Source organism: Paenirhodobacter sp. CAU 1674 (assembly GCF_029222945.1).
GTDB lineage: Bacteria > Pseudomonadota > Alphaproteobacteria > Rhodobacterales > Rhodobacteraceae > Rhodobacter.
In genome coordinates this window covers 112,773-169,934 of the sequence record NZ_JARHUH010000009.1, presented here as the reverse complement: position 1 = coordinate 169,934, position 57,162 = coordinate 112,773, and the positions used below count along the sequence as shown (strand labels likewise).

Here is a 57,162-nt window from a genome sequence, read left to right as displayed (position 1 = left end):
GCATCGCAAATCCGGCAGCCTCTCGCCGTTCAAGCGCTTCGCCTTCGAGCTGCGCGAGATCATCCGCCGTCAGCCGTTGCCGGGTTATTGGCTGAGCCTTGAACGCGCACCACAGGGGCGCGTGTTGCTTGCCTTCGCCCCCTGTGGACATGCTGTGAATGGGATCGTGCCATCGGGAACCCGCACTCTCGTGCCATCGGGAACCGTCCCCTCGTGCTATCGGGAACCCGGGCTGGGGGTAACCTCCGATGCCGCCGATAAAAATCGCTCTCCTAACTTAGATTCTAACACAGAATCTAACCTTTGTAGGGCGCAGTCGACTGGGGATAACGCCGGAAACCCTGCCGAAACTCTCCGGAAATCGAGCCGGCGTGGGGCACAAACCGATACGGGGTCAGTCGATGAAACGCTGCCGCAACTGCCGCTCGACTTCGGGCCGGAGGGCAGGGCATGAGCACCGGGTTTTCCGCCTACATGGCGGGGCGTCCGCTGCCGGTCGATGCGCCGCAGGATGGCGCTTTGGTCGCGCTGACCTGGCAGGAAGGGCGCATCGAACATTGGATCCGCTTCGGTCATCCGCAGTACGAGCATTTTCTCGACAAGCACAGCCGCTTGGTGGGTTTCGCGCCCGGCGCGATCTTCGGCTTCGTTCGCTGGGCTTCGAATGACTATGGCACCGTGTCGTCGCGCATCGACATCCTGCAGGCCGTCGATCGGTTCGCGCCCTATCAGACGCTGCCTTTCGTGCGCCCGGGCGGGGAGTTGCTTCTCTCCGTCCATGGCTGGCCGAAGGTCGAGCGCGTGCTGCAGCGCATCGACGCGATCGAGGCGCTTTCGATCGATCCGGCTGCGGTCGCGCCGGATTATTGGCGACATCTGCACAACCGGCTGAGCGTCGGGCAGGAAGCCCATCCCTACACGCGGCTTCAGCACCGGGCCTGGCTCAAGCGCCGGAGTATCCTGCGATGAAACGGCATCGCCTGACGTTGCTCGTGGCCGCAGCCGCGGTGGCGCTTTTGGCCGCTCCGGCAGTTTTCCCATGGTCGCCGCATCTGGTCTGGAACGCCTCTGCCAGTGCGCCGATTGGCCTTTACCTCGCGCGCTCCCCGGGGCGCATCGAACGCGACCAATGGGTCGCGGTGCGAGCGCCTGAGGGCCTCGCGGCCTTTCTATCCGAACGAGGATATCTGCCCCGCGGCGTGCCGCTCATCAAGCGCGTTTTGGCGCTGCCAGGCACGGAGGTCTGCCGTACGGGGGATGCCATCACCGTGGGTGGAGCGTTCCAAGGGCGGGCACAGGCCCGCGACCGGCGAGGCCGTGCTCTGCCGGTCTGGCAGGGCTGCCAGGTGATCCCGGATGGCAGGATCTTCCTGATGAACCCGGCGGCGCCCGACAGTCTCGATGGGCGATATTTCGGGCCTCTTCCCGCTAGCGCCGTGACCGCCCGTCTGACCCCGCTCTGGACGGATGCGGGGCATGGCGCGGGTTTTACATGGCGCGCCGATGGGCCGCCGATCTCGATTTCCCCTCAGTTTCACCCCAGCAAAAAGGACCAATCGCATGCCACAGATCGGTGAGTTCACCCGCAGCGCGGAAGGCTTCTTCGGGCGCATCCAGACGCTCACGCTCGACCTCGACGTCAGTATCACGCGCGCCGAGACGACGGAGGCCGAGAACGCCCCGGATTACCGCCTGCATCAGGGTGCGGAGGACGACGCCCGCGAGATCGGTGCCGCCTGGAGCCGCACGGGCGAGAAGGCCGGCGATTACCTCTCGGTGCTGATCGACGACCCGATGCTCGCCCGTCCGATCCGTGCGCATCTCTTCCAGAACGGCAGCGACGCCAGCTCGTGGTCACTGCACTGGAACCGCCCGCCGAAGCGCGACGAGAGGGGCTGAGCCATGCCGTGTTCGCACATGCGCCATGGCTCTCCACCTGCGGTGATGGGGCGCGTCAGCCCCCGCCGCATCCTCCTTTGTCTTCTTTCCGGCCTGTATCTCGGCGTCATTCCGGGCGCGCCGCTGCTGGCCCAGAGCATGCCGGGGAGCCAGAGCACTGCGCAGGATCCCTATGCCGCGCTGATTGCCGACGCGGCGCAGCGCTTTGCCCTGCCTGAGCGCTGGATCCGAGCGATCATGCAAGTGGAAAGTGCGGGCGATCGGCGCGCCGTCTCGGCGGCTGGTGCGATGGGGCTGATGCAGATCATGCCCGCGACCTGGGCGGAGCTGCGCCTGCGCCACCGTCTCGGCACGGACCCGTTTGCACCGCGCGACAACATCCTTGCGGGCGCCGCCTATCTGCGTGAGATGCTCGATCGTTATGGCTCGGTCGGGGCGATGCTGGCGGCCTACAACGCGGGGCCTGCGCGCTATGAGGACTATCTCGCCACCGGGCGTGCCTTGCCACCTGAAACCCGCGCCTATGTCGCCACGCTGGTGCCGATGCTCAACAGTAGCGCACCGCTTCCGGCCATTCCCCGTGCGCCGGATTGGCGTGCTGCGACGCTCTTCGTCGGCGTCTCCGATGCAGCCCCAGTGCAATTTGGCGACAGGCTGGCGGCCCCCTTGGAACCGCTTCACGATCTCGCGCCGGGCGCTGAAACCGGGCTGTTCGTCGCCCGATCTGACGAGCAGGGCGCTCCATGAGCTTGATCGGGCCGCGGAGTGGACTGGCGAGCGCACGGGCAAGATCGGCGGAAGGGCGGGCAGGACAGGAAGGCGGGAAGGCAGGAGGGCAAGATAAAAGCGCCTGCCACGAACGCCGTAAGCCGCTGATGCGGCACGGCTTTTCCTGTGTATGCGAATCGGTCGCGGGCAGGGTGCCCGACTTTCTCCAAGGAATTCAACGCTTGGGCATGCACAGCGCTGTTGCGAGCCGCTTTGGTGCCCGCCCATGAGCGATCGTGAGCGGGAATTCCGCATCCGCCCTGGCAAGCCGCGTGCTGTCCCTACACCACGCACCAAGAGCTTCGTCAGCCAGGTGCTGCGGGCGGCTCAGAAATCGGGGCACGGTACGCCGTCGCGTTCATCATCGGCCCATAGCGCCTCGACCTTCGGGCGCGGACATGGCCGCTTTGGTCGGGCGCGGCTTTTTGCGCCAGCCCGCCGCGTTGTGGTGGCCGCACGCATCGCCCGCCACAGGGGGCGGGCCTATCGGTCCGCGCCGCTCGCGAAACACCTCTCCTATCTGAAGCGCGAAGGCGTCAGCCGGGACGGGGAGGCTGGCGTGCCCTTCGATGCGGAGAGCGACAAGGCGGATGATCTGGGCTTCGCGCGGCGCTGTGAAGAGGATCGCCATCATTTCCGTTTCATCGTCTCCCCGGAGGATGCTGCCGAGCTAGAGGATTTCAAGAGCTTCACCCGCGATCTGGTCCGGCAGATGGAGGCCGATCTGGGCACAAGGCTCGATTGGGTCGCGGTCGATCATTGGAACACCGACAATCCCCATGTCCATCTGCTCCTGCGCGGGGTCGATGAGGCGGGAGCCGACCTGGTGATCTCGCGCGACTATATCAGCGCCGGTTTGCGCTCGCGGGCCGAGGATCTGGTTGCGCTGGAACTGGGGCCGAAACCTGAGCACGAGATCCGCAACGCGCTCGAACGCGAGGTCACGGCAGAGCGCTGGACCCGGATCGATCGAGAAATCCGGTTCCGTGCCGATGATCTGGGACAGATCGACCTGAGGCCAGCCACGAAGGGCCCTGACGATCCGGAGTTGCGCCGGTTGATGGTCGGCCGACTGCAACACCTTCGCAAGATGGGGCTCGCAGTCGAAGCCGCGCCCGGTGAGTGGAGCCTCGGTCTGGAAGCCGAGCGCACCTTGCGGGACCTCGGCACGCGCGGCGACATCATAAAGACAATGCACCGGGCCTTCGCATCTCGCGGGCAGGATCGCGGGTTCGACGCCTTCGTGGTGGAGCCGGGCGGGGCAGGGGCGCCGGTTATCGGACGGCTGGTCGAGAAAGGGCTGCACAACGAACTGACCGGCGAGACCTATGCGGTAATCGACGCGACGGACGGGCGGGCCCATCATGTGCGTCTCCGCGGCGTCGAGGCCTTCGATCATGCGCCGCCCGAGGGCGGTATCGTCGAACTGCGCCGGTTTGGAAGTTCGGACGATCCGCGCCCGACACTGGTGCTTGCCAACCGATCCGATCTCGACCTGCAAAGCCAGATCACCGCGCCCGGGGCAACCTGGCTTGATCACCGGCTGGTCGAGCCGCAACGGATCCCGCTCGCCCTGGACGGCTTCGGGGGAGAGGTGCGCGACGCGCTGGAGGCCAGGGTCGATCATCTGGCGGCGGAGGGCCTCGCGCAGCGCCAGGGGCAACGGGTCGTCCTGCAGCGCGATTTGCTCGCCACGCTCCGGCGCCGCGAGTTGGACGCCGTGAGCGAAAGGCTCAGCACCGAAACCGGTCTTCCCCGGCACGCGGCGAAGGCGGGGGAACATGTTGCCGGAACCTATCGACGCCAGCTCACGCTCTCCTCGGGGCGCTACGCGATGATCGAGGGCATCGGCCCCGACGGCGGGCGGGGTTTCCAGCTCGTGCCCTGGTCGCGTGAGATCGAACAGAAACTTGGCCAGCACATCTCGGGCGTTGCACGGTCCGGGGGCGGCGTGGACTGGAACCTGGGGCGTAAGCGCGGGCTGGGGATATAAGGCCGTCAGGTCACCGTCTCGGAAACTTGCTTCGAGGTCGGCAAGACGACATCAAGGACAGGGACGGTGAGGCAAGGGGCGAGACATCGACATGGCTAAGGACTACGCGCTTCAGTTTCGGGTTTGGCTATGGGGGATAGAGCCCCAGATTTGGCGCCGGCTGTTGCTCTCGCCGGAGTTGAACTTCGCCGAGCTCCATGAGGTGATCCAGGCCGCCTTCGGCTGGGAAGACAGCCATATGCACCAGTTCACCATCGGAGGGCTCACCGTCGGGGCACCTGAGATCAATGATGACGACATCGCCGGTCGCCGGACACTCGAGGCGGCCGAGGTGAAGCTTCGGGACCTCGATTTTCGTCGGATCGCGTCACCGTACCTGCTTTATGAGTATGATTTCGGGGATGCCTGGGTTCATCAACTCGATCTGGAAACGCGTGTTCAGTTTGATCGGCCAGAGATGAAGGCGGCCGTGTTGGGTGGCGAACGCGCGGGGCCGCCCGAGGATTGTGGCGGGCGCCATTCCTACGGCGATTTCGTGCTGTCCCTGAAAGACCCGCATCATTCGGAGCATCGACAAAATCGAGCCTGGGTCGGAAAGGCCTTTGACCCGGAAAAGTTCGATCTGGGCAAAACGCAGAAAGCGGTGGACCGAGCACTTGCCAAATGCCGTGGCGATTACCTTTTCCGGCAACGGTCCTGACACTGGAAGCATCGAGCCTCCTTTACGCACGCCATGCTAGCCGGGTCTGCCGGGGATGTTTGCTGCTTCTTGATCCGACCTTTCAGGGGCCGAACATGTCGCGGCATGACAGCCACGAAAATCCTCTGGGGCCAGATCCTCGCCGTCTTCCTGATCGTGCTCACCACCACCTGGGGCGGAACGCAGTGGGTTGCCTGGCGTCTGGGGTTTCAGGCACAGCTTGGGCCGCCATGGTTCGAGCTCCTCGGCTTGCCGGTCTATCCCCCGCCGGCCCTCTTCTGGTGGTGGTATTTCTATGATGCCTATGCCCGCGCAATCTTCTGGGAGGGCGGGGCCATCGCGGCCTCGGGCGGTTTCATCTCCATCGCCGTGGCGATCGCGCTCTCGGTGATCCGGGCGCGTGAGGCGGCGGATGTCGACACCTACGGCTCGGCCCGTTGGGCCGAACGCAAGGAGGTCGAGATGCTGGGGTTACTCGGGCCCGATGGCGTGGTTCTCGGTAAGCTCGATCAGGATTACCTGCGCCATGACGGGCCGGAGCATGTGCTGTGCTTCGCGCCGACACGCTCCGGCAAGGGCGTTGGTCTGGTCGTCCCTTCGCTGCTGACATGGCCGGGATCGGCGATCGTGCACGACATCAAGGGCGAAAACTGGGAGCTGACCGCCGGATTTCGCGCCAAGCATGGCCGCGTCCTGCGGTTCGATCCCACAAGCATGGCCTCCGCCGCCTACAACCCGCTGCTCGAGGTGCGGCGTGGCGAGTGGGAAGTACGCGATGTTCAGAACGTGGCGGATGTTCTGGTCGATCCGGAAGGCTCGCTCGAAAAGCGCAATCACTGGGAAAAGACCTCGCATTCGCTGCTCGTGGGCGCGATCCTGCATGTGCTCTATGCCGAGGCAGACAAGACCTTGGCCGGTGTCGCGGCCTTTCTCTCCGACCCGCGCCGGCCGATCGAAGCCACCCTGCAGGCGATGATGAGCACCCGCCATCTGGGAGAGGCGGGCCCGCACCCGGTCATCGCCTCGACTGCCCGGGAATTGCTCAACAAGTCCGACAACGAACGTTCCGGCGTGCTTTCGACGGCCATGTCCTTTCTCGGCCTCTATCGTGATCCGGTCGTCGCCCATGTCACGCGGCGCTGCGACTGGCGCATCTCCGAGCTGATCACCGATACGCGGCCCGCCACGCTCTATCTCGTGGTGCCGCCCTCCGACATCTCGCGCACGAAGCCGCTGATCCGGCTGGTGCTGAACCAGATCGGCCGCCGTCTGACGGAGGATCTGCACGCCAAGGACCGCAAGCACCGGGTGCTGATGCTGCTCGACGAATTCCCGGCACTCGGGCGGCTCGATTTTTTTGAGAGCGCCTTGGCCTTCATGGCGGGCTACGGGATCAAGAGCTTCCTGATCGCCCAGTCGCTCAACCAGATCGAAAAGGCCTATGGCCCGAACAACGCGATCCTCGACAATTGCCACGTTCGGGTGAGCTTCGCCACCAATGACGAACGCACGGCCAAGCGGGTCTCGGACGCGCTCGGTACGGCGACCGAGATGAAGGCGATGCGCAACTATGCCGGCCACCGGCTTGCGCCGTGGCTTGGTCATCTGATGGTCTCGCGATCCGAAACCGCGCGCCAGCTTCTGACGCCAGGTGAGATCATGCAGCTGCCTGCGGATGACGAGATCGTCATGGTAGCAGGATCCTCACCGATCCGGGCAAAGAAGGCGCGGTACTATCTCGACCAGCGCTTCCTCGAACGCGTCTTGCCGCCGCCCGAAGCGCCCTTGGTTTCGGTGATGACAAAGTCTGATGGCTGGTCCGATCTGCCCTTGCCTGTGACCGAGACCAAGCCTCAGGCGCAAGCGGGGGCGAGCGATGATGACGAGGCCAATGCCGGGCTGCGGCGCGAACCGGGTCTGCCCGAACATGTCGAGATCGTTCACCAGAGTGATCCGGCCCCCGCGAAGGAGTTCGAGATGATGCTGGACGACGAGCCGGAAGACGCCGCCCGGCAGCGCCAGGTGCTGCGGCGTCAGATGGGGCAGGTGGCGCGCCAGGCGACGCTCGATCATGACGATGGCATCGCGCTGTGAGGGCCGGGGATGCGTAGTCGCCTGAATGTTTCGCTGCCCGTCGAGATAATCGGGCGCATCAACGATCTGGCGGATCGCAAGCGGATCACGCGCTCCGCCGTCGTGGAGGCTGCGGTCGAAAGCTTCCTGTCGCCCGATCACGCCGATCTTCAGGAGGCGGCGATGACCCGTCGGCTCGACCGGTTGTCCCGCCAACTCGCGCGGCTGGAGCGCGATCAGCATATCACGTCAGAAACCCTAGCACTTTTCGTGCGCTTCTGGCTCACCGTCACACCGCCGATCCCGTCAGAAGATCAGGCCATCGCGCAGGCCAAGGGGCGTGAGCGCTTCGAGGGCTTCGTCGAGACGCTTGGGCGGCGTGTGCAGAAGGGGAAGAGTTTTCTGAGTGAGCTGCCCGATGACGTGTGCGGCGGGGACGGTGCGCGTCCAGGCATGGACGGCGACTGACCGCCCTTGGTATCAAACGTGAAAAGGAACAAGGCCGCAGGAACAACGCGGATTGTTTGCACGCATTGATTGCCGAATCTCAAAAGCTTCCCTACACCTGACATCAGCACAAAAAATGGACGCGCATATTTTTCGTGCGGACATGGATGGGGGCGCGTAGTGGCAAACGGCAAATCGGAGCTTCGTTGGGGAGTCGCGCAGCGCCTCGAATTCATCGAGTTTCGCCTGTTTTGGGAGGGGCATGTGAATCGGAGCGATCTGATGCAGCAGTTCGGACTGTCAGTGAACCAGGCGTCCGCTGACCTGAACCGCTATATCGCCTTTGCGCCCGAAAATATGGTCTATGACAAAAGTGCCCGGAGCTATATCCGCGGTTCCGAGTTCACGCCGCAGTTTCTCGAACCTGATGCGAGCCGTTATCTTGTCCAGTTGCGATCGCTCTCAGACGGTATTCTCGATCTCGAGGATACCTGGATCGCTGAACTTCCACCCTTCGCATCGGCACCGACACCTGTCCGGGGTGTTAATCCTCTAACGCTCAGAGCAATTGTCGGCGCCATTCGCCGTAGTGAGGCAGTCGAAGTGAAATATCAGTCGCTTTCGAACCCGGAACCCCGTTGGCGCTGGCTTGCTCCACATGCAATCGCCTTCGATGGCTTCCGCTGGCACGCGCGCGCATTCTGCTCGACGGATAATCATTTCAAGGACTTCCTCCTTTCACGCATTCTCGAGGTTCGCGGGGCGCGCCATAGCGGCATTACCGGCGCCGAAGACAAGGACTGGCACTCTGAGGTCATCCTCGAAGTTGCCCCTCATCCAGCGCTGTCCAAGACACAGGCCGACGTCATCGCGCTGGACTATGGTATGCACGAAGGAAAGACAGCGATCAAAGTTCGGCGCGCATTGCTCTATTACGCGCTCAGGCGGCTCGGGCTCGACACCGATCCGGAGGCTAGGTCCCCACAAGAACAGCAGATCGTTCTCGTCAATCGCGGCGCGGTATATCGCGATTTTCGCGGCGCTGCCGGGGAAGAAAAGGATGGAACGCAATGATCAAACTGGAAGACATCAAGAACGGAGCTTCCATTTCAGGCGTCGTTCCAAACCAAAGTGTTGAAGTGGTTTCGGTCGAGAGTATCGGTGATCAGGCGGTCAACGTCGTTTTCCGAATAGCCGGCGGAAATGTGTCGGAGACCACATTGTATCGCGACGATGAGCATCGCTTGTCGATCGAGCAGCGTGGTCGTGCTTGGTCTTTCGACGCGGATGGCAACCTCCTCCGGTTGGTTACCGAGGCAAATCGGATCAAACTTGCGCATTATTTCGACCCGTATCTTGCGATCCACACAAGTCTTGTCGATCCTCTCCCTCACCAGATCACTGCCGTTTATGGGGAAATGCTGCCGCGGCAGCCTCTTCGTTTCTTGCTGGCCGATGACCCCGGAGCGGGAAAAACCATCATGGCGGGCCTTCTGATCAAAGAACTGATAGCCCGAAGCGACCTCGAGCGTTGCTTGGTTGTGGCGCCTGGCAGCTTGGTCGAACAGTGGCAAGACGAACTCGGGGAGAAATTCTCTCTCGAGTTTGACATTTTGTCCCGCGATATGATCGAGACTTCGCGATCTGGCAATGTATTCAATGATCGAAACCGCTTAATCGCGCGACTCGATGTTCTTTCGCGGAGCGAGGACCTTCAGGAGAAGTTGGCCTCTTCAACTGAATGGGACCTGATCATTTGTGACGAAGCCCACCGTATGTCCGCCAGCTACTTCGGCGGGGAGGTCAAGTACACGAAGCGATACCAGTTAGGGCAACTGCTTGGGCAGGTTTGTCGCCACTTACTACTGATGTCTGCGACGCCTCATAACGGCAAGGAAGAAGACTTTCAGCTTTTCATGGCGCTATTGGACGGCGATCGCTTTGAAGGCCGGTTCCGTGACGGTGTGCATTATGCCGACAGCGCCGACATGATGCGTCGCTTGACCAAGGAAGAACTCCTGAAATTCGACGGTCGACCGTTGTTTCCAGAACGACGCGCTTACACAGTGAAATATGACCTCTCGCCAGAAGAGGCCGCACTCTACAGTGCTGTCACCGAGTATGTTCGAACCGAGATGAATCGCGTTCAACGGTTTGCTGAGCATGACGGAAAGAAGCGCAACAATGTCGGATTTGCGCTGCAAATTCTGCAGCGGCGTCTCGCATCGTCTCCCGCTGCGATTTATCAGTCTTTGAAACGTAGGAGAGAGCGTCTCGAGGCGGAGTTGGCGGAAGCCAAACTCGCACGAAAGGGGGGGCGGGCAGATTTCAGTGAGGCGAATGTTTCTGATGAAGTTCTGAGGAACATTGACGAATATGGCCAAGAAGAAGTCGACGAACTCGAAGATATCATTTCGATGGGGGCGACGACTGCCGAAACGATCGAACAACTCGAAATCGAGGTCCAGACTCTGAAGGGGCTAGAAGTTATGGCTCTAGAGGTGCTTCGTTCCGGAAAGGATACGAAATGGACGCAACTCGACCGGATCCTCGATGACGAGCTGATGATTGATGGCGAAGGCAATCGCCGCAAGCTGATTATCTTCACCGAACCCAAAGACACATTGCATTATCTGCAGGAAAAAGTGCGCGCGCGCCTTGGAAAACCCGAGGCTGTCGAGGTCATCCACGGGGGCGTTACGCGCGAGGAGCGGCGTAAAGTCGTAGAACGCTTTATGCAGGATAAGGACATGTTGGTGCTTATCGCCAACGATGCAGCCGGTGAGGGCGTTAACCTCCAGCGCGGGCATCTCATGGTCAATTACGATCTTCCTTGGAACCCGAACAAGATCGAGCAGCGGTTTGGTCGGATCCACAGGATTGGTCAGACGGAGGTCTGTCATCTCTGGAATCTGGTAGCCGCGGATACCCGTGAAGGCGAAGTATATGCCCGCCTGCTCGAGAAACTCGAAGCTGCAAGAGAAGCACTTGGTGGGCGTGTCTACGATGTGCTGGGGCAGCTGTTTGAGGGGACGGCACTACGCGATCTTCTGGTTGAAGCCATCCAGTATGGCGAGCAAGATGACGTGAAGGCCAGGCTGTTCCAAGTTGTCGATGGCGCGGTGGATCAGGAGCATCTTCTTCAGCTCCTGGAGGCCAGAGCCCTCACCAATGACACCATGCCGGCAGCCCGTGTCCACGAGCTACGCCTGGAGATGGAACGCGCCGAGGCCCAGCGCCTTCAACCGCATCATATTCAGAGCTTCTTCGTGGAGGCGTTCAAGCACCTTGGGGGGCAAATCAAGCGCCGTGAAGAGGGGCGGTGGGAAATCACACACGTTCCTCTCAGTATCCGCGAACGCGATCGACAGACCGGAACGGGCGCACCGATTCAGAAGAAATACGAACGGATCTGCTTCGAGAAGTCCAAGATCAACCAGCAGCCTGTCGCCGCTTTCGTTTGCCCTGGGCATCCTTTGCTCGAAGCCGTCATCAGCCTCGTGCGTGAGCGCTACGATCATCTCATGAAGCGTGGGGCTATCCTGATTGACGACACGGATACCGGTGAAGAGATCGAAGCCTTGTTCCTGCTGGAACATGGTGTTCAGGATGGACGCCCAACAGCATCCGGGAAACCCCACATCGTTTCCGAACGCCTTCAGTTCGCGGCAATCGATCACAACGGCGCTGCCACCAATGCGGGGATCGCGCCCCACCTCAACCTCCGGCCGGCGAGTTCGGAGGAAATTTCCTGGGTTCAGGACCTTCTGGACGCCGACTGGTTGCGAACCGATCTCGAAAAAACCGCCGTGCGTTTTGCCACGATCGAGCTCGCGCAAAAGCACCTGGCAGAGGTCAAGGCCCGCCGGCTCCCCGAGATCGACAAGGTCGAGCAGGAAGTGAAGGCGCGCCTCAAGAAGGAAATCAATTATTGGGACGCGCGCGCCTTTGAACTGAAGGAGGAAGAGCGCGCCGGCAAGAAAACCCGCCTGAACTGGCAAAATGCGCAACGTCGGGCCGAGGAATTGGCCGAGCGTCTCAGGCGCCGCCTCGAAGCTCTTGATCAAGAGCGTTTCATCTCTGCTCAGCCGCCGCGCGTCCGCGGTGGCATGGTCGTTATCCCGCGGGGCCTGCTGATCGCCCGCGCCCCTGCGGAAAAGCTGGCGGCAACGGCGAATGGCTTTTCCGAGGATCCGGTCGCCCGGCGCAAGATCGAGATCGCGGCGATGGAGGCGGTCATGGCCGCCGAACGTGCCTTGGGCAATACACCAACCGATGTTTCTGCCCAGAAGGTCGGCTACGATATCGCCTCCTACGATCCGAACACGGATCACCTGCGCTTCATCGAGGTCAAGGGCCGGATCGACAGCGCCGACACGGTGATGATCACCCGTCAGGAAGTCATCACCTCGCTGCACGAGCCCGAAAAGTTCATTCTGGCCGTCGTGCAGGTCGAAAATGGCTTTGCCCGCGAACCGCGCTATGTTCGCGGCGCGCTCGACACGCGTGAACCGCCATTCGAGCACAACGCCATTCAGTTCAGCATCAAGAGCCTGCTTGCGCGGGCGGAGGGTCCGCGATGACGGATTTTGCCATTCTTGCTCCTGTGCCTTTGGAGCATATCGAATCCGGTCGACAGATTGCCGACGAAAAAGGGTTCGTGGCATTCGGCTCCCGGAAGTTCGAGCTCTTTCGGGACATCGACGCGCGCCGCAACGGTGCGCCTGTGCCCGTGCTGATCTATCCCTCGCATGAGGATGACCCTGCCAAGCTCAGCTTCATGGTTTCCTGGACCGGCTGGTATGTTGGCAGCGAGGAGACGCATAACGGACGGCATTCGCTCGGCATGGACCATCGCCCGCCGACGACAGGCCAATATTCTTCCGACAACAAGGGCTATTGGGCTGTCTTCTGGCACCTTCGCCAGCTTGTGCCTCTGGCGGCCAAGGACCGTTTTCCGATATCGAAATTGCAAACCATCAAAGGCGGGTGGCGCAAGAACGCCCCGCCGCGCGGGCCCGAGCTCGTTGCCATGCCCACGTTCATAGAATTCCCGGAGTAAGCCGTGTCCCAACCCTACAAGAAGAAACTCATCGAAGTCGCCATTCCGCTCGAGGCGATCAATGCGGCCTCGGCGCGGGAAAAGTCGATCCGGCACGGGCATCCCTCCACCCTGCACCTGTGGTGGGCGCGCCGGCCTCTGGCGGCGGCGCGGGCGGTGCTGTTTGCGCAGCTGGTCGACGATCCCTCGAGCCTGCCGGAAGAATTCCCCACGCCCGAGGCGCAGGAGGCCGAGCGCAAGCGGCTGTTCGCCATCATCGAGGATCTGGTGAAATGGGAAAACTCGACCAACGAAGAGGTGCTCGAGCGCGCCCGGGCCGAGATCCGGCGCAGCTGTGGCGGCGAGTTGCCCCCGGTCTATGACCCGTTCTCGGGCGGCGGGTCGATCCCGCTCGAGGCGCAGCGGCTGGGCCTGCCCGCCTATGGGTCCGACCTGAACCCGGTGGCGGTGATGATCGGCAAGGCGATGATCGAGATCCCGCCGAAGTTCAAGGACATGCCCCCCATCCACCCCGGCATCAAGGAGCGGTCGTTTTACCGCAATGCCGAAGGGCTGGCCGAGGATGTGAAACACTACGGCGAATGGATGCGCGAAAAGGCCTGGGAGCGTATCGGGCATCTCTACCCGCAGGTGGAGCTGCCGAAGGAATATGGTGGCGGCAAGGCCACCGTGATCGCCTGGATCTGGGCACGCACGGTGCCGAGCCCGGACCCGGCCTTTGCCGATGTGCAGGTTCCGATCGCGTCGAGCTTCCTGTTGTCGTCGAAGACTGGCAAAGAGGCCTGGATCGAGCCCATCGTGGACAGGCAGGCCAAGACGATCAGCTATCGCATCCGGCATGGCGGGACCAAGGCTGAGTTGGAAGCGGCGAAAGAGGGAACGAAGGCTGGGCGCGGGGCAAACTTCCGCTGCTTGATCTCGGATACGGCGATCACGCCCGACTATGTGAAGTCCAAGGGCCGGTCCGGCGAGATGGGGCAGACGCTGATCGCCATCGTGGCCGAGGGAAACCGGAGCCGGGCCTATGTCGAACCATTGTCCGAGCATGTCGATCTGGCGTTGTCTGCAAAGCCGGAATGGTCGCCGGAAACGCCCTTGCCGAACGATCCACGCAATTTCTGGACGGTGGATTACGGGCTGGATACTTTCGGCAAACTGTTCACCGACCGGCAGCTTGTTGCGCTGAACACGTTCAGTGATCTGGTGCATGAGGCGCGGGCGCAGATCGAGGCGGACGCGCTCTCCGCCGGCCTCTCCCCCTCCGAAACCCCGCTCCGCGACGGCGGCAAAGGCGCCAAAGCCTACGCCGAGGCGGTGAGCGTGTATCTAGGTATGGTTGTGAACAAGGTTGCTGACCGGCACACCTCAATTGCGACTTGGGACTCGAGTTCAACCAAGCTACAACTGCGGAACACATTCGCTCGACAAGCTATTCCCATGACTTGGGATTTTGGTGAGGGTAATGTTTTCTGCTCATCGTCAGGCGCATGGGAGCCCAGCGTAAAGTGGGTTTCACTGGCGGTATCAGTTTTGCCTGCGTCTTCCGAGGGCGCATTGGTGCAGGAAAATGCGCAAGCGCAAAAGATCGCCGCCGGAAAAGTGATATCGAGCGACCCGCCCTACTACGACAACATTGGGTATGCCGATCTGTCCGATTTCCTTTTCGTTTGGCTCCGGCGGGCCCTGCGCGAGATTTATCCCGATCTCTTCTCGCTGTTGGCAACACCAAAAGCCGATGAGCTCGTTGCCACACCGTATCGCCATGGTGGGAAAGAGGCTGCTGAAGTATTCTTTCTCGGCGGGATGCGGAGTGCCATCGCAAATATGGCCTCGCAATCATCAGAAGAGTTTCCTGCGTCGATCTACTACGCTTTCAAGCAGAGCGAGGTCAAAGACGAAGGCATCAGCTCCACCGGCTGGGCCACCTTCCTGCAAGCCGTCGTCGAGGCGGGCTATGCCGTTGTTGGCACTTGGCCGATGCGCACCGAAATGGCAAACCGGATGATCGCCTCGGGCACCAACGCCCTCGCCAATTCGGTCGTCCTCGTCTGCCGCAAGAAGGAAGCCACGGCCGAGACCATCACCCGCGCCGAGTTCCTGCGCGCGCTGCGCCGGGAAATCCCCCCGGCCATCGCCGAGCTTCAGGCCGCCAACATCGCCCCGGCCGACATGCCGCAATCGGCCATCGGCCCCGGCATGGGCGTCTTCTCGCGCTACACGGCCGTGCTCGAGGCCGATGACAGCCCGATGAGCGTCAAGACCGCGCTGCAGCTGATCAATGCCGAGCTCGACGACTACCTGGGCGGCATTCAGGGCGATTTCGACGCCGATACGCGCTTTGCCATCACCTGGTTCGAGCAGCACGGCATGGGCAAGGGCGAGTATGGCGTGGCCGACAACCTCGCCCGCGCGCGGGGGATCTCGGTCGAGGCGGTGAAACATGCCGGCATCGTCGAGGCGGCGGCGGGGAAGGTGCGGCTTTTGAAACGGGCCGAGCTGGACCCGGACTGGTCGCCCGAAGACGACGATCACCTGACGATCTGGGAATGCCTGCAATATCTCGTGCGCCTGCACGAGAAAGAGGGGCTTTCGCATGACGCTGCGGCGCTGCTCAAACGCTACGGCTCGAAGGCGGAGGCGGCGAAGGATCTGGCCTATGTGCTTTACGACATCGCCGCCAACAAGCGCCGCGAGGCATCGGAAGCGACGGCCTATAACGCGCTGATCGCGGATTGGTCCGATTTGAGCCAGATGGCTGCCACGGTTTCGCTGGAAGGTCGGGACCGGCAAATGAGATTTGAGGTTTGAGGGGGGAATTATGGCCAAATCTACGCGTCAGCATGTGTTCGAGGGGATGGAGCTTCTGCCCGATGCCCTGACCCCTTTCGTCGAAAAGCGTCTGGAAAGCTCGCTCACCGGGCATTGGCAGGTGCAGGTGGTCGAGCGGGTTTCGGGCTTGAGGCCCAACAGCTCGGGTGCCGTCAACTGGGATCAGCAGGGGCTGCTCAAGGCGATGATGGCCTTCTGGAAAGAGGCTTTCGCCAACGTGCTGGGCTTCCCCGAGCGGTCCTATGTTTCCGAGCTGCTCGAGGTGCGCAACAGGCTTTCTCATAACGAGACCTTCACCTACGACGATGCCGAGCGCGCGCTCGACACCATGCGCCGTCTGTTGGAGTCTGTGAGCGCCAAGGACGCGGCCGAGAAGATCGCCGCCTCGCGGGACACGATCCTGCGGACCAAATATGCCGAGCTGGCGCGCAACGAGGAACGCCGGAAGACGTCGCGAAGCGAGATCTCTGTGGAAACGGTCGGCGGGCTGTTGCCGTGGCGCGAGGTCGTCGAGCCGCACCAGGACGTTGCGACCGGCGATTTCCAGCAGGCGGAATTCGCGGCGGATCTGGCGAAGGTGCATGAAGGCAGCGCGCCTTCGGAATACCGCAACCCGCGAGAGTTCTTTTCACGCACCTATCTGACCGATGGTCTGAGCACGCTTTTGATCGGCGCAGCCAAGCGATTGAACGGCAAGGGGGGCGATCCGGTCGTCGAGTTGCAGACGAATTTCGGGGGCGGCAAGACCCACTCCATGCTGGCGCTTTACCACATGGTTGGCGGCACGTCGGTGGAGGATCTGCCGGGGCTCGATCAGCTGATGTCGCGCAACAAGCTGACCGTGCCGGCCAAGGTCAACCGCGCGGTGCTGGTCGGCACCTCCCGCGGGCCGCAGGACGTGATTTCGCTGGAAGGCGGGCGTAAGATCAGGACGACATGGGGGGAGCTGGCCTGGCAGCTCGGCGGTGCCGAGGCCTATGACATGCTGGCAGAAAATGACGAGCGGGGTATCGCCCCCGGCTCGAGCCTGCTTGAAGCGCTGTTCAAGAAATGTGCCCCTGCGCTGATCCTGATCGACGAATGGGTGGCCTATCTGCGCCAGATCTACAAGGTCGAGGGGCTGCCATCGGGGTCGTTCGACGCGAACCTGTCTTTCGTGCAGTCATTGACCGAGGCGGTGAAGGCAAGCCCCGGTGTGCTTCTCGTGGCGTCTCTGCCGGCATCGCAGATTGAGGTCGGTGGCGAAGGTGGGCAAGAGGCGCTGGCGCGGTTGAAACAGACCTTCAGCCGGGTCGAGTCATCGTGGCGACCGGCAAGCCAAGAGGAAAGCTACGAAATCGTTCGGCGCCGTCTGTTCAAGGAGATCCCCGGAGACAAGTTCCATCACCGGGACAACACGTTGAAGCAGTTCGCCAAGCTTTACCGCGAGGATTCCGATGCGTTTCCTCAAGGGGTCGCGGACGAGGACTATCGCCGGAAACTGGAAAAGGCCTATCCGATCCACCCGGAACTTTTCGACCAACTCTATACGAGTTGGGGGTCCTTGGAGAAATTTCAAAGGACCCGGGGCGTGCTGCGTCTGATGGCGCAGGTCATCCATGAACTCTGGATGGGGAACGATCCCTCGGTGATGATTATGCCGGGCAGCGTGGCAATCAGCTCGGCCCGCGTCGAGCCGGAACTGCTGCATTACCTCGATGCGAGCTGGCAATCGATTATCGCGGCCGATGTCGATGGGGTGACGTCTACCCCATACAAGGTGGATCAGGCGGCACCGAACCTGAACCGCTATTCCGCGACCCGCCGTGTGGCACGGGCGGTGTTCATGGGCACATCTCCGACGCATGGTCAGGAAAACAAGGGCCTCGATGATAAGCAGATCAATCTGGGTGTTGTTCAACCCGGCGAGAGGCCCGCGATTTTCGGCGATGCGTTGCGGCGGTTGGCGAACCAAGCCAAGTTTATGCACAGCGATCTTGGTCGCTACTGGTATTCGATGTCGGCAAGTCTCAATCGTCTTGCTGCAGATCGCGCGGCGCAACTCGAAGATGCGCTGGTTCTCCACGAAATTGACAAGGCGCTGGTCGCCTATATCAATGGCCTTCCTGATCGTGGGCACTTCGACACGGTTCAGGTCGCTCCGGGCAGTTCATCCGATGTCCCTGACGAAGCCGGAGGGGTCCGGGCCGTAGTGTTGGGGGTTGCCCACCCACATACCGGACGGGAAGGATCGGAAGCACTTGCCGAGGCCAAGGATATTATGATGCAGCGCGGGAGCACGCCCCGTGTTTACCGCAACATGTTGGTCTTTCTTGCAGCTGAGCAGCGTCAACTTGAAAATCTGAATGCAGCGCAGCGTGCGACTCTAGCCTGGGCTGAAATTGTCCATGAAACCAAGAGATTGAATCTTACTCAGAGCGACAGCGCGCTTGCTGAAACCAAGTTGAAAGAAGCAAGAGAGACCCTGAAGACGCGAATGAAAGAAGCCTGGTGCTACTTGATTTATCCAGTCCAAGAGAGCGCTCAATCAGAGGTGGAATGGGTATCGGTCAAGGTTCCTGCCCAAGACGGATTGCTCGCGCGGGCAAGCAAGAAACTGGTGAGTGATCAGGGGATTTGGCCTGAACTTGGGCCGGACAATCTGAACCGGCAACTTGAGAAATACATTTGGAATGGGAAGCCCCATTTGCATCTCAAGGACCTGTGGGAATATCTGAACCGCTACACCTATCTGCCAAGAGTGAAAAACCGATCCGTATTGACGAAAGCGGTGCATGCCGCAGTCAGTGGGATGTTGCCCGGACCGTTCGCTTATGCCGAGCGTTGGGATAAAGAAAATGATCGCTATATAGGTTTGGAAATCTCTGGAGCCTCTAATGGCCAAGTGGTGATCGATAGTGAAACCGTCATCGTCAATGCGGAAATGGCGGAAAAACATAGGCAAAAGCTCGAACCGGCACCGACTCCGACAAAACCAGAGGAGATTGATGCTGCGGTATCGGCTGTGCCACCGTTCTCTGGCTCGATCCAGACGCCACCTGCAGAGAGGAGCCCGACACAATTCCATGGCGTCGTGATGATCTCTCCTGAGCGCCCCGCGCGAGATATCCACCAAGTCGTCGAAGCTATTATTGAGCAACTGACGACGATGCCTGGGGCGGATGTATCGATCAAACTGGAAATCGATGCGGATGTGCCATCGGGCCTCGATCGAGCCAAGGTAAGAACGCTGATCGAGAACGCTACGACGTTGAATTTTATTGATAAGGACGTGAAATAGTCCGGCAGTCCTTCTGCTGCATGCCATGTGCTTGGTTTTAATGGTGTTGTCTTACGACTGGGTCAGGATGCGAAGTCGATTTCATCGTGAGCTCATTTCCCCGTGTGATCCGCGCTCGGGGGGGCATTTTATGCCGCGAGGCAGGTCTGTTTGTTGATGCAAGCAGAAGGGAACCGATTTCAATGACGCCGCCGTTCTCCTGTCGTTGCACGCCACGACCCTACGCCACCTGAACATCTGTTGAACCGGCGCCAGTTCCGGCTTTCTTAATCGATCCCGATCCAGGGCTGCCTGTTGGAGGCGTCCGGCAAAGGAACGGGGACGACATGGCGGCGCACGACCGGCGACCAGAAGCGATCGAGAGAGGCGCGCGGATGCTGCGCACCGCGCTCGGGCCGGCGATCGCCCGGTTTATGGAAGACCCCATGACCGTCGAGGTGATGCTCAACCCCGACGGGCGGCTCTGGATCGACCGGCTGTCCGAGGGCCTGGCCGACACTGGCGAAACGCTTTCGCCCGCCGATGGCGAGCGTATCGTTCGTCTTGTTGCGCACCATGTCGGGGCCGAGGTCCATGCCGGCGCGCCGCGGGTCTCAGCAGAATTGCCCGAGACTGGCGAGAGGTTCGAGGGGTTGCTGCCGCCCGTGGTCGCGGCCCCAGCCTTCGCGATCCGCAAACCGGCGGTCGCGGTTTTCACGCTCGATGACTACGTCGCGTCCGAAGTGATGACGCCCGAACAGGCCCAAGTCTTGCGGGCTGCCGTTGCCGGGCGCGCCAATATCCTGGTTGCGGGCGGCACCTCGACCGGCAAGACCACACTGACCAATGCGCTTCTCGCCGAATTGGCGCGCACGCAGGAGCGTGTGGTCATCATCGAGGATACGCGCGAGCTGCAATGCGCCGCGCCCAATCTCGTTGCCTTGCGCACCAAGGATGGCGTGGCCTCGCTCTCCGATCTGGTGCGCTCGTCGTTGCGCCTGCGGCCCGACCGTATCCCGATTGGCGAGGTGCGCGGTGCCGAGGCGCTCGATCTCCTGAAAGCCTGGGGCACCGGCCATCCGGGCGGCATCGGCACCATTCATGCGGGCTCCGCGCTCGGGGCCCTGCACCGCATGGAACAGCTCATTCAGGAAGCCGTGGTCACCGTGCCTCGCGCCCTGATCGCGGAGACCATCGACTTTGTCGCCGTTCTCGCCGGTCGCGGCGGGGCGCGCCGCCTCGTCGAACTCGCCCGGGTCGAAGGTCTCGGCGCCGATGGCGATTACCGGGTTTTCCCGGCCGAATTCCCGACTTCCACCGCTCACGAAACAGGAGACAGCGCATGATCCCGAACCCCCTTCATATGCCTCGCCATGTAGCGACTGCTGCCACTTTCGCATGGGTGAGCCTCGTGCTCGCCCAGCCGGCCCGGGCCTCGGGCTCGTCCATGCCCTGGGAGGCGCCGCTGCAAAGCATCCTCGAGTCGATCGAGGGGCCGGTCGCCAAGATCGTCGCGGTGATCATCATCATCACCACCGGCCTCGCGCTGGCCTTCGGCGATACTTCGGGGGGCTTTCGCCGCCTGATCCAGATCGTCTTCGGTATCTCCATCGCCTTTGCCGCCAGCTCCTTCTTCCTGAGCTTCTTCAGCTTCGGCGGCGGGGCGCTGATCTGATGCTGGAGCAGCTCTCCGAGGTGCCGGGCTTTTCCGTGCCGGTCCACCGCGCGTTGACCGAGCCGATCCTGCTCGGCGGGGCGCCGCGCGCTTTCGCGATCTTGAACGGCACGCTGGCCGGGGCCATCGGCCTCGGGCTCCAGCTTTGGCTGGTGGGGATCGCGATTGCGCTTCTGGGGCACGCGGCAGCGGTCTGGGCCGCGCGGCGCGATCCGCTCTTCGTCGAGGTCGGGCGCAGGCATCTGCGCCTGCCCGGGCATCTGCAGGTCTGAAGGAGGGCAGGGGCGTGATGAACCTCTCCGAATACCGTCCCCGCGGGGCGCGTCTGGCCGATTACCTTCCCTGGGCGGCGCTGGTGGCCAAGGGCGTCGTGCTGAACAAGGACGGCAGCTTCCAGCGCACGGCGCAGTTTCGCGGGCCTGACCTCGACAGCGCGGTGGCGGCGGAACTGGTCGCAGTCGCCGGGCGGCTCAACAACGCCCTGCGCCGGCTCGGCTCGGGTTGGGCGATCTTCGTCGAGGCGCAGCGCTCCGAGGCCGCGACCTATCCCGAGAGCCGCTTCCCCGATCCCGCCTCGGCGCTGCTCGATGCCGAACGCAAGGCCGCCTTCGAGGAGCAGGGGATGCATTTCATCTCGGGCTATTACCTGACGCTGCTCTATCTGCCGCCCGCCGAAGATGCGGCGCGGGCCGAGACCTGGCTTTATGAGGGGCGCGAGCACTCCGGCGTGGATGCCCATGAGATCCTGCGCGGGTTCATCGACCGTTCCGACCGGGTGCTGGCACTGCTCGAGGGTTTCATGCCGGAATGCCGCTGGCTCGACGATGGCGAGGTGCTCACCTACCTGCATTCGACCATCTCCACCAATCGCCAGCGCCTGCGCGTTCCCGAGGTGCCGATCTATCTCGACGCTCTGCTCGCCGATCAGCCGCTCACCGGTGGGCTGGAGCCGCAGCTCGGCCGGGCGCATCTGCGCGTTCTCACCATCACCGGCTTTCCGACCGCGACGACGCCCGGCATCCTCGATGAGCTGAACCGGCTGGCCTTTCCCTATCGCTGGTCGACCCGCGCGATCCTGATGGACAAGCTCGAGGCCACGCGGATGGTCACCAAGGTGCGCCGGCAGTGGTTTGCCAAGCGCAAGAGCATCGCCGCCATCCTGCGCGAGGTGATGACCAACGAGCAATCTGCGCTGGTCGACACCGATGCGGCGAACAAGGCGGCCGATGCCGATCTCGCGCTGCAGGAGCTCGGCGCCGACATCGCCGGACAGGCCTATGTCACCGCCAGCATCACCGTCTGGGATGAGGATCCGCGCCTGGCCGACGAGAAACTGCGACTGGTCGAGAAGGTTATCCAGGGCCGGGATTTCACCGCCATGGTCGAGACGATCAACGCGGTCGATGCCTGGCTGGGTTCGCTGCCCGGCCATGCCTATGCCAATGTCCGCCAGCCGCCGATCTCGACCCTGAACCTCGCCCATATGATCCCGCTTTCGGCGATCTGGGCGGGCGATGCCGAGGATGCGCATTTCAAGGCGCCGCCTCTGCTTTACGGCAAGACCGAGGGATCGACCCCCTTCCGCTTTTCGCTCCATGTCGGCGATGTCGGTCACACGCTGGTGGTGGGGCCGACTGGCGCGGGCAAGTCGGTGCTGCTCGCCGCCATGGCGCTGCAGTTTCGCCGCTACGCCATGGCGCAGGTCTTTGCCTTCGATTTCGGCGGCTCGATCCGGGCCGCGGCGCTGGCCATGGGCGGGGACTGGCACGATCTGGGCGGAGACTTGACGGAAGGGGATGACACCTCCGTGGCGCTGCAGCCCCTGGCTCGGATCGACGCGCCCCCCGAACGCGCCTGGGCTGCCGACTGGATCGCCGCGATCCTGGCTCGCGAAGGGATCACGATCACCCCGGAGGTGAAAGAACATCTCTGGACCGCGCTGACCTCGCTTGCCTCCGCCCCGGTCGGTGAGCGCACACTCACCGGGTTGGCCGTGCTCCTGCAATCGAACGACCTCAAACAGGCCCTACGCCCCTATTGCCTGGGTGGGGCCCATGGTCGCCTGCTCGATGCCGAGGCGGAAAACCTCGGAACAGCCTCGATGCAGGCCTTCGAGATCGAGGGGCTGGTGGGCACTGCGGCCGCGCCCGCCGTGCTCTCCTACCTCTTCCACCGCATCGGCGATCAACTCGACGGGCGCCCCACGTTGCTCATCATCGACGAGGGGTGGCTCGTGCTCGATGACGAAAGCTTCGCGGGCCAGCTCCGGGAATGGCTCAAGACCCTGCGCAAGAAGAGCGCCTCGGTCGTTTTTGCAACGCAGTCGCTGTCGGATATCGACACTTCGCCCATTGCGCCGGCCATCATCGAAAGTTGCCCGACGCGGCTCTTGCTGCCCAATGAGCGCGCCATCGAGCCGCAGATCACCGCGATCTACCGCCGCTTCGGGCTCAACGACCGGCAGATCGAGATCCTCGCGCGGGCCACCCCCAAGCGGGACTACTATTGCCAGTCGCGACGCGGCAACCGGCTCTTCGAGCTTGGCCTCAGCGAGGTCGGCCTCGCGCTCTGCGCCGCCTCCTCCAAATCCGATCAGGCCCACATCAGCCAGATCCTCGCCGAGGTCGGGGCAGAGGGTTTTCTCACCGCCTGGCTGCGCGCCCGCGGGGTCGACTGGGCCGCCGATCTCATCCCGGAGCTCACCAACCTCGCGCCCGAGGCCGAGGCCCTTCGACAACCCCAACCCGATCAGGAGGTGACATCATGATCCCCAACACTCTTGCCCGTTTCAAACTCCCCCGTGTCTCGATGCTCGCGCTGGCGCTCGCCGGGCTGCTGGGCGCCTCACCGCTTCTGGCGCCGCCGGCGCATGCGCTCTTCGGCTTCGGCGGGATCGTCTACGATCCGACCAACCATGCCGAGAACCTGCTCACCGCGGCGCGCGCGCTGGAGCAGATCAACAACCAGATCTCACAGCTTCAGAACGAAGCGCAGATGCTGATCAACCAGGCCCGCAACCTGACGAGCCTGCCCTATTCGGCCCTGAGTGCGCTGCAGCAGAATGTCGATCGCACCCGCACGCTCCTCTCCGAGGCGCAGAACATCGCCTTCGACGTGCAGCAGATCGACCAGATGTTCCAACAGGACTATGCCAATATCCCGCTGTCCTCGAGCGATGCGCAGCTCCTCTCCGACGCCCGCACCCGCTGGGGCAACACGGTGGGCGGGCTGCAGGATGCGATGCGCGTGCAGGCCGGTGTGGTCGGCAATATCGATGCGCAGCGCGCCCAGCTCTCCGCCCTCGTGGGCGAAAGCCAGAGCGCGGTCGGTGCGCTGCAGGCCACGCAGGCGGGCAACCAGCTCCTCGCGCTGCAAGCCCAGCAGATCGCCGATCTCACCGCCGTCACGGCCGCCAACGGCCGGGCCGAGGCGCTGGCCGAGGCGGAACGCGCCGCCGCCGCCGAGCAGGGGCGGGTTCAGCGCGAGCGGTTCCTGACCCCCGGCACCGGCTATCAGCCGGGCTCCGTCCAGATGTTTCACAACTGAGCTCGAGGGGCAGGGGACGCATGGACAGCAGGACACTCACCCGGGTCGCGGCGGTTGCGCTTCTGGCCGTCGCGCTCACCGCCTCGTTGATCGCGATGCGCTGGCAGGAAGATGAGCCGGCGCGCGCAATCTCCGCAGCACCATCAATCACCCCCGCCGATCCCCTGCGCGAGGGGCAGCGCCGCTGCCAGCAGATGGGCGAAGCCGCCGCCAAAGATCCCGACTGCATGGCGATCTGGACCGAGACCCGCGACCGCTTCCTCGGACGCGATACCGGGTCTCGGGACGCGGAGCGCTGATCCATGGGCGGCACCGGCGTTATCGACGACTTCCTTGGGGTCTTCACCTCTTATATCGATAGTGGCTTCGGGCTTCTGGGCAACGAGGTGGCCTTCATCGCCACCACGCTGATCGTGATCGACGTGACGCTCGCCGCGCTCTTCTGGGCCTGGGGCGCCGATGACGACATCCTTGCCCGGCTGGTGAAAAAGACGCTCTTCGTCGGGGCCTTCGCCTATCTGATCTCGAACTGGAACAGTCTCGCGCAGATCGTCTTCAACAGTTTCGCCGGGCTCGGGCTGATGGGGTCGGGCACGAGCTTTTCTGCCAGCGATCTCTTGCGTCCGGGGCAGGTGGCCCAGACCGGGCTCGATGCCGGTCGGCCGCTCCTCGAGAGCATTTCCGACCTGATGGGCTTCGTTTCCTTCTTCGAGAATTTCGTCCAGATCGCCTGTCTGCTCTTCGCCTGGGCGCTGGTGCTGCTCGCCTTCTTCATCCTCGCGGTGCAGCTCTTCGTCACTCTCATCGAGTTCAAGCTGACGACGCTCGCGGGCTTCGTGCTCATCCCCTTCGGCCTGTTCGGCAAGACTGCCTTCATGGCCGAACGGGTGCTCGGAAACGTCGTCTCCTCGGGCATCAAGGTGCTGGTTCTCGCGGTGATCATCGGCATCGGCTCGACGCTGTTCGGGCAGTTTACCGCTGGTTTCGGCGGTGCGACCCCGACCATCGATGAGGCCATGGCCATCGTGCTCGCGGCGCTCTCGCTGCTGGGGCTCGGCATATTCGGCCCCGGCATCGCCACCGGCCTGGTCTCGGGCGGGCCGCAACTTGGCGCGGGCGCGGCGGTGGGAACGGGTCTTGCCGTGGGCGGAGCGGCCCTCGCCACCGGCGGTGGCGCCATGCTCGCCGCACGCGGGGCCGGGGCCGCGGTTTCTGGTGGTGTCGCCGCATCGCGCGGCGCCATAGGCGCGGCAGGTGCTGCCTCGAGCGCCTATTCGCTTGGCTCCATCGGCCAGTCCGGTGCGTCCGGCGTGGCCTCGGGGCTGGGCGGGGTCGCCCGGGCCGCCGGGTCCGCTGCGGCGTCGCCGTTGCGCAAGGCTGCCACGCGGGCAGGCGAGGCTGCCAAGGAGAGCTACTCGAGCGGGGCCAAGTCAGGGTTTGCCGCCAGTGGCGGAAGCTCGTCGATGGGAACCATCGCCGAGGGATCAGCCACTGCTGCGCCATTGGCCTCGTCCGGCCCACCCGATTGGGCCAAATCCATGCGCCGCAAACAGGCGCTGAGCCACGGCATCACCTCGGCAGGCCATGCCTTGCGTGCAGGTGACAGCCATGGCGCCGGCGCCGCCATCAGCCTCTCGGAAAGGGATCGCTCATGACCTTCTTCAAACGCTCATCCCCCCATTACGGCAAGGCCCCGGAACCGGAAACGCCCTATCAAAAGGCCGCCCAGGTCTGGGACGAGCGTATCGGCTCCGCGCGCGTGCAGGCCCGGAACTGGCGGCTCATGGCCTTCGGTTCGCTCTTCCTTTCCGCCGGATTTGCCGCCGCTCTGGTCTGGCAATCGGCGCGCGGCACCATCGTGCCTTGGGTGGTCGAGATCGACCGCCATGGCGAGGCGCGCGCGGTCGAGGCCGCCACCGCCACTTACCGGCCCACCGATCCGCAGATCGCCTTCCATCTCGCCCGGTTCATCGAGGAGGTGCGCGGGCTCTCCGCCGATCCGATCGTGGTGCGTCAGAACTGGCTGCGCGCCTATGATTACACCACCGATCGCGGCGCGGTGGCGCTCAACGACTATGCCCGGGCAAGCGACCCGTTCACCCGTGTCGGCAAGGAACAGGTCTCGGTCGAGGTTTCCTCGGTCATTCGTGCCTCACCCGACAGTTTCCGGGTGGCCTGGAGCGAGCGGCATTACGAGGGCGGCCAACTCGCCCGCTCCGAGCGCTGGACCGCCATCCTCACCATCGTGATCCAACCGCCGCGCACGCCCGAACGCCTGCGCGCCAATCCCCTCGGAATATATGTCAACGCGATCAACTGGTCGCGGGAGATGAGCCAATGATCCACGCCTCTTCCATGCCCGTCGTGACCTTGCTGAGCGTCTCGCTTCTTGCCGGCTGTGCCACGAGCCCGGCGCTCGAGTTTTCCTATGACGACGAGGTGCCGCCGCTCCCGGCAACGCGGACCACGACCTCCGACGATCAACCCCGCGCCCTGCGCACCCCGCCGGCCTGGACCCCGAGCCGGGGCGGGGCCAGCGCCGCGACGCCCGGGACCCGGGTGACCAACGCCAATGCCGCCGCCCGGGTCGAACCGCGCCGGGACGGGTATTTCAACGCGATCCAGATCTATCCCTGGTCGGAAGGGGCGCTCTATCAAGTCTATGCCGCGCCCGGCCAGATCACCACCATCGCGCTTGAGCCGGGCGAGGCGCTGACCGGCACCGGTCCGATCGCGGCAGGTGATACGACCCGCTGGATCATCGGCGATACCGAGAGCGGCTCGGGCAGCGCGCGCCGCGTGCTCGTGCTGGTCAAACCGACGCGCAGCGACATCAGCACCAATCTGGTGATCTCCACCGACCGGCGGACCTATCTGATCGAGCTGCGCGCGGGCGAGCAAACCTGGATGCCCGCGGTCTCCTGGGCCTATCCGCGCCGCGCGTCACCCCAGCGGGTCACAGCAGCGACACCGGCGATCCCGCCGCTCAATGCGCGCAACCACCGCTACGGGCTGCAGGGCGATGCGCCGCCCTGGCGTCCGGTCTCGGTCTTCGATGATGGCCGCCGCGTCTATGTCGTCTTTCCGGCGGGGATTGCACAGGGCGAGATGCCGCCGCTCTTCGTGCTCGGCTCGGACGGGAAACCCGAGATCGTCAACAGCCGCATCTATCACAACGTGCTGATCGTCGACAGGCTCTTCGGTGCCGCCGAGTTGCGGCTCGGCAGCGGCCGTAACCAGCAGGTGGTGAAAATCCTGCGCCTCGCACCGCAGGCGGAGACAAGCACCGATGCGCCGAAAGCGGGGCAGGGTCATGACTGAACCGAGCACCGGCACCGAAGAGGATCTCGCCGCGCCGATGCGGTTGCGCGCCGATCCGCCCCGGGTCACGCGCCTTTCGCGCAAGGTTCTGGCGGGTCTTGGCCTCGTTGCGGGGCTCGGGATTGGCGGTGCGCTGATCTATGCACTGCAAAGCCCTGATCGTGGGGCCCGGCCCGAGGAGTTGATCACCACCGATAATCGCCAGCCCGCCGATGGGCTGCGGGACCTGCCCGGCAGCTATGATGCTGTGCCGCGCCTCGGGCCGGCGCTTCCCGGCGATCTCGGTGGCGCGATCCACAGCGCGCAGGAACGCGGCCAACCGATTGCCACGCCGACGATTCATGCCCCTGCCGTGGACCCCGAGGAACAAAGGCGGCTGGCCGAGATGGATGCAGCCCGCACCAGCGGATTGTTCTTTCAGACCAGGCCGGGCGCACAGGGGGGCGCCGGACTCGGGGGCGTTGGCACAGCGCTGTCTGGAGCGGCGGAGGCTGCCGGGCAGGATCGCCAGCGGGCTTTCCTCAATGGGTCTGTCGATCGTCAGACCGTCGCAACCGACCGTATCGCGGCCCCTGCCTCGCCCTATATCCTTCAGGCGGGCTCGGTGATCCCTGCGGCGCTCATCACCGGCATCCGTTCGGATCTTCCGGGACAGATCACCGCGCAGGTCACCCAGAACGTCTATGACAGCCCGACCGGCAGCCTGCTCCTGATCCCGCAGGGCTCCCGCATCATCGGCGAATACGACAATGGCGTCAGTTTCGGCCAGCGCCGGGTGCTGTTGGTCTGGAACCGGCTGATCTTCCCCAATGGCCGCTCGATCGTGCTCGAACGCCTGCCGGGCGCCGATGCCGCGGGCTATGCCGGGCTCGAGGACGGCGTCGATCACCATTGGGGCGATCTGGCCAAGGCCGCAGGGCTTGCCACGCTTCTCGCTTTCACCGCGGAGCTCGCCACCGATGATGACGACCGGCTTTTGCAAGCGCTGCAGGACGGCGCTGTGGACACGGTCAATGATGCCGGCCAGCAGATCGTCCAACGCCAACTCGCTGTCGCGCCAACACTGACTATCCGGCCCGGCTTTCCGCTGCGCGTGATCGTCAGCCGCGATCTCGTGCTCGAACCCTACGGAGGATGACATGGGCAATCTGAAACTGGGCCCCCTTGCCGATGACAAGCCGGTCAAGCTGACGATCGACCTGCCCGCGGGCCTGCACCGCGATCTGGTGGCCTATGGGGAAATCCTCGGACGCGAGAGCGGGCAGGGGGCCGTTGCCCCGGCGCGGCTCATCGTGCCGATGCTGGAGAGGTTCATCGCGACCGATCGCGGATTTGCCAAGGCGCGCAAGGGCGTCCGAACCTAGCGGACAACTCCCTGCCAGGCACCGTTGGTGTCAGGTTTCGGGCTCGGCCGTCGGATGATAGGCCGCGTCGAGCGAGAGTTGACGGGCCGTCTCCAGCAGCATGAGCAAGGCCGGGTTTTCGTTGCGCGAGGCCCAGACCGCGCTGAAGGGGAGTAGCTCGTCCGCAAGGGGTCGAAACCGAACGCCGGGGGCTTTCGCGGCAATGGTCGCCTCGCTGGTCAGGGTGAGGCCGCGTCCCAGTGCTACCAGCTGGATCAGATCATCTCGCCCGACATCATGCCGGACGATATCGGGGTGATGGCCAAGCGCTGCCAGGCGCTGGATCAGGAAGTCGTGGATTTCTTCGCCGGGAGGTGCGCGGGTGACGATGAACCGATCATTGCGCAAATCCGGAAGATGCATGGTCATGGCGTCGCCGCGCGGGTCAGCATCCGGCACGACGATAAAGACGCGCTCCGACCAGAGCGGTTGCACCTCGCACCCATCCCAAGGCGCGGCGCCCGTCAGGAAGGCGATATCCAGCTCGAACCGGCGCAAGGCCGCAACCTGGTTGGCCGGATTGGCCGCAGTGAAGGCGAGCTGCACATTGGGGTAGGCCGCACCGAAAGTGCGAATGAGATCGGCGAGGAACCCCGAGGCGAGCGAGGAGAAGATACCGATCCTGAGCGTGCCTTCGAGAGGCTTGGCGCTTGAGCGGACCTCCGCCAGGGCCAGCTGGATCTGCTCCATCGCGTTGCGGCCACGTCGGACAAACTGCTCGCCAGCTTCAGTGGGTTTCACGCCGCAATGGTTCCTGACGAACAAGGGAACACCAAGCCGGGCTTCGAGTTCGCCGACGCGTCGGCTGAGCGCGGATTCCTGGACATTCAGGGCTGCGGCCGCCCGCCGAAAGCTGCCATGCTCGGCTGCCGCAATGACATAACGAATGTGATGGAGCTGAATGGACACTCGCTAACCCCGACCAAGATCCGTCGCGCACCTCCCCTGATGCTAGGTAATTCCTTGATAGGATGAAGGAATTGACGCGAAAAGCAAGCCATCGGTTCTCCCGCCTGCGACGGCTGGCCGAAACTTGCCAAGTTGTCCGGGCAAATCATCGAGAGGCCCGGGCAGCGCGTTGGGCGAAGAAGCATCCGAACCAGCCCCTTTCAGGACGCTCGCTGGTGTCACCTTTTCGGCTTGGGGGAGGTTCGTTGCCGCCTTGCAAGGTGTATGTTTTTTCCCTCGGTGCAGACCGCTTCCAGCCACGCCCAGTTTTCGTAGGGATCGCCCGTTTGCCGAAGGTGGGTATAGCGTTTCAGGGAAACCCAAGAGCGGTGGCCCGACACTGCGGCCACTTTGGGAATGTTCCAGCCGATCTCGAAAAGGCGTGAAACACCGTCATGCCGCAGGTCATGGAACCTTAGATCATCGATCCCGAGAAGACGGGTCGCCCGGGTGAAGGCGGCGCTGATCGCATCGGTGGAGTAGGGGAAGATCCGTTCATCGTTTCTGGGCATCGCCTCGATGATGGCGACCGCCTGCTCGGGAAGATCGCACCAGACATTGTTGCCGATCTTTTCTCCGGGGTTCTTCATGTCGCGCACGAGAACGCGTTGGCCTTCCTTGTCGTAGTCGCTCCAGGTGATGCGGGTGATTTCCTCCTGCCGGCGTGTCGAAAAAATCGCGAATGCGATGACGCGGTCCATCGGGACGGAGCTCGGCCGACGTGTCGAACGGTCGGCAAAATGGCGCATCAGCTTGTCGAGCTCGTCTAGTGTCGGCCGCCGGTCGCGTTGCCGGCTCTTCTGCGCGATCCCGAGCCGCTTCGCCACTTTCCAGGCATCGTCCATGGCCTGACTGTCGAGCGGGAAGCCCCAGGCTGGACGTGCGATCGAGAACACCGCCCCGAGGTGAGACATGTAATTGGCGACGGTCTGCGGCTGAACGCCTGACGCAAGCTTTTCCCGCGCGAATTCAACGATGTCGGCGCTGGTGATATCCGCGCAGAGCCGATCAGCGATGTCGAAATCCTTGATCGTGCGCAACACCTGAGTCTTGGTGCGCCCCATCTGTTTCTGACTGTCTTCGATATAGCGGTCGATCGCGTCGGCAAGCGTGGGCTTGCGCCGTGCGCCCTTGACCCGGACGAGTTCATTCAAGGCTTCCGGCTGGGCGAGTTCCTTCTCGCGTTGCTTGATCCAGGCGTTGGCGACGGAACGTCGCTCGAAGGTCTTGTTTTCGCGCCAGACATTCTTTCCCTGTCGCATGATCGAGATCTGTGCAAGCCAGGCGATGGAGCCATCTTTTCTGCGGCGTTGTGTGATGCTACCCATGGATTTACAACACGACCTCCGAATTTACAACATATGTTGTAATTCATGCCAGAAATGGGCGCAAATTACAACATATGAGACAAGAACGCGACACAATGAATAGTATCCAACCGACTGATAAAACGCAAAAAATAAATGTTATCAGTGCGTCGCGGTTATCTGTCGCGCCGATGATGGATTGGACCGACCGCCATTGCCGGGTGTTCCATCGCATGATTTCGCGCCATGCGTTGCTCTATACCGAAATGGTCACCGCGCCAGCGATCGTGCATGGGCGCCGCGGGCAGTTGCTGGACTATTCGCCTGCCGAGCATCCGGTGGCGCTGCAACTGGGCGGCTCTGACCCGGCCGAACTGGCCGAGGCCACCCGGATTGCCACCGATTGGGGTTATGACGAAGTCAACCTGAATTGCGGCTGCCCCTCGGACCGGGTGCAGTCGGGGGCCTTTGGCGCGGTGCTGATGAAGACGCCCGATCTGGTGGCCGATTGCGTGGCCGCGATGATCGCGGCCAGCCCGGTCGAGGTGACGGTGAAATGCCGCATCGGGGTGGACGATCAAGACCCTGCCGAGGTGCTGCCGCAGTTTCTGCAAACCGTATCGCGCGCCGGGGTCAAACGCTTCACGATCCATGCGCGCAAGGCCTGGCTGCAAGGCCTCAGCCCGAAAGACAACCGCGAGATTCCGCCGCTCGATTATCCGCTGGTGCACCGGATGAAGGCCGAATTCCCCGATCTGCACCTGTCGATCAACGGCGGCATCGCGACCCTGGCCGAGGCCCGCGCGCAGCTGGAGGCCGGGCTTGACGGGGTGATGATCGGGCGCGCGGCCTATCATCAGCCGATGGATGTGCTGGGCGCGGCCGATGCCCAGATCTGGGGGCAGGGCACGCCCGCCGATCCCTTCGCCGTGGCCGAGGCGATGAAGCCCTATATCGACGCGCATCTGGCGGCGGGTGGGCGGCTGCATCAGATCACGCGCCATATGCTGGGGCTGTTTCACGGCCGCCCCGGTGCGCGCGGCTGGCGCCGGGTGCTGTCCGAGGGCGCCACGCGCGAGGGGGCGGGTCTGGCGCTTTACGACAAAGCGCTGGCCTGCGTCGCGCAGCCCGCGTAAGCAGGCCCAAACACGGAGGATTTCATGCCCGATCTTGCAACGCTGCTGCCGCTGGTGGCGATCCTGATGGCCGTCGGCGCCTTCGCCGGCGTTCTGGCGGGGCTTCTGGGCGTGGGCGGCGGCATCGTTCTGGTGCCCGCGTTCTTCTATCTGTTTTCCGGTCTGGGCTATGGCAGCGACGATCTGATGCAGATCTGCGTGGCGACCTCGCTGGCGACGATCATCGTCACCTCGGCGCGCTCGGTCATGGCGCATCACGGCAGGGGGGCGGTCGACTGGGTCATCCTGCGGCAATGGGCGCCGCTGATCATGGTGGGCGCGATTGCCGGGGTGATGGTGGTGGCGCAGCTGCGCACCCAGACCCTGCAGGTGATCTTTGCGGTGATGGTCTTTGCCATCGCCAGCTACATGATCTTCGGCAAATCCAGCTGGCGGCTGTCCGACCAGCTGCCCGGCGGGCTGTTCCGGGCCTGGTTCGGGCCGCTGATGGGGTTCGTGTCGGTGCTGCTGGGGATCGGCGGCGGTTCGATCGGCACGCCGATGCTGACGCTGCACGGGGTGCCGATCCATCGCGCGGTGGCGACCTCGGCGGGATTCGGCATCACCATTGCGCTGCCCTCGGCGATCGGGTTTCTGCTGACCCGCGCGCCGCATGCGCCGCCCTATACCATCGGCGCGGTCAATATCCCGGCCTTCCTGATCGTGATCGCGATGACCACCTTCACCGCCCCTTTGGGGGCCGCGCTGGCCCACCGTCTGGACCCGAAGCCGCTCAAGCGCGTCTTCGCGGGCTTTCTGATGCTGGTCGCGCTGAACATGCTGCGCAAGGCACTGTTCTGAGCGGGTTCATCTTGCCGAAAACACCTCGGGGTGCGGGGCAGGGGCCGCGCCCTATTTGATCCCGCGCGCCTTTGCCGCGTTCCACAGCGCGTCCATTTCCGCAAGATCGCTGTCGGCAGGCGCCTTGCCGCGTGCTTTCAGTTCATCCTCGATATAGCTGAAACGCCGGGTGAATTTTCCATTCGCAGCGCGCAGCGCGGCCTCGGGGTCGATCCCCAGATGCCGGCCCAGATTGACCATCACGAACAGTAGATCGCCATATTCCTCGGCCAGTTCCGCCGCGCCCAGATGATCGCGCGCCTCGACCAGCTCGCCTGCCTCTTCCACCACCTTGGCCAGAACCTCGTCGGTCGAGGGCCAGTCGAACCCCACCCGCGCCGCGCGGTTTTGCAGCTTGAGCGCCCGGGTCAGGGCCGGCAAGCCAAGCGCCACGCCATCCAGCGCCCCGCCCTCGGCGCGCCCCGCGCGTTCGGCGGCCTTGATCCGCTCCCAGTCCGCGGTCTGCTGTTCGGGGCTCTTGTCGCGGCTTTCATCGCCGAAGACATGCGGATGACGCGCCACCATCTTGGCGTTGATCGCCCGCAGCACGGCGGCCACGTCGAAATGCCCGGCCTCGGCCGCCATCTGCGCGTGATAGACGACCTGCAGCGCCAGATCGCCCAGCTCGCCCTCCAGCTCGCCCCAGGCCTGCCGCGCGATCGCATCGGCGACTTCATGCGCCTCTTCAATGGTATAGGGCGCGATCGAGTCGAAATCCTGTTCGATGTCCCAGGGGCAGCCGGTCTGCGGATCGCGCAGGCATTCCATGATCGCCACCAGCCGCGCGAATTGCGCGGCGGCATCTCCGCTGGCGTCAAAGATCTGTGCGTCGGTCGGTTTCGCCATTGCGCTGCCCTCGGGTTTGGAGTGATCTGGCGCCATCATCCCCAAGACAGAGCCAGAGTAAACCCATGCCCGTCCTGAACCGTATCGCCGCCCTCGCCCCCGAGATGACCGAATGGCGCCGCTTCCTGCACCAGAACCCGGAACTGGAATTCGACCTGCCGGTGACCTCGGGCTTCGTGGCGGGCAAGCTGCGCGAATTCGGCGTGGACGAAATCCACGAAGGCATCGCCACCTCGGGGATCGTGGCGCTGATCCACGGGCAGAAGCCGGGCCCGGTGATCGGCTTGCGCGCGGATATGGACGCGCTGCCGATCGACGAGATCACCGGCGTGGACTATGCCTCGCAGAACCCCGGCAAGATGCATGCCTGCGGCCATGACGGGCATACGACGATGCTGCTGGGGGCGGCGAAATACCTGGCCGAGACGCGCAATTTCGCAGGCACCGTGGCGCTGATCTTCCAGCCCGCCGAAGAAGAAGGCGGCGGTGGCGAGGTGATGGTGCGCGAAGGGGTGATGGATCGTTTCCGCATCGCGCAGGTTTATGGCATCCACAACGCGCCGAATGTGCCCTTCGGGCATTTTCACACGACGCAGGGCCCGCTGATGGCGGCGGTCGATACCGCCTGGGTCACGGTCAAGGGGCTGGGCGGGCATGGCGCCACGCCACATGAATGCGTCGATCCGGTGGTGGCGATCACGACGATGGTCGGCGCGCTGCAGACCATCGTCAGCCGCAACCTCTGTGCGCTTGATGAGCTGGTCGTTTCGATCACCCAGATCCATGTCGGCACCGCCAGCAACATCATCCCCGAGGAAGGCTGGTTTTGCGCCACGATCCGGTCGTTCACCCCCGAAGTGCGCGATCTGGCCGAGAAACGCTTCCGCGAGATCGTGGAAGGCCAGGCCGCGGCCTTTGGCGTGAAGGCCGAAATCACCTATGATCGCGGCTATCCGCCCACCGTCAACGACGCCGCCCAGGCCCGGTTCGCCGCCGATGTGGCGCGCGATGTGTCCGGCGCCGATGCGGTGCTGGACGATGCCGGCCGCGAGATGGGCGCCGAGGATTTCTCCTACATGCTCGAGGCGCGCCCCGGCGCCTATCTGTTCATGGGGATCGGCCCGGGCCCCGGGCTGCACCACCCGGCCTATGATTTCAACGACGAGGCCGCCCCGATCGGCGCCAGCTTCTTTGCGCGGCTGGTCGAACGCGCGCTGCCGCTGTCCTGACCGGGCAAGAGGGGGCGCTGCCCCCTCGGGCCTGCGGCCCTTCACCCCCGGGATATTTCGTCCAGAAAGAAAAACGAACCCGTCCCTGCGCTTCTTTCTGGCCGAAATATCCCGGGGGTGAGCCCGGAACGGGCGAGGGGGCAGCGCCCCCCTGGACGGCTGCGTTCGCGGGTCCGGCCCACAGTCGCGTGACGCGCGCCCGGCGTGCCTTGCCAAGGGCAGGGGGCGCAGCTAGGGTGCGCGCCGAAAACAAGGGTGGTTCGCGGGGGCGCGGGCTGCTCTCAGGCCCGCAAGAAAGGACCATATCATGTTCGCAACTCCCGCTTTCGCTCAGGCTGCCGGTGGCGCCGGTGGTGCTGCCGCCTTTGGCCAGTTCCTGCCGCTGATCCTGATCTTCGTGATCATGTATTTCATGCTGATCCGTCCGCAGCAGAAAAAAGCCAAGGAACATAAGGCGCTGATCGAAGGCCTGCGGCGCGGGGATCAGGTCATCACGCAGGGTGGGATCATCGGCAAGGTGACCCATGTGCGCGAAGATGGCGAGCTGGAAGTCGAAATCGCGACCGGCGTCAAGGTGCGCGTGGTGAAAGCGACGATCGTTCAGGTCCTGTCGAAAACCGAGCCCGCCGCGAACGCCGGCTAAGTAGGGTTACGCCGTCATGCTGCAGATTCCGCTCTGGAAGCGCGTCATCATCATCGGTCTGTGCCTTCTGGGGCTGGCCATGGCGGCGCCGAACCTGTTCTACCCACGCGTCGAGGCGCATAACGATGCGGTTGCCGCGCTGGAAAAGACCGGCGCGCTGACCGACGCGCAGGCTGCCGCCCGTGCGGGCTGGCCCGATTTCCTGCCCTCGGGGCTGGTCAATCTGGGGCTGGACCTGCGCGGCGGTGCGCATCTTCTGGCCGAGGTTCACCTGGCCGAAGTCTACAAGGCGCGGATGGATGCGATCTGGCCCGAGGCCCGCAAGGTGCTGGCGGCCGAACGCGCAACCATCGGCGCGGTGCGTCGCGCGCCCTCGCCGCAGGACGAGCTGCGCATCCAGATCGGCAACCCCGAACAGATCGCACGCGCGGTCGAGGTTGCGCGCACGCTGGCCAGCCCGGTCGTGACCCTGACCGGCGTCGGGCAGAACGATCTGGAGGTGACCGGCGAAGGCGATACGATCACCATCCGTCTGAGCCCCTCCGAACAGGCCGCCACCGATGACCGCACGATGCAGCAATCGCTGGAAATCGTGCGCCGCCGTGTCGATGCGGCGGGCACGCGCGAACCCACGATCATGCGTCAGGGGCAGGACCGCATACTGATCCAGGTGCCGGGGATCGGCTCGGCCGCGGAACTCAAGGCTTTGATCGGCACCACCGCCAAGCTGACCTTCCATGCGGTCGTCGGGCGTGGCTCGAACCCCGATGCGGCGCCGGGGGCGGGCAATATCCTGCTGCCCGCCGCCGATCAGGACGGGCTATATTATGTGCTCGATCAGGTGCCGGTGGTGACCGGCGACGAGTTGACCGACGCACGCCCCGATACCGACCAGAACGGCTACCCGGCCGTGGCCTTCCGGTTCAATCCGACCGGTGCGCGCACCTTCGGTGACTATACCGCTGCCAATATCGGCCAGCCCTTCGCCATCGTGCTGGACGGCAAGGTGATTTCCGCCCCCACGATCCAAAGCCATATCGCCGGCGGATCGGGCATCATCACCGGGCGCTTCAGCGTGCAGGAGGCGACCGATCTGGCGCTGCTGCTGCGGGCGGGCGCGCTGCCGGCGGGCATGACCTTCCTGGAAGAACGCACCGTCGGCCCGGAACTGGGCCAGGACAGCATCGACGCGGGCCGCATCGCGGCGGGCGTCGGGCTGGTCGCCGTGGTGGGCTTCATGGTCGCAAGCTATGGCCTGTTCGGCGTCTTCGCCTCGGTCGCGCTGCTGATCAACATCGCGATGATCTTCGGCTTCATGTCGATGATCGGCGGCACGTTGACGCTGCCGGGCATCGCGGGGATCGTGCTGACCATCGGCACGGCCGTCGATGCCAACGTGCTGGTGTTCGAACGCATCCGCGAGGAAATGCGCCACGCCAAGGGGCCCGCGCGCGCGATCGAGCTGGGCTATGAAAAGGCAATGTCGGCCATCGTGGATGCGAACGTCACCACCTTCATCACCGGCGTGATCCTGTTCGTTCTGGGCGCAGGCCCGGTGCGCGGCTTTGCCGTCACGCTGATCATCGGCATCGTGACCTCGGTCTTCACCGCAATCTGGGTGACGCGGCTGATGGTCTCGGCGTGGTTCGCGCGCCGTCGTCCGAAAACCCTGGTTCTGTAAGGAGGGAACGTCATGGCATTCCGGCTCAAACTCGTTCCCGATCACACCACGTTCGATTTCTTCAAACATGCGTGGCTGACCTTTGGTGCCTCGGTGGTGGCGACGATTGCCTCTATCGTGGTGGCGCTGGTGCTGGGGCTGAACTTCGGCATCGACTTCAAGGGCGGCACCACGATCCGCACCGAATCCACGCAGGCGCTGGATGTGGGGCTCTATCGCGGGGCGATTGCGCCGCTCAACCTTGGCGATGTGTCGATCACCCAGGTCTTTGATCCGAATTTCGGACCCGATCAGCATGTGTCGATGATCCGCATCCAAGCCCAGGACGGTGCCGAGGCGATCACCCCCGACACCATCGCTGCGGTCGAGGCGGCACTGCAGGGCGTCGACCCGGCGGTGAAATTCATCTCGACCGAAAGCGTCGGGCCGAAAGTCTCGGGCGAGCTGATCTGGACGGCGGTCTGGTCGGTTCTGGCGGCAACGCTGGCGATCGTGGTCTATGTCTGGCTGCGCTTCGAATGGCAGTATTCCATCGGCGCGCTGGCCGCGCTGGTGCATGACGTGACGCTGACGGTGGGGTTGTTCGCGCTGTTCCAGATCCGGTTCGATCTGACGATCATCGCGGCGCTGCTGACGATCCTGGGCTATTCGATCAACGACACCGTGGTCGTGTTCGACCGGCTGCGCGAGAATCTGATCAAATACAAGACGATGCCGCTGAAGGACGTGATGAACGTCTCGGTCAACGAGACGCTGTCGCGCACGGTGATGACCTCGGGCACGACGCTGATCGCGCTGATTTCCCTGCTGGTTCTGGGCGGCGATGTGATCCGCGGCTTCGTCTTCGCGATGACCTGGGGCGTGATCGTGGGCACCTATTCCTCGGTCTATGTGGCGAAGAACATCGTGCTGTTCATCGGGCTTGACCGCAACAAGAAGCCCGAAGACCCCTCGGCCAAATTCTTTACCGAAGGGGCACAGAATGCCGATAACTGAGGCCGAATTTGGATCGTCGCTGCCGGTTGACGGCTACGGCCCGGGGTTCTTCCGCGTTGCAGGCGTGGTCTATCGCGGCGGCGTGGTGGTCGAGGCCGGCAGCGTCGGGCCCTGGGGCGGCTATGCCGACCGCGCGCCGCTTCTGGCGCTGGCGGACAAGGTCGATGTGCTGTTCGTCGGCACCGGGCCGGAAATCGCCTTCCTGCCGCGCGATCTGGTGGATGACCTGGGCAGGGTCGGGCTGATGGCCGAACCGATGTCCAGCCCCTCGGCCGCGCGCAGCTACAATGTGCTGCTGTCCGAAGGCCGCCGCGTCGCCTGCGCCCTGCTGCCGATGCCCGGTGACGTGCCCGCCTGAGCCCGTGTTTCAACATGGCCCCGCGCGGCCCGATCTGGTAAGCCCTAGCCCATGACCATGCTCAGCGTCGAAAATCTGGCCGTGACCCGGGGCGGTCTGCCCGTGCTGGAAGGGGTAAGCTTTGCCCTGGAGGCCGGCCATGCGCTGGTGCTGCGCGGGCCCAACGGGATTGGCAAGACGACGCTGTTGCGCACCCTGGCCGGGCTGCAACCGGCGCTGAACGGCACGGTCTCGATGCCGCCCGAAACCATGGCCTATGCCGCCCATGCCGACGGGCTGAAATCGACGCTGTCCGTCACCGAGAACCTGATGTTCTGGGCTTCGGTCTATGGAACGGGCGCGATTGATGCAGCACTTGACCGGATGAACCTGCGACAACTGGCCGAGCGCGCCGCGCACAGCCTGTCGGCGGGGCAAAAACGCCGCCTTGGCCTTGCGCGCCTGCTGGTCACCGGGCGGCCGGTCTGGGTGCTCGATGAACCGACCGTTTCGCTCGACGCGGCCTCGGTCGCGCTGTTCGCCGAGGCGGTGCGCGCGCATCTGCGATCGGGCGGTGCGGCGCTGATGGCCACCCATATCGACCTCGGGCTGGAGGAGGCGCGGGTTCTGGATCTTGCCCCGTTCAAGGCCCGCCCGCCCGAAGAGGGTGGTATCGCCGGCAGTTTCGACGAGGCTTTCGCATGAACGCGCGCCTGTCCCCCCATTGCGCCCCCAAGGACGCCGGGATGCCTCCGGCGGGAGTATTTTTTCAAGGAGAAGGGATTTCTTCTTGGCCCAAATACTCCCCGCGGAGCGTCCGCGGCTGGGCCCTGTGCGGAGGTTTGGCATGATCGCGCTTTTGACACGGGATCTGCGGCTGGCGGTGCGGGCGGGCGGGGGCTTCGGGCTTGGGCTTGCGTTCTTTCTGATCGTGGTCACGCTGGTGCCGTTTGGTGTCGGGCCCGAGGGCGGTGTGCTGGCGCGGATCGCGCCGGGGATTTTGTGGCTGGGCGCGCTTTTGGCCTGCCTGCTGTCGCTCGACCGGATCTTCGCGCTGGATTTCGAGGATGGCTCGCTCGATCTGCTGGCCACCGCGCCGATCCCGCTGGAAGGCGTGGTCAGCGTCAAGGCGGCGGCGCATTGGCTCACCACGGGTCTGCCGCTGGTTCTGGCCGCGCCGGTGTTCGGGGTGCTGCTGCATCTGCCGCAGCCAGCCTATTTCTGGCTGGTGGTCTCGCTGATGCTGGGCACGCCGGCGCTGTCGGTTCTGGGCACCTTCGGCGCGGCGCTGACGGTGGGGTTGAAGCGGGGCGGGTTGCTGTTGTCGCTGCTGGTGCTGCCGCTGTATGTGCCCACCCTGATCTTTGGCGCCGAGCTGGTGCGGCGCGGCGCCAATGGCATGGACACGCAGGTGCCGCTTCTGATGCTGGCCGGGATCACCGCGGCCTGTGTTGCGGTGGTGCCTTTCGCGTCGGCTGCGGCGATCCGCGTCAATCTGCGCTAGGTATCCCGCGCGCATACATGATAGTGATTTGAGCGCGAACGAACAGGAAAGTAGCAAGACCGCATGTCGATCTGGGAATATGCCAATCCGAAGAAATTCATGCAGACCTCGTCCTGGGCCTTGCCCTTTGTGACAGTGGGGGCTGTGGGCTGTCTGGCCGTGGGGCTGTTCTGGGGGTTCTTCCTGACGCCCGAGGCCACGAATTTCGGCTCGACCGTCAAGGTGATCTATGTCCATGTGCCCTCGGCGATGATGGCCATCAACATCTGGGTGATGATGCTCGTCACCTCGCTGATCTGGCTGATCCGGCGCCACCATGTGTCTGCGCTGGCCGCCAAGGCCGCGGCGCCTATCGGCATGGTGATGACGCTGATCGCGCTGATCACCGGGGCGATCTGGGGCCAGCCGATGTGGGGGACCTGGTGGGAATGGGACCCGCGGCTGACCTCGTTCCTGATCCTGTTCCTGTTCTATCTGGGCTACATGGCGCTGTGGGAGGCGATCGACAACCCCGACACCGCCGCCGATCTGACCGGCGTGCTGTGCCTTGTCGGGTCGGTCTTCGCACTGCTCAGCCGCTATGCGGTGAATTTCTGGAACCAGGGGCTGCATCAGGGGGCGACGCTGTCGCTCGACAAGCAGGAGAACATCTCGGATGTCTATTGGTTCCCGCTTCTGCTGTGTATCGCGGGCTTCGTGTTGCTGTTCGTCACGTTGCTGCTGCTGCGCACCCGCACTGAAATCCGGGCGCGCCGCCTGAAGGCACTGGAACAGAGGGAGCGCATGGCATGATGCCGGAACTGGGCAAATACACCGTCACGGTGATGGGGTCTTATATCGCCACGATCGCGCTGCTGGCGGTGCTGGTGGCGCTGACGCTGTGGAAGGGGGCGCGGGTCAAACGCGCGCTGGACGCGCAGGAAGAACGGATGAAGAAGAATGGTTAAGCCGCTGATGCTGTTGCCGCCGCTGCTGTTTGCGGGGCTGGCGGGTGTGTTCATCTGGGGCATGGGGCGCGACGATCCGAACGCGATGCCCACCGCGCTGGCGGGCAAGCCCGCACCGGGCGTGCAGCTTGAACCGCTGGGGCAGGCCGAGGTTTTCGGGGACGCGGATCTGCGCGACGGCAAGATCAAGCTGGTGAACTTCTGGGCCTCGTGGTGCGCGCCCTGCCGGGTCGAGCATCCCAACCTGATGGCGATGGCCGGTGATGGCGTGGAAATTCTGGGCGTGAACTGGAAGGACAAACCCGATCAGGGCCTGGGTTTCCTGGCCGATATGGGGGACCCTTTCGCCAAGGTCGGGGCCGATCCCAAGAACAGGATGGGTCTTGACTGGGGCGTCGCCGGCGTGCCCGAGACCTTTGTCGTCGATGGCGAAGGCACGGTGCTGTTCCGGATTTCCGGCCCGATCACCCAGCGTGTGATCGACGAGCAGCTGTCCGAAGTGCTGGCGGGCGAGGGCGAGTAAGCCCGCGCCCGAAGCCGACGGAAGATCAGGGTAGACGGGGCAGGCGGGTCGGGTGCCGCTCCATCTGCGCCCATTCGGGCCAAAGTCCGAAATGATCCAGCGCGACAATCGTCAGCACCGCAGCCACTGCCACTGCCGCAATCTTCAACTGCAGCATGGAGGGCGGACGCCGCGCCCATTTCGCCATGCGCAGCAGCCAGTTGGGGTTCACGCCTCGGGCTCCAGAAAGCGGACCTTGCCGATGAAGGGCAGGTTGCGGTTGCGTTGGGCGAAGTCGATGCCATAGCCCACGACGAAATCGTCGGGGATCTCGAACCCGGTCCAGGTGGCGCGCACATCGACCTCGCGCCGCGCCGGTTTGTCCAGCAGCGCACAGCATTCCAGCCGCCGCGGCTTGCGCGCCCGCAGCAGGCCCATCACATGTTTCAGCGTATGCCCGGTGTCGACGATGTCCTCGACCACCAGCACGTCGCGCCCCTCGATGCCCGCGCGCAGATCCTTGAGGATGCGCACCTCGCGCGAGGAGGTCATCGCATCGCCATAGCTTGACGCCTCAAGGAAATCGACCTCGACGGGAAGGCCGATCTCGCGCACCAGATCGGCGATGAAGACGAAGCTGCCGCGCAACAGGCCCACCACCACCAGCTTGTCGGTATCTGCGAAATGCGCCTCGATCTCGTGTGCCAGTGCCTCGACGCGGGCGGCGATGCGCTTGGCCGAGATCAGCTGGTCGATAACATAGCGGCGTTCGGGCATCGGCGGGCTCCTTTGCGGGCGCAGGGCCTTGAAACTCCCCCCCGGTTTATCGCAACAAGGGGCGGAAGGAAACGGGGGTCTGGATGCCGACACATTCGGAAAAGCGGGTGATGCCTTATTCGGCGGCGCAGATGTATGCGCTGGTGGCGGATGTGGCGCGTTACCCGGAATTCTTGCCGTGGAACTCGGCCGCGCGGGTGCGTTCGCGCCGTCCGGGGCCGGAGCCCGGCTCCGAGGTGCTGGAGGCCGATCTGGTGATTTCCTTCAAGGTGTTCCGCGAACGCTTCGGCTCGCGTGCATCGCTGTTTCCGGCGCGTCACCGGGTCGAGGTCGAGTATCTGGACGGGCCGTTCAAATATCTGCGCAGCTGGTGGCAGTTCGCCGACCGTGAAGGGGGCGGCTGCGACGTGGAATTCTTTGTCGATTTCGAATTCCGCAATGCGATCTTGCAAAAGGTGATCGGCGTGGTGTTCGACGAGGCGATGCGCCGGATCGTGCGGGCCTTCGAGGATCGCGCCGTCGCCCTTTACGGCACCGCCTGAAGGCGAGGGCCGCCCGGGAGGGGCGGCCTTTTTTTGGGTGTGACTGCAACGGGATGCGGTCAGGAGTTCATGTCATAGGCGCGCTCGCCGTGGGTTGAAAGGTCAAGCCCGTTGGTCTCGGCTTCCTTGTCGACCCGCATCGGGAAGACCAGCGCGACGAGCTTGGCGATGACCCAGCTCAGCCCCAGCGTATAGACGCCCACGACGGCCAGCGCGCCCAGCTGTGCCACCCAGGAACCGTGGCCGAAGACCGCGATCATCACGGTGCCGAAGATGCCGCCCACGCCATGCACGGCGAACACGTCCAGCGTGTCGTCGATGTGCAGCCGCTCGCGGATCAGCACCACGGCTTCCTGGCACAGGATGCCGGCGATGGTGCCGATCGCCAGCGCCTCCAGCGGGCCGACATAGCCCGAAGCGGGCGTGATCGAGGCCAGACCCGCGATGGTGCCGGTGACGATGCCCACCAGCGACGAGCGGCCGAACTTGATCCGCTCCCACGCGGCCCAGCTGAGGCTGGCGGCGGCGGCGGACAGGTGGGTGACGGTGATCGCCATCGCCGCGCCACCGTCGGCGGCCAGTTGCGAGCCGCCGTTGAAGCCGAACCAGCCGACCCACAGGAACCCCGCGCCCATCGCCACCATGCCGGGATTATGCGGGGGCGTGGTGCGGTGGCGCCGCGGCCCGATCATCACCGCCAGCAGCAGCGCCGCCAGCGCGGCGGTTTCATGCACCACGATACCGCCCGCGAAATCGCGCGTGCCCGTGGCGCCCCAGATCCCGCCATCGGCCATGATCCCGCCGCCCCAGATCCAATGTGTGACCGGCGCATAGACCAGCAGCATCCACAGCGCGGAAAACGCCATCACGAAAGCGAAGTTCACCCGCTCGACAAAGGCGCCGAGGATCAGCGCGGGGGTGATGATCGCAAAGGTCATCTGAAAGGCGAAGAAGGCGATCTCGGGCTGGGTGCCGCGCAACGTGGCCGCGTCGACCCCGATCAGCCCCGTGCGCGCCAGTCCGCCCCACCAGCCGTTTGCCGTGCCGAAGGCCACCGAATAGCCGCCCAGCAGCCACAGCACGCTCATCAGCGCGGCGATGGCAAAGCACTGCATGAACACGGACAACACGTTGCGCGCCCGCACCAGACCGCCATAAAACAGCGCAAGCCCCGGCAGCGTCATCAGCAGCACCAGCGCCGTGGCCACCATGACCCAGGCCGTATCCGCTCCATTCATCCCCGAATCCCTCCGATTTATCCTCGGATCGGGCAGGACCATGGCGCCTCCGCCAATGAAAGAGGCATTTCTGCCGGATTGGCGCTTAAATATAGGGCGGATTGGCTATTGCATAAATTATGTGCGGAGTTTTTGCCGTTGCTTCATAATTTAATCGGTTTGCGAATCTGTGTGCAGCGCCCCGGCCAGCAGTGCCAGCGCATGATCGCGGGCCGCCAGCCGCACCTGTGCCCGCCCCAGGGCGCCAAATTCGACGGTTTCGACCCGTGTCGCGCGGCCCTGTTGCGCAAGGCCGAAACAGACGCGGCCCTCGGGTTTGAACTCGGACCCGCCGGGGCCTGCGATGCCGGTGATCGCCACCGCAAGCGTTGCCTGCGAATGCGCCAGCGCGCCTTCGGCCATCTCGCGCGCGACGGGTTCGGACACGGCGCCATGCGCGGCCAGCGTCGCCTCGGACACGCCCAGCATGTCGTGCTTGGCGGCGTTGGAATAGGTCACGAAGCCACGGTCCAGCACCTTGGACGACCCCGGCACATCGGTCAGCGCCACAGCGACCATGCCGCCGGTGCAGCTTTCGGCGGTGGTGATGCGCGCGCCTTGCGCCCGCGCGGCGGCCAGGATCTCGGCGGGGCTCACATCAGCACCGCATGGTAAAGCCCGGCCAGCACAAGCGTGCAAAGCCCGGCGAAGATGCCCGCCCACAGATCGTCCAGCATCACGCCCGCCGGATCGTGGCGCCGGTCGGCGCGGCCCACCAGCCAGGGCTTCCAGATGTCGAACAGGCGGAACAGCAGGAAGGCCGCCACGGGACCGGGCCAGACCATCGACATGTCGCGCATCCAGAACCCCGCGGCGGGGAACAGCAGCGCCAGCCACATGCCCGCCACCTCGTCGATGACGATTTCCGAAGGGTCGTCACCGGGCCGGTCCTTGAGTTCGGCGGCGACGGTATAGAACCCAAGCGCGGTGACGGCCAGTGTGGCCACGACCAGGGGGATGAACCCCAGATAGCGTTCGATCGCCCAGCCCAAGGCCAGCGCCGCAGCCGAACCCCAGGTGCCGGGTGCAGGGCGCAGCAGGCCCACGAAGAAGAACGTGTTGATGGCGCGCAGCATGGTTCAGGCTCCGATCAGGGTTGCGGTGGCAAGGGCGGCGATGCCCTCTTCGCGGCCGGTGAAGCCCAGCCGCTCTGACGTGGTGGCCTTGACCGAGATCCGGTCGGCGGGCAGGCCCATGATCCGGGAAAGTTCCTGTGCCATGTCAAGGGCATGCGGGCCGATCTTGGGGCGTTCGCAGACCAGCGTCACATCGACATTCGAGATCCGGTAGCCTTTGGAGTCCGCCAGCTTCACGGCGTGATCGAGGAAGATCCAGCTGGCCGCGCCCTTCCATTGCGGGTCCGAGGGCGGGAAGTGCCGCCCGATATCGCCCATCGCCAGCGCGCCATAGATCGCGTCGGTCAGCGCGTGCATGCCCACATCCGCATCGGAATGGCCCAGCAAGCCCTTGGAATGGGGCAGTTTCACGCCGCACAAGACGACATGATCGCCGTCGCAGAATGCGTGAACGTCATAGCCATTGCCCAGCCGCACATCCATGGATGCCTCCTTTCGGGACCGCAGGATCGCCTCGGCGCGGGCGAAGTCCTGCGGGTAGGTCAGTTTCAGATTGTCTTCGCTGCCGGGCACAATGTCCACCGCCAGCCCGGCGGCGCGGGCCACTTCCACGTCATCGGCAGCGCCGCCCGGGTGGGCGCGATGCGCGGCCAGAATTTCGGCAAAACGGAAGCCCTGCGGCGTCTGTGCGCGCCACAGGCCGGTGCGGTCCTGGGTGCCGGTCACCTGGCCTTCGGCCCCGCGCCACAGCGCATCGGTGACGGGCAGCGCGGGGGCGGCGGCGGGCGCATGACCAAGCGCGGCCAGAACGCGTTCGACCAGATCGCGCGGCACCAGCGGGCGCGCGCCGTCATGGATCAGAACCTTGGAAATCTGTGTTCCATCAAGGGCTTCGAGGGCGTTCTTCACGGACTGATCGCGACTGTCGCCCCCCGCAATCAGCGTGACCGTGCCGCCAAACAGCGCCAGCCCGCGCGCCATGTCATCGGGGTGCAGCACCACGATCACCCGGCCAAATCCCGCAAGCGCCGCGACGGTATGGGCAAGCACCGGTTGTCCCGCCAGATCGCGCCATTGCTTGGGCAGGCCTGCGCCTGCGCGGGTGCCACGCCCGGCGGCCACGATGATCACCGCAACTGTCATGCTGCCTCCACGTTTCTGCGTCAAAGGCTTAGGCGATGCAGCGATATGACGCAATCGGCGCTTTTCCCGCGGGCTCTGCGGCATATTTCCGCGCAAGTCGGATTAAATTTTGGGCGATTGCTGATTTTTGCCGCCTTTTGCTGGCCTCGGAATTGTGATTCCCATATCAAGTCGCTACCTGAGGGAAGACTTCTATGACAGGGCCGCATGTGACGATCGCACTCGATACAGTCCAACTTACGCCTCCGGTGCTGCTGGCGCCGATGGCGGGGATCACCGATCTGCCGTTCCGGCGGATGGTGGCGCGCTTTGGCGCGGGGCTTGTCGTGTCGGAAATGGTGGCCTCGGGCGAGATGCTGACGGCGAAACCCTCGGTGCGGGCCAAGGCGCGGATCGAACTGGGGCTGGATCTGCCAAGCTCGGTGCAGCTGGCCGGGCGCGAGGCGCAGCCGATGGCCGAGGCCGCGAAGATCGTGGCCGACATGGGCGCCAAAATCATCGACATCAACATGGGCTGCCCGGCGAAAAAGGTTACGGGCGGGGCCTCGGGTGCGGCGCTGATGCGCGATCCCGACCATGCGCTGCGGCTGATCGAGGCAGTGGCCGGGGCGGTCGACCTGCCCGTGACGCTGAAGATGCGGCTGGGCTGGGACGATGAAACCCGCAACGCCGCCCATATCGCCCGGCGCGCCGCGGCGGCGGGGGTGCGGATGGTGGTGATCCACGGGCGCACCCGGATGCAGTTCTATCAGGGGCAGGCCGACTGGGCGGCGATCCGCGATGTGGTCGAAGCGGTCGATGTGCCGGTTGTCGCCAATGGCGACATCATCGACGCCCACAGCGCGGCGCGGGCGCTGCGCGACAGTGGCGCGGCGGGGGTGATGGTCGGGCGCGGCGCGCAGGGTGCGCCCTGGCGGCTGGCGCAGATTGCCCATGCCCTTTATGGCGTGCAGGCCCCGGACGTGCCGCGCGGCGACGATCTTTCCGATTTTATTTCAGAGCATTACGAGGCGATCTTGAGCTTTTACGGGCGCGATGTGGGGCTGCGTTTGGCGCGCAAGCATCTGGGCTGGTATGCCGATGACTGCGGCGCGCCGCTGCGGGCGGAAATGATGACCGCGCAAACCCCCGAGGCGGCGCTGGCGCTGATCCGCGCGGCCTTTGGCGAAAGGATTGCCGCATGAACCTGCCGCCGCCCGGAATCATCTGGAACTCGCTGCCGACGCCCGCGCTGCTGATCAATGCCGCCGACCGCGTCGAAGAGGTCAACCCCGCAGCCGAGCTGTTCCTGAATCTGTCGGCCAAGGCGCTGAAAGGGCAGTCGATCCTGGAGCGGCTGGCGATTTCGGCGCCGCTGGAAGAGATTTTCGAACGCGTCCGCAAGAACCGCTCGGCGTTGTTCGTCAACGATGTCGATGTGACCACGGGCGAACGTGCCCCGGTGCAGTGCAACCTGCAGGCGGCCCCTGTGGGCGATGACCCCGACACCGTTCTGTTGCTGATTTCCCCGCGCGAGATTGCCGACCGGCTGGGCCGCGCGAGCATGGTGAAATCGGCCGCGCGCTCGGCGATCGGCATGGCCGAGATGCTGGCCCATGAAATCAAGAACCCGCTGGCGGGTATCGCCGGGGCCGCGCAATTGCTGAGCATGAACCTGAGCGGCGACGATCTGGAACTGACCGATCTGATCGTCGATGAAACCCGGCGCATCGTGAAGCTGCTGGAACAGGTCGAACAGTTCGGCAACGTTCGTCCGCCGGAAAAGAAGCCGGTCAATATCCATGACGTGCTGGACCGCGCGCGCAAATCTGCCGCCGTGGGGTTTGGCGCGCATATGACGATCATCGAGGATTACGACCCCTCGCTGCCGCCGACGCTGGGCGATGCCGATCAGCTGACGCAGGTCTTCCTGAACCTGCTGAAAAACGCCGCCGAGGCGGCCCGGGGCGAGGGCACGATCCGGCTGCACACCTTCTACGACCTGTCGCTGCGGTTGCGCCGCGCCGATGGCAAGGGGCAGGCGCTGCCCCTGCAGATCGAGGTGATCGACGATGGCCCGGGCATCCCGTCCGACATCGCCAGTTCGATCTTCGAGCCCTTCGTGTCGGGGCGTGAAAACGGCACCGGCCTTGGCCTCGCGCTGGTGTCCAAGATCATCTCGGATCACGACGGCTGGGTCAGTCTCGACTCGGTGCCCGGCCGCACGATCTTTCGCATTTCCCTGCCTGTCGCCCCGAAGGAGACCTGACCGATGGACGGCACCGTTCTTGTAGCTGATGACGACCGTACGATCCGCACCGTGTTGACCCAAGCGCTGACCCGTGCGGGGTGCAAGGTCCATGCGACCGCCTCGCTGATGACGCTGATGCGTTGGGTCGAAGAGGGCAAGGGCGATCTGGTGATCTCGGATGTGATGATGCCCGATGGGAACGGGCTCGAGGCGCTGCCGCGGATCGCGCAGGAACGCCCGGGCCTGCCGGTGATCGTGATTTCCGCGCAAAACACCATCATGACCGCGATTCAGGCCGCCGAGGCCGAGGCCTATGATTATCTGCCCAAGCCCTTCGATCTGCCCGATCTGATGAAGCGTGCCGCTCGCGCGCTGGAACAGAAGCGCAAGGCGCAGGTGGCCCCCAAGATGATCGAGACGCCGCGCACCGAAGGCGGCGATCTGCCGCTGGTCGGGCGCACCGCGGCGATGCAGGCGCTCTATCGGCTGGTAGCGCGGGTGATGAATGCCGATCTGCCGGTGCTGATCTCGGGCGAGTCGGGCACGGGAAAATCGCTGATCGCTCGGGCGATCCACGATTTTTCCGACCGTCGCACGCTGCCCTTCGTGGTCGCGCAGGCGGCCGATCTGCAGGGCGCCGACGGGCCTTCGGCGCTGCTGGCGCGGGCCAAGGGCGGCAGTCTGGTGTTTGACGAGGTGGGCGATTACGACGATGAAACCCAGGGCCGGATCGTGCGGATGCTTGACGCGCTGCCCGATCCCGCGCCGCGGATCATGGCCACGACGCAGGTCGATCTGTCCGCGCTGATGGAGGCCGGGCGCTTCCGTCAGGATCTGTTCTATCGTCTGGGGGGCGTCACGCTGGCGGTGCCGGGGCTGCGCGAACGGGTCGAGGATATTCCCCTTCTGGCCGAGCATTTCCTGACCCGCGCCGAGCGTGACGGTCTGGGCATGCGGCGCTTCTCGAACGAGGCGATGGCGCTGGTGCGGGCCTATGCCTGGCCGGGCAATGTGCGGCAGCTGGAAAACACGATCCGGCGGCTGGTGGTGACCTCGTCCGAAGAGGAAATCACCCGCGCCGAGGTCGAATTCGTGCTGGGCAACCAGCCCGCGATCGAACCGTTGCGTCAGGGAGGCGAGGGCGAGAAGCTGTCGACCTCGATCGCGCGGCATCTGCGGCGCTATTTCGACCTGCACGGCGGAAACCTGCCGGCGCCCGGGTTGTATGACCGGATTCTGCGCGAAATGGAGGCTCCGCTGATCGAAATCGCCCTGGATGCGACGGGCGGGAATCAGGCCAGATGTGCGGATCTGCTGGGCATCAACCGCAATACCTTGCGCAAGAAGATCACCGATCTTGATATTCAGGTGACACGGCGCCGCAAACTGATGTAAACCCGCAACAGGGGTTTGTGGCAAATCTGTCGGGTGCGGATTCGGTGCCAGCCCATGTGACCGGGGGGCCAGTTTGCGCAGCGTTGCACATCGCACAGCTTGGGATCAGCTGGTTCGGCTGCGCCGTCAGCGGCGGTTTCAGAATGCGGTAACGCTGGGGCTGACGGTTCTGGGGCCGGTTCTGGCTGTGGCGACCTTCACCGTTCTGGGGCCGATGGGGCAGGGCGCCGACAGCACGGCGCTGCGGCTGATCCTGCTGGCCGACTTCATCTATTTCCTGCTGCTGGCCGGGCTGATCGTGATGCGTCTGGTGCAGATGCTGGCGGCGCGGCGGGCGCAGGCCTCGGGCTCGCGGCTGACGCTGCGGCTGACCGGGGTGTTTGCGGGCATCGCGCTGGTGCCGACGGTTCTGGTCGCGCTGTTTGCCGGGCTGACGGTGAACATCGGGCTGGAGGGCTGGTTTTCGGACCGGGTGCGCGAGGTGGTGGGCACCTCGCTGACCGCGGCCGAGGCCTATCAGGAAGAACACCGCCGCGATCTGATCGCCGATGCCGAGGCGCTGGCGGGCTTTCTGAACCTGCGCCGCCAGGCCGCGACCTTCATGGCCGACGGCGATCTGCGCGAGCTGCTGCAGGCCGGGCAGGCGGGCATCCAGCGCGGGTTGAAAGAAGCCTATGTCATTGACGGAACAGGTGAAATCGTCGCCCGGGGCGAGCGCAGCTATCTGTTCGATTACGAAAAACCCGGCCCGGAAAAGCTGGTCGAGGCGCAAAAGGGCGCGACCGCGCTGATCGAGGATTGGGACAACAGCGAATTTCGCGCGCTGATCCGGCTGGATGCCTTCGTCGACCGATACCTCTATATTTCGCGCACGGTGGACGGCAAGATCCTGTCGCTGCTGGACGATACGCGCGAGACAGTGACGCTCTATCAGCAGTTGGAAACCTCGCGCGGGCGGGTGCTGTTCGAATTCGGGCTGGTCTACGTCGGTTTTGCGCTGATCCTGATTCTGGCGGCTGTCTGGATCGGGCTGTGGTTCGCTGAACGGCTGAGCCGTCCGATCGGCCGGCTGGCGGCGGCGGCGGAACGGGTCGGCGCGGGCGATCTGGATGCGCGGGTGATCGAGGCCGAAGGCGACGATGAAATCGCCACGCTCGGCGCCAGTTTCAACCGGATGACGCGGCAGTTGAAGGGGCAGCGCGAGGCCTTGGTCGAAAGCCATCGCGCAACCGAGGAACGGCGGCGGCTGTTCGATTCCGTGCTGTCCTCGGTCACCTCAGGGGTTGTGGGGCTTGACGCGGCGGGCGAGGTAGACTTCCTCAACCGCTCGGCCACGCGGATGCTGGGGCTGGATCCCGCGCGTGACCATGACCGCCCGCTGGCCGATGCCGTTCCTGAATTTGCAAACCTGTTCAGTCGGTTGCAGGACGGTCTTCACGAAGTGGTTCAAGAGGAGATCCGGGTCTCTCGCGGGGGGCGTCTGGAAAGCCTGCTGGTGCGGATGGCGCTGCGGCGGGGCAACGATGGTGCGCCCGAAGGCTATGTGGTGGCGTTCGACGATGTGACCGAACTGGTCTCGGCGCAGCGCATGGCGGCCTGGGGCGACGTGGCCCGCCGCATCGCGCATGAAATCAAGAACCCGCTGACCCCGATCCAGCTGTCGGCAGAACGGATCAAACGCAAATATACCCGCCTGACCGAGGGCGAGGATGCCGAGATCCTGGAACAGCTGACCGGCGTTATCATTCGTCAAACCAATGACTTGCGGCGCATTGTTGATGAGTTTTCACGCTTCGCCCGGATGCCCGAACCCGACCGGCGCGACCATGATCTGGCGCGGCTGATGCGCGATGCGGTATTGCTGCAAGAGGGCGCGCTGCATGGCGCGCAGCTCAGCGCGGATCTGCCCGAAGATCCGGTGATCGTGGAACTCGATGCCACGATGATCTCGCAGGCGGTTACAAATCTTATCAAGAACGCGGGCGAAGCCATTGAAAGCGTTTTCGAAAAAGGTGCGCCAGAAGGCTATGCGCCGGAGGTCCGCGTCAGTATGGAGGCCACGCCCGAGCAGGTCACGATCCGCATCGCCGACAATGGCATCGGCCTGCCGCCCGACCGCTCGCGCCTGTTCGAACCCTATGTGACGACCCGTGCCAAGGGCACCGGGCTGGGCCTGCCGATCGTCAAGAAGATCATCGAGGAACATGGCGGAACGCTGGTCCTGACCGACGCCCCCGCCTTCACCCCCGGCGCGCCCTGCGGGGCGCTTGCCGAAATCCGCCTGCCGCGCGCCCGTGCAGGCCATCGTGCCATCAAGGACAGTGACTGACATGAGTGACATTCTGATCGTTGACGACGAAAAGGACATCCGCGAACTGATCGCCGATATTCTGAAGGACGAAGGCTTTGCCACCCGTCTGGCGGCCAATTCCGACGATTGCATGGACCAGATCAACGCCGAGGCGCCGGCGCTGATGATCCTGGATATCTGGCTGAAAGACAGCCGGATGGACGGGATCGACATTCTGAAAACCGTCAAACGCGACAATCCCGACATCCCGATCATCATCATCTCGGGGCATGGCAATATCGAAATCGCGGTCGCCGCGATCAAGCAGGGCGCCTATGACTTCATCGAAAAGCCGTTCAACATCGACCAGCTGATGGTGGTGATCTCGCGCGCGATGGAAACCTCGCGGCTGCGGCGCGAAAATTCGAGCCTGCGGCGGCGCGACCTGCATTCGGGCGAGATGCTGGGTGCCTCGGCGGCGTTTCGCAAGCTCAGGGATCAGCTTGACAAGGTGACCAAATCGAACGGGCGGGTGATGCTGACGGGCGAGCCGGGGTCGGGCAAGGAATCGGCCGCGCGCTATATCCATCAGCATTCGAGCCGGGCCTCCGCGCCCTTCATCACCGTCAATTCGGCCTCGATCGCGCCCGAACGGATGGAAGAGGTGCTGTTTGGCCGCGAAACCGCCGAACGCGGCATCGAAAAGGGCCTGCTGGAACAGGCGCATGGCGGCGTGGTCTATTTCGACGAGGTGGCGGAAATGCCGCCGGGCACGCAATCCAAGATCCTGCGCGTGCTGACCGAACAGCAGTTCATGCGGGTGGGCGGCACCGACAAGGTGCGCGTCGATCTGCGGGTGATTTCCTCGACGACCCGCGATCTGCCTGCCGAAATCGCCGCCGGGCGCTTCCGTCAGGAACTTTACGATCGGCTGAACGTCGTGCCGATCGCGGTGCCCGCCCTGGCCGAGCGGCGCGAGGATGTGCCGCTTCTGGCCAGCCATTTCATCGAGGCATTCAACCGCACCCAGGGCCTGCCCGCGCGGGTGATTTCCGAAGACGCGGCGGCGATGATGCAGACGATGGACTGGCCCGGCAACATCCGCCAACTGCGCAATGTGATCGAGCGCGTGCTGATCCTGGGCGAGGGCACGGGCGAGATCGAGGCGCGCGAATTGCCCGGCGAGACCGCCCCCGCCGAAGAGGGCCGGATCATTCTGGGCGGGGCGCTGGCCACGCTGCCGCTGCGCGAGGCGCGCGAGCTGTTCGAACGCGAATATCTGCTGACCCAGATCAACCGTTTCGGCGGCAATATCTCGCGCACGGCGAATTTCGTCGGCATGGAACGCTCGGCCCTGCATCGCAAGCTGAAAAGCCTCGGCGTCGTCACCTCGGCCAAATCCGGCGCCCGGGTGGCGCATCTGGAAGACGAGGACGAAGATCTCTGAGCGGCCGCAGGGGCCCGGCCTTGGAATGAGTATTTTTGCCAAGAAGAAGGGACAGGATTTCTTCTTGGTGCAAATACTCCCGCCGGAGGCGTCCGCCGCCCGGGCCGGGCGCGCGATTGACCGGACCTGCGGGGCCGCATAGAACGGGTGCCAGACAGGCGCAAAGAGGGTTGGCCCATGAAAGTGATCATCTGCGGCGCGGGTCAGGTCGGCTGGCAGATCGCGCGGCATCTGGCGGGCGAGCGCAACGATGTGACCATCGTCGACAGCAACCCCGAACTGGTGCGCCGGGCCTCGGACACGCTGGATGTGCAGGGGGTGGTCGGCTTTGCCTCGCATCCCGATGTGCTGGACCGGGCCGGTGCGCGCGATTGCGACCTGATCATCGCCGCGACCCATTCGGACGAGGTGAACATGGTCACCTGTCAGGTCGCGCAATCGGTTTTCGGCATCACCCGCAAGATCGCGCGAATCCGGGCGCAAAGCTATCTGGCGCCGCAATATTCCGATCTTTACCGCCGCGATCACCTGCCGATCGATGTGATTATCAGTCCCGAACGCGAGGTGGCCGAGGCTGCCTTGCAACGGCTGGCGGCGCCGGCGACTTTCGATACGGAAAGCTTCCTGAACGGGCAGGTGCAGTTGCTGGGGATCGTGCTGGACGAGGATTGCCCGGTGCTGAACACCGCGCTGCGCCAGCTGACCGACCTGTTCTCGACCCTGCGCGCGATTGTCGTTGGCGTGCGCCGCGAGGGGCGGCTGTTCGCGCCCGAGCCGGGCGACCAGCTGTTCGCGGATGATCAGATCTATGTCTTTGCCCATACCGAGGATGTGAACCGCACGCTGGAAATCTTCGGCAAGGCGACGAAGAAGCAGGAACGCATCGTCATCATCGGCGGCGGCAATGTCGGTCTGGCGGTGGCGCGGGCGTTGGAGGCGCGTTCGGACCGGGTGCGTGCCAAGGTGATCGAACGCAGCCGGCCCCAGGCCGAGCGCGCCGCCGATGCGCTGGAGCGCACCATCGTGCTGAATGGCGACGGGATGAGCGCGGAACTGCTGGAAGAGGCCAATATCGCGCGCGCCGATGCGGTGCTGGTCGTCACCGATGACGACAAGACCAACATTCTGGTTGCGGTGCGTGCCAAGCAGGCGGGCTGCAAGATGGCGATTTCGCTGGTCAACGACCCGACACTGGTGCCGCTGATGGCGCCTTTGGACATTGACGCCTATATCAACCCGCGTGCGACCACCGTCAGTTCGATCCTGCGCCATATCCGGCATGGGCGGGTGCGGGCGATCTATTCGATCGGAGATGCCGAGGCCGAGGTGATCGAGGCGCAGGTGATGGGCACCTCGCCGATTGCGGGCAAGATGCTGCGCGATATCGACTTCCCCGAGGGCGTGCTGATGGGGGCGCTGAAAAAGGGCGACCGGGTGCTGAAACCTGCAGGCGATACCAAGATCGAAGAGGGCGATGTGATCGTGCTGTTCGCGCTGGCCGCCGATGTGCCTGTGGTGGAGCGCCTGTTGCAGGTCTCCATCGACTTTTTCTGAGGCGCGGCGATGCTGGCCCGGAGACTGCAGGATCTGCCGCTGATCGTGATCCTGATGGGGATCGGCGCGCTGGCGATGTTCGTGCCGGCGGTGCATGCCTATATGCTGCGCGATTATGCCATTGCGCGGCCGTTCCTGTATTCGGGCACACTGTTTTCGGCGCTGACGGTGCTGCTGGCGCTGGCCACGGTGTCGAACCCGCGCGGCCATCAGGGGCGCTCGCATCTGCTGGCGATGCTGGGGGCCTTCACGCTGTTGCCGCTGATGCTGGCGGTGCCGTTCAACGAGGCGGTGCCCGATACCGGGCTGTTCAACAGCTGGTGGGAGATGGTGTCGGATCTGACCACCACGGGCGGCACGCTTTACGATCCCGCGCGTCTGGCGCCGAGCCTGCATCTGTGGCGCGCGCTGGTCGGCTGGATGGGCGGGTTCTTCATGCTGGTGATGGCGATCGCGGTGCTGGCGCCGCTGCGCCTGGGCGGGTTCGAGGTGTTCTTTTCCGGCGGCGCGCAGGGCGCGGCGATGACGCGCGCGGCGGTGTCCGACGGCGGGGCCGAGGCGGGCGAGCGGATCGTGCATTACACGCTGCGGCTGCTGCCGGCCTATCTGGGGCTGACGCTGGCGCTGTGGGTGGGGTTGCTGATTGCGGGCGATCCGGCGCTGGTGGCGCTGTGCCATGCGATGTCGACGCTGTCGACCTCGGGAATTTCGCCGGTCGGCGGAGTGGGTGGCGCAGCTTCGGGGCTGGGCGGGGAGCTGGTGATCTTCCTGTTCCTGATCCCGGCGGTGTCGCGCCGTTTCTGGCCCGGCGGCGGCGAGCTGCGCGCGACCGAGCGGCTGCGCGACGACCCCGAGCTGCGGCTGGCCGCGGCATTGGTGCTGCTGGTGCCCACGGTGCTGTTCATGCGCCACTGGATCGCCGCGCTCGACGTGCAGACCCCGGCCGCGACGCTGGGGCCGATCGTGAAATCCTACTGGGGCGGGTTGTTCACCTCGTTGTCGTTCCTGACCACGACCGGCTTTGAATCGAGCACCTGGGACGATGCGCGGCATTGGTCGGGTCTGGGCACGCCCGGGCTCATTCTGGCGGGGCTGGCGATCACCGGGGGGGGCGTTGCGACCACGGCGGGTGGCGTGCGGCTGCTGCGGGTTTATGCCCTGCTGCGTCATGGCGAACGCGAACTGGACAAGCTGGTGCATCCCGCTTCGATCGCCGGAGGCGGCGATGTGGCGCGGCGGCTGCGGCGCGAAGGCGCCTATATCGCCTGGATCTTCTTCATGCTCTTTGCGATGTCGATTGCGGTGGTGATGATGGGGGTGTCGCTGGCCGGGCTGGAATTCGAACCCGCCACGATCCTGTCGATTGCGGCGCTGTCGAATACCGGTCCGCTGGCCTCGGTGGCGGCCGATGTGCCGCTCAGCTGGGCGGCATTGTCGGACCCGACCAAGGCCATTCTGGCCTGTGCCATGGTGCTGGGGCGGCTGGAAACGCTTGCGATTA

Annotated in this window: 54 protein-coding genes (2 of these 54 running past the window's edge); 45 read left to right on the top strand and 9 right to left on the bottom strand. The window is 64.4% G+C overall.

Annotation, left to right across the window (positions count from 1 at the left end):
* The 25 genes from P2G62_RS14075 to P2G62_RS13955 form a co-directional block, all read left to right on the top strand.
* Positions 1-454: the 3' portion of a replication initiator protein A gene (locus tag P2G62_RS14075; protein WP_275735535.1), read on the top strand. 665 nt of this gene lie to the left of the window's left edge; the window shows 454 of its 1,119 coding nt (coding positions 666-1,119); its start codon lies off the left edge, out of view; its stop codon occupies positions 452-454.
* On the top strand, positions 451-969 hold the full coding sequence (locus P2G62_RS14070) for a DUF2840 domain-containing protein (RefSeq protein WP_345799274.1): 519 nt from the start codon (positions 451-453) through the stop codon (positions 967-969). Before P2G62_RS14075 ends, P2G62_RS14070 begins: the two co-directional genes overlap by 4 nt.
* Positions 966-1,577, top strand: a complete 612-nt coding sequence (locus tag P2G62_RS14065; protein ID WP_275735534.1) for a S26 family signal peptidase — start codon at positions 966-968, stop codon at positions 1,575-1,577. Before P2G62_RS14070 ends, P2G62_RS14065 begins: the two co-directional genes overlap by 4 nt.
* Entirely contained in the window at positions 1,561-1,899 is a 339-nt protein-coding gene (locus P2G62_RS14060) for a DUF736 domain-containing protein (protein ID WP_275735533.1), read from the top strand. The genes P2G62_RS14065 and P2G62_RS14060 overlap by 17 nt, the downstream gene beginning before the upstream one ends.
* A gap of 3 nt (positions 1,900-1,902) precedes the next feature.
* Positions 1,903-2,646 (top strand): lytic transglycosylase domain-containing protein, encoded by a 744-nt coding sequence (locus tag P2G62_RS14055; protein WP_275735532.1) that lies wholly within the window; start codon positions 1,903-1,905, stop codon positions 2,644-2,646.
* 247 nt (positions 2,647-2,893) lie between these two features.
* Positions 2,894-4,660 carry a DUF3363 domain-containing protein gene (locus P2G62_RS14050; protein WP_275735531.1) on the top strand — a complete coding sequence of 589 codons (1,767 nt, stop codon included), beginning with the start codon at positions 2,894-2,896 and terminating at the stop codon, positions 4,658-4,660.
* Positions 4,661-4,751: 91 nt separating this feature from the next.
* Positions 4,752-5,360, top strand: coding sequence for a plasmid pRiA4b ORF-3 family protein (locus tag P2G62_RS14045; protein ID WP_275735530.1), 609 nt, complete (start codon positions 4,752-4,754; stop codon positions 5,358-5,360).
* Between the two features lie 105 nt (positions 5,361-5,465).
* Positions 5,466-7,454 carry a conjugal transfer protein TraG gene (locus P2G62_RS14040; protein WP_275735529.1) on the top strand — a complete coding sequence of 663 codons (1,989 nt, stop codon included), beginning with the start codon at positions 5,466-5,468 and terminating at the stop codon, positions 7,452-7,454.
* Between the two features lie 9 nt (positions 7,455-7,463).
* Positions 7,464-7,901, top strand: a complete 438-nt coding sequence (locus tag P2G62_RS14035) for a ribbon-helix-helix protein, CopG family (protein ID WP_275735528.1) — start codon at positions 7,464-7,466, stop codon at positions 7,899-7,901.
* A gap of 159 nt (positions 7,902-8,060) precedes the next feature.
* Positions 8,061-8,954, top strand: a complete 894-nt coding sequence (locus tag P2G62_RS14030) for a WYL domain-containing protein (RefSeq protein WP_275735527.1) — start codon at positions 8,061-8,063, stop codon at positions 8,952-8,954.
* The gene (locus tag P2G62_RS14025) at positions 8,951-12,463 is read left to right on the top strand and encodes a helicase-related protein (protein ID WP_275735526.1); all 3,513 of its coding nucleotides are present in this window, start codon (positions 8,951-8,953) and stop codon (positions 12,461-12,463) included. Before P2G62_RS14030 ends, P2G62_RS14025 begins: the two co-directional genes overlap by 4 nt.
* Entirely contained in the window at positions 12,460-12,942 is a 483-nt protein-coding gene (locus P2G62_RS14020) for a hypothetical protein (protein ID WP_275735525.1), read from the top strand. The genes P2G62_RS14025 and P2G62_RS14020 overlap by 4 nt, the downstream gene beginning before the upstream one ends.
* A gap of 3 nt (positions 12,943-12,945) precedes the next feature.
* The gene (locus P2G62_RS14015) at positions 12,946-15,750 is read left to right on the top strand and encodes a DUF1156 domain-containing protein (protein WP_275735524.1); all 2,805 of its coding nucleotides are present in this window, start codon (positions 12,946-12,948) and stop codon (positions 15,748-15,750) included.
* 10 nt (positions 15,751-15,760) lie between these two features.
* Entirely contained in the window at positions 15,761-19,051 is a 3,291-nt protein-coding gene (locus tag P2G62_RS14010) for a DUF499 domain-containing protein (protein WP_275735523.1), read from the top strand.
* A gap of 326 nt (positions 19,052-19,377) precedes the next feature.
* Positions 19,378-20,376, top strand: a complete 999-nt coding sequence (gene trbB / locus P2G62_RS14005; RefSeq protein WP_275735522.1) for a P-type conjugative transfer ATPase TrbB — start codon at positions 19,378-19,380, stop codon at positions 20,374-20,376.
* Between the two features lie 17 nt (positions 20,377-20,393).
* Positions 20,394-20,705 (top strand): TrbC/VirB2 family protein, encoded by a 312-nt coding sequence (locus P2G62_RS14000; RefSeq protein ID WP_275735560.1) that lies wholly within the window; start codon positions 20,394-20,396, stop codon positions 20,703-20,705.
* Entirely contained in the window at positions 20,705-20,977 is a 273-nt protein-coding gene (locus tag P2G62_RS13995) for a VirB3 family type IV secretion system protein (RefSeq protein WP_275735521.1), read from the top strand. The genes P2G62_RS14000 and P2G62_RS13995 overlap by 1 nt, the downstream gene beginning before the upstream one ends.
* A gap of 14 nt (positions 20,978-20,991) precedes the next feature.
* Positions 20,992-23,472, top strand: coding sequence for a conjugal transfer protein TrbE (gene trbE, locus P2G62_RS13990; protein ID WP_275735520.1), 2,481 nt, complete (start codon positions 20,992-20,994; stop codon positions 23,470-23,472).
* Complete coding sequence (trbJ, locus tag P2G62_RS13985; RefSeq protein ID WP_275735519.1) at positions 23,469-24,251, top strand: P-type conjugative transfer protein TrbJ; 783 nt, start codon at positions 23,469-23,471, stop codon at positions 24,249-24,251. The genes trbE and trbJ overlap by 4 nt, the downstream gene beginning before the upstream one ends.
* A gap of 20 nt (positions 24,252-24,271) precedes the next feature.
* Positions 24,272-24,550 carry a putative entry exclusion protein TrbK-alt gene (trbK-alt, locus tag P2G62_RS13980; RefSeq protein ID WP_275735518.1) on the top strand — a complete coding sequence of 93 codons (279 nt, stop codon included), beginning with the start codon at positions 24,272-24,274 and terminating at the stop codon, positions 24,548-24,550.
* A 3-nt stretch (positions 24,551-24,553) separates the two neighbouring features.
* On the top strand, positions 24,554-25,906 hold the full coding sequence (trbL, locus tag P2G62_RS13975) for a P-type conjugative transfer protein TrbL (RefSeq protein ID WP_275735517.1): 1,353 nt from the start codon (positions 24,554-24,556) through the stop codon (positions 25,904-25,906).
* Positions 25,903-26,592 carry a conjugal transfer protein TrbF gene (trbF, locus tag P2G62_RS13970; protein WP_275735516.1) on the top strand — a complete coding sequence of 230 codons (690 nt, stop codon included), beginning with the start codon at positions 25,903-25,905 and terminating at the stop codon, positions 26,590-26,592. The genes trbL and trbF overlap by 4 nt, the downstream gene beginning before the upstream one ends.
* Positions 26,589-27,572 carry a P-type conjugative transfer protein TrbG gene (gene trbG / locus P2G62_RS13965; protein WP_275735515.1) on the top strand — a complete coding sequence of 328 codons (984 nt, stop codon included), beginning with the start codon at positions 26,589-26,591 and terminating at the stop codon, positions 27,570-27,572. The genes trbF and trbG overlap by 4 nt, the downstream gene beginning before the upstream one ends.
* Positions 27,565-28,710: a TrbI/VirB10 family protein gene (locus P2G62_RS13960; RefSeq protein WP_275735514.1), complete on the top strand. Its 1,146-nt coding sequence runs from the start codon at positions 27,565-27,567 to the stop codon at positions 28,708-28,710. Before trbG ends, P2G62_RS13960 begins: the two co-directional genes overlap by 8 nt.
* A 1-nt stretch (position 28,711) precedes the next feature.
* Positions 28,712-28,936, top strand: a complete 225-nt coding sequence (locus tag P2G62_RS13955; protein WP_275735513.1) for a DUF2274 domain-containing protein — start codon at positions 28,712-28,714, stop codon at positions 28,934-28,936.
* A gap of 30 nt (positions 28,937-28,966) precedes the next feature.
* On the opposite strand, the gene P2G62_RS13950 is transcribed toward P2G62_RS13955, so the two are convergent.
* A complete protein-coding gene (locus P2G62_RS13950) occupies positions 28,967-29,884 on the bottom strand; it encodes a LysR family transcriptional regulator (protein ID WP_275735512.1) in 918 nt (305 codons plus the stop codon).
* Positions 29,885-30,102: 218 nt separating this feature from the next.
* On the bottom strand, positions 30,103-31,251 hold the full coding sequence (locus P2G62_RS13945; protein WP_275735511.1) for a site-specific integrase: 1,149 nt from the start codon (positions 31,249-31,251) through the stop codon (positions 30,103-30,105).
* A gap of 95 nt (positions 31,252-31,346) precedes the next feature.
* On the opposite strand from P2G62_RS13945, the gene dusA reads away from it, so the two are divergent.
* The gene (dusA, locus tag P2G62_RS13940; RefSeq protein WP_275735510.1) at positions 31,347-32,366 is read left to right on the top strand and encodes a tRNA dihydrouridine(20/20a) synthase DusA; all 1,020 of its coding nucleotides are present in this window, start codon (positions 31,347-31,349) and stop codon (positions 32,364-32,366) included.
* 24 nt (positions 32,367-32,390) lie between these two features.
* Positions 32,391-33,206: a sulfite exporter TauE/SafE family protein gene (locus P2G62_RS13935; RefSeq protein WP_275735509.1), complete on the top strand. Its 816-nt coding sequence runs from the start codon at positions 32,391-32,393 to the stop codon at positions 33,204-33,206.
* Positions 33,207-33,257: 51 nt separating this feature from the next.
* Here the strand turns inward: P2G62_RS13935 and mazG are convergent, their stop codons facing one another.
* Positions 33,258-34,091, bottom strand: coding sequence for a nucleoside triphosphate pyrophosphohydrolase (mazG, locus tag P2G62_RS13930; RefSeq protein WP_275735508.1), 834 nt, complete (start codon positions 34,089-34,091; stop codon positions 33,258-33,260).
* A 65-nt stretch (positions 34,092-34,156) separates the two neighbouring features.
* On the opposite strand from mazG, the gene P2G62_RS13925 reads away from it, so the two are divergent.
* The 10 genes from P2G62_RS13925 (at position 34,157) to P2G62_RS13880 (ending at position 41,951) form a co-directional block, all read left to right on the top strand.
* Positions 34,157-35,320, top strand: coding sequence for a M20 aminoacylase family protein (locus P2G62_RS13925; protein ID WP_275735507.1), 1,164 nt, complete (start codon positions 34,157-34,159; stop codon positions 35,318-35,320).
* A 307-nt stretch (positions 35,321-35,627) separates the two neighbouring features.
* Entirely contained in the window at positions 35,628-35,963 is a 336-nt protein-coding gene (yajC, locus tag P2G62_RS13920) for a preprotein translocase subunit YajC (protein WP_275735506.1), read from the top strand.
* Between the two features lie 16 nt (positions 35,964-35,979).
* The gene (secD, locus tag P2G62_RS13915) at positions 35,980-37,644 is read left to right on the top strand and encodes a protein translocase subunit SecD (protein ID WP_275735505.1); all 1,665 of its coding nucleotides are present in this window, start codon (positions 35,980-35,982) and stop codon (positions 37,642-37,644) included.
* A 12-nt stretch (positions 37,645-37,656) separates the two neighbouring features.
* Positions 37,657-38,640: a protein translocase subunit SecF gene (gene secF / locus P2G62_RS13910; RefSeq protein WP_275735504.1), complete on the top strand. Its 984-nt coding sequence runs from the start codon at positions 37,657-37,659 to the stop codon at positions 38,638-38,640.
* Positions 38,627-38,998: an Mth938-like domain-containing protein gene (locus P2G62_RS13905; protein WP_275735503.1), complete on the top strand. Its 372-nt coding sequence runs from the start codon at positions 38,627-38,629 to the stop codon at positions 38,996-38,998. The genes secF and P2G62_RS13905 overlap by 14 nt, the downstream gene beginning before the upstream one ends.
* Before the next feature lie 51 nt (positions 38,999-39,049).
* Positions 39,050-39,682: a heme ABC exporter ATP-binding protein CcmA gene (gene ccmA, locus P2G62_RS13900; protein WP_275735502.1), complete on the top strand. Its 633-nt coding sequence runs from the start codon at positions 39,050-39,052 to the stop codon at positions 39,680-39,682.
* Between the two features lie 142 nt (positions 39,683-39,824).
* Positions 39,825-40,481 carry a heme exporter protein CcmB gene (gene ccmB / locus P2G62_RS13895; RefSeq protein ID WP_275735501.1) on the top strand — a complete coding sequence of 219 codons (657 nt, stop codon included), beginning with the start codon at positions 39,825-39,827 and terminating at the stop codon, positions 40,479-40,481.
* Between the two features lie 63 nt (positions 40,482-40,544).
* Positions 40,545-41,273, top strand: a complete 729-nt coding sequence (locus tag P2G62_RS13890) for a heme ABC transporter permease (protein ID WP_275735500.1) — start codon at positions 40,545-40,547, stop codon at positions 41,271-41,273.
* On the top strand, positions 41,270-41,428 hold the full coding sequence (gene ccmD, locus P2G62_RS13885; RefSeq protein WP_275735499.1) for a heme exporter protein CcmD: 159 nt from the start codon (positions 41,270-41,272) through the stop codon (positions 41,426-41,428). The genes P2G62_RS13890 and ccmD overlap by 4 nt, the downstream gene beginning before the upstream one ends.
* Positions 41,421-41,951: a DsbE family thiol:disulfide interchange protein gene (locus P2G62_RS13880; protein WP_275735498.1), complete on the top strand. Its 531-nt coding sequence runs from the start codon at positions 41,421-41,423 to the stop codon at positions 41,949-41,951. The genes ccmD and P2G62_RS13880 overlap by 8 nt, the downstream gene beginning before the upstream one ends.
* A 25-nt stretch (positions 41,952-41,976) precedes the next feature.
* Here the strand turns inward: P2G62_RS13880 and P2G62_RS13875 are convergent, their stop codons facing one another.
* Both P2G62_RS13875 and hpt read right to left on the bottom strand, forming a co-directional pair.
* Positions 41,977-42,162 (bottom strand): hypothetical protein, encoded by a 186-nt coding sequence (locus tag P2G62_RS13875; protein WP_275735497.1) that lies wholly within the window; start codon positions 42,160-42,162, stop codon positions 41,977-41,979.
* Complete coding sequence (gene hpt / locus P2G62_RS13870) at positions 42,159-42,707, bottom strand: hypoxanthine phosphoribosyltransferase (RefSeq protein WP_275735496.1); 549 nt, start codon at positions 42,705-42,707, stop codon at positions 42,159-42,161. The genes P2G62_RS13875 and hpt overlap by 4 nt, the downstream gene beginning before the upstream one ends.
* Positions 42,708-42,790: 83 nt before the next feature.
* Here hpt and P2G62_RS13865 point away from each other — a divergent pair, with 83 nt between their 5' ends.
* Positions 42,791-43,249, top strand: coding sequence for a type II toxin-antitoxin system RatA family toxin (locus P2G62_RS13865; RefSeq protein WP_275735495.1), 459 nt, complete (start codon positions 42,791-42,793; stop codon positions 43,247-43,249).
* A 59-nt stretch (positions 43,250-43,308) separates the two neighbouring features.
* Here the strand turns inward: P2G62_RS13865 and P2G62_RS13860 are convergent, their stop codons facing one another.
* From P2G62_RS13860 to P2G62_RS13845, 4 genes are all read right to left on the bottom strand, one after another.
* Positions 43,309-44,487, bottom strand: a complete 1,179-nt coding sequence (locus P2G62_RS13860) for an ammonium transporter (protein ID WP_275735494.1) — start codon at positions 44,485-44,487, stop codon at positions 43,309-43,311.
* Between the two features lie 150 nt (positions 44,488-44,637).
* Positions 44,638-45,123, bottom strand: coding sequence for a CinA family protein (locus tag P2G62_RS13855; RefSeq protein ID WP_275735493.1), 486 nt, complete (start codon positions 45,121-45,123; stop codon positions 44,638-44,640).
* Positions 45,120-45,602, bottom strand: coding sequence for a phosphatidylglycerophosphatase A (locus tag P2G62_RS13850; protein WP_275735492.1), 483 nt, complete (start codon positions 45,600-45,602; stop codon positions 45,120-45,122). Before P2G62_RS13850 ends, P2G62_RS13855 begins: the two co-directional genes overlap by 4 nt.
* Before the next feature lie 3 nt (positions 45,603-45,605).
* Complete coding sequence (locus P2G62_RS13845; RefSeq protein ID WP_275735491.1) at positions 45,606-46,745, bottom strand: bifunctional 2-C-methyl-D-erythritol 4-phosphate cytidylyltransferase/2-C-methyl-D-erythritol 2,4-cyclodiphosphate synthase; 1,140 nt, start codon at positions 46,743-46,745, stop codon at positions 45,606-45,608.
* 194 nt (positions 46,746-46,939) lie between these two features.
* Between P2G62_RS13845 and dusB the strand changes: the two genes are divergently transcribed.
* From dusB to P2G62_RS13810, 7 genes are all read left to right on the top strand, one after another.
* Complete coding sequence (gene dusB, locus P2G62_RS13840) at positions 46,940-47,929, top strand: tRNA dihydrouridine synthase DusB (RefSeq protein ID WP_275735490.1); 990 nt, start codon at positions 46,940-46,942, stop codon at positions 47,927-47,929.
* Entirely contained in the window at positions 47,926-48,993 is a 1,068-nt protein-coding gene (locus tag P2G62_RS13835) for an ATP-binding protein (protein ID WP_275735489.1), read from the top strand. The genes dusB and P2G62_RS13835 overlap by 4 nt, the downstream gene beginning before the upstream one ends.
* A gap of 3 nt (positions 48,994-48,996) precedes the next feature.
* Positions 48,997-50,370: a response regulator gene (locus P2G62_RS13830; protein WP_275735488.1), complete on the top strand. Its 1,374-nt coding sequence runs from the start codon at positions 48,997-48,999 to the stop codon at positions 50,368-50,370.
* Between the two features lie 73 nt (positions 50,371-50,443).
* Positions 50,444-52,699 (top strand): PAS domain-containing sensor histidine kinase, encoded by a 2,256-nt coding sequence (locus P2G62_RS13825; protein ID WP_275735487.1) that lies wholly within the window; start codon positions 50,444-50,446, stop codon positions 52,697-52,699.
* 1 nt (position 52,700) lies between these two features.
* Complete coding sequence (locus tag P2G62_RS13820) at positions 52,701-54,107, top strand: sigma-54 dependent transcriptional regulator (protein WP_275735486.1); 1,407 nt, start codon at positions 52,701-52,703, stop codon at positions 54,105-54,107.
* 177 nt (positions 54,108-54,284) lie between these two features.
* A complete protein-coding gene (gene trkA / locus P2G62_RS13815) occupies positions 54,285-55,661 on the top strand; it encodes a Trk system potassium transporter TrkA (protein WP_275735485.1) in 1,377 nt (458 codons plus the stop codon).
* A gap of 9 nt (positions 55,662-55,670) precedes the next feature.
* Positions 55,671-57,162: the 5' portion of a potassium transporter TrkG gene (locus P2G62_RS13810; RefSeq protein WP_275735484.1), read on the top strand. Its footprint extends 35 nt past the window's final position; only the first 1,492 of its 1,527 coding nucleotides appear in the window; the start codon lies at positions 55,671-55,673; its stop codon lies off the right edge, out of view.

What these genes read in the sequence shown, in the direction of transcription:
- P2G62_RS14070 (WP_345799274.1), top strand. Translation starts at nt 451, where the DNA reads ATGAGCACCGGGTTTTCCGCCTACATGGCGGGGCGTCCGCTGCCGGTC.
- P2G62_RS14065 (WP_275735534.1), top strand. Translation starts at nt 966, where the DNA reads ATGAAACGGCATCGCCTGACGTTGCTCGTGGCCGCAGCCGCGGTGGCG.
- P2G62_RS14060 (WP_275735533.1), top strand. Translation starts at nt 1,561, where the DNA reads ATGCCACAGATCGGTGAGTTCACCCGCAGCGCGGAAGGCTTCTTCGGG.
- P2G62_RS14055 (WP_275735532.1), top strand. Translation starts at nt 1,903, where the DNA reads ATGCCGTGTTCGCACATGCGCCATGGCTCTCCACCTGCGGTGATGGGG.
- P2G62_RS14050 (WP_275735531.1), top strand. Translation starts at nt 2,894, where the DNA reads ATGAGCGATCGTGAGCGGGAATTCCGCATCCGCCCTGGCAAGCCGCGT.
- P2G62_RS14045 (WP_275735530.1), top strand. Translation starts at nt 4,752, where the DNA reads ATGGCTAAGGACTACGCGCTTCAGTTTCGGGTTTGGCTATGGGGGATA.
- P2G62_RS14040 (WP_275735529.1), top strand. Translation starts at nt 5,466, where the DNA reads ATGACAGCCACGAAAATCCTCTGGGGCCAGATCCTCGCCGTCTTCCTG.
- P2G62_RS14035 (WP_275735528.1), top strand. Translation starts at nt 7,464, where the DNA reads ATGCGTAGTCGCCTGAATGTTTCGCTGCCCGTCGAGATAATCGGGCGC.
- P2G62_RS14025 (WP_275735526.1), top strand. Translation starts at nt 8,951, where the DNA reads ATGATCAAACTGGAAGACATCAAGAACGGAGCTTCCATTTCAGGCGTC.
- P2G62_RS14020 (WP_275735525.1), top strand. Translation starts at nt 12,460, where the DNA reads ATGACGGATTTTGCCATTCTTGCTCCTGTGCCTTTGGAGCATATCGAA.
- P2G62_RS14010 (WP_275735523.1), top strand. Translation starts at nt 15,761, where the DNA reads ATGGCCAAATCTACGCGTCAGCATGTGTTCGAGGGGATGGAGCTTCTG.
- trbB (WP_275735522.1), top strand. Translation starts at nt 19,378, where the DNA reads ATGGCGGCGCACGACCGGCGACCAGAAGCGATCGAGAGAGGCGCGCGG.
- P2G62_RS14000 (WP_275735560.1), top strand. Translation starts at nt 20,394, where the DNA reads ATGCCTCGCCATGTAGCGACTGCTGCCACTTTCGCATGGGTGAGCCTC.
- P2G62_RS13995 (WP_275735521.1), top strand. Translation starts at nt 20,705, where the DNA reads ATGCTGGAGCAGCTCTCCGAGGTGCCGGGCTTTTCCGTGCCGGTCCAC.
- trbJ (WP_275735519.1), top strand. Translation starts at nt 23,469, where the DNA reads ATGATCCCCAACACTCTTGCCCGTTTCAAACTCCCCCGTGTCTCGATG.
- trbK-alt (WP_275735518.1), top strand. Translation starts at nt 24,272, where the DNA reads ATGGACAGCAGGACACTCACCCGGGTCGCGGCGGTTGCGCTTCTGGCC.
- trbL (WP_275735517.1), top strand. Translation starts at nt 24,554, where the DNA reads ATGGGCGGCACCGGCGTTATCGACGACTTCCTTGGGGTCTTCACCTCT.
- trbF (WP_275735516.1), top strand. Translation starts at nt 25,903, where the DNA reads ATGACCTTCTTCAAACGCTCATCCCCCCATTACGGCAAGGCCCCGGAA.
- trbG (WP_275735515.1), top strand. Translation starts at nt 26,589, where the DNA reads ATGATCCACGCCTCTTCCATGCCCGTCGTGACCTTGCTGAGCGTCTCG.
- P2G62_RS13960 (WP_275735514.1), top strand. Translation starts at nt 27,565, where the DNA reads ATGACTGAACCGAGCACCGGCACCGAAGAGGATCTCGCCGCGCCGATG.
- P2G62_RS13955 (WP_275735513.1), top strand. Translation starts at nt 28,712, where the DNA reads ATGGGCAATCTGAAACTGGGCCCCCTTGCCGATGACAAGCCGGTCAAG.
- P2G62_RS13945 (WP_275735511.1), bottom strand. Translation starts at nt 31,251, where the DNA reads ATGGGTAGCATCACACAACGCCGCAGAAAAGATGGCTCCATCGCCTGG.
- dusA (WP_275735510.1), top strand. Translation starts at nt 31,347, where the DNA reads ATGAATAGTATCCAACCGACTGATAAAACGCAAAAAATAAATGTTATC.
- P2G62_RS13935 (WP_275735509.1), top strand. Translation starts at nt 32,391, where the DNA reads ATGCCCGATCTTGCAACGCTGCTGCCGCTGGTGGCGATCCTGATGGCC.
- mazG (WP_275735508.1), bottom strand. Translation starts at nt 34,091, where the DNA reads ATGGCGAAACCGACCGACGCACAGATCTTTGACGCCAGCGGAGATGCC.
- P2G62_RS13925 (WP_275735507.1), top strand. Translation starts at nt 34,157, where the DNA reads ATGCCCGTCCTGAACCGTATCGCCGCCCTCGCCCCCGAGATGACCGAA.
- yajC (WP_275735506.1), top strand. Translation starts at nt 35,628, where the DNA reads ATGTTCGCAACTCCCGCTTTCGCTCAGGCTGCCGGTGGCGCCGGTGGT.
- secD (WP_275735505.1), top strand. Translation starts at nt 35,980, where the DNA reads ATGCTGCAGATTCCGCTCTGGAAGCGCGTCATCATCATCGGTCTGTGC.
- secF (WP_275735504.1), top strand. Translation starts at nt 37,657, where the DNA reads ATGGCATTCCGGCTCAAACTCGTTCCCGATCACACCACGTTCGATTTC.
- P2G62_RS13905 (WP_275735503.1), top strand. Translation starts at nt 38,627, where the DNA reads ATGCCGATAACTGAGGCCGAATTTGGATCGTCGCTGCCGGTTGACGGC.
- ccmA (WP_275735502.1), top strand. Translation starts at nt 39,050, where the DNA reads ATGACCATGCTCAGCGTCGAAAATCTGGCCGTGACCCGGGGCGGTCTG.
- ccmB (WP_275735501.1), top strand. Translation starts at nt 39,825, where the DNA reads ATGATCGCGCTTTTGACACGGGATCTGCGGCTGGCGGTGCGGGCGGGC.
- P2G62_RS13890 (WP_275735500.1), top strand. Translation starts at nt 40,545, where the DNA reads ATGTCGATCTGGGAATATGCCAATCCGAAGAAATTCATGCAGACCTCG.
- ccmD (WP_275735499.1), top strand. Translation starts at nt 41,270, where the DNA reads ATGATGCCGGAACTGGGCAAATACACCGTCACGGTGATGGGGTCTTAT.
- P2G62_RS13880 (WP_275735498.1), top strand. Translation starts at nt 41,421, where the DNA reads ATGGTTAAGCCGCTGATGCTGTTGCCGCCGCTGCTGTTTGCGGGGCTG.
- hpt (WP_275735496.1), bottom strand. Translation starts at nt 42,707, where the DNA reads ATGCCCGAACGCCGCTATGTTATCGACCAGCTGATCTCGGCCAAGCGC.
- P2G62_RS13865 (WP_275735495.1), top strand. Translation starts at nt 42,791, where the DNA reads ATGCCGACACATTCGGAAAAGCGGGTGATGCCTTATTCGGCGGCGCAG.
- P2G62_RS13860 (WP_275735494.1), bottom strand. Translation starts at nt 44,487, where the DNA reads ATGAATGGAGCGGATACGGCCTGGGTCATGGTGGCCACGGCGCTGGTG.
- P2G62_RS13850 (WP_275735492.1), bottom strand. Translation starts at nt 45,602, where the DNA reads ATGCTGCGCGCCATCAACACGTTCTTCTTCGTGGGCCTGCTGCGCCCT.
- P2G62_RS13845 (WP_275735491.1), bottom strand. Translation starts at nt 46,745, where the DNA reads ATGACAGTTGCGGTGATCATCGTGGCCGCCGGGCGTGGCACCCGCGCA.
- dusB (WP_275735490.1), top strand. Translation starts at nt 46,940, where the DNA reads ATGACAGGGCCGCATGTGACGATCGCACTCGATACAGTCCAACTTACG.
- P2G62_RS13835 (WP_275735489.1), top strand. Translation starts at nt 47,926, where the DNA reads ATGAACCTGCCGCCGCCCGGAATCATCTGGAACTCGCTGCCGACGCCC.
- P2G62_RS13830 (WP_275735488.1), top strand. Translation starts at nt 48,997, where the DNA reads ATGGACGGCACCGTTCTTGTAGCTGATGACGACCGTACGATCCGCACC.
- P2G62_RS13820 (WP_275735486.1), top strand. Translation starts at nt 52,701, where the DNA reads ATGAGTGACATTCTGATCGTTGACGACGAAAAGGACATCCGCGAACTG.
- trkA (WP_275735485.1), top strand. Translation starts at nt 54,285, where the DNA reads ATGAAAGTGATCATCTGCGGCGCGGGTCAGGTCGGCTGGCAGATCGCG.